Source organism: Bifidobacterium goeldii, assembly GCF_003951095.1.
In the GTDB taxonomy this organism is placed as follows: Bacteria; Actinomycetota; Actinomycetes; order Actinomycetales; family Bifidobacteriaceae; genus Bifidobacterium; species Bifidobacterium goeldii.
Window position 1 is genome coordinate 115,343 of sequence record NZ_QXGL01000005.1, and the last position, 57,671, is coordinate 173,013.

General features: G+C 57.6%; 39 protein-coding genes (2 of these 39 running past the window's edge). 21 read left to right on the forward strand and 18 right to left on the reverse strand.

Going from position 1 to position 57,671, the window contains the following annotated elements; genetic code table 11:
• Both ahpC and D2E25_RS08160 read left to right on the forward strand, forming a co-directional pair.
• Window positions 1-506 carry the 3' portion of an alkyl hydroperoxide reductase subunit C gene (gene ahpC, locus D2E25_RS08155; protein WP_125981775.1) on the forward strand. The gene continues 58 nt to the left of window position 1, outside the view, so only the last 506 of its 564 coding nucleotides appear in the window; the start codon falls outside the window, past its left edge; it ends in the stop codon at window positions 504-506.
• A gap of 78 nt (window positions 507-584) precedes the next feature.
• Window positions 585-2,486 carry an FAD-dependent oxidoreductase gene (locus tag D2E25_RS08160; protein WP_125981673.1) on the forward strand — a complete coding sequence of 634 codons (1,902 nt, stop codon included), beginning with the start codon at window positions 585-587 and terminating at the stop codon, window positions 2,484-2,486.
• A 165-nt stretch (window positions 2,487-2,651) separates the two neighbouring features.
• Here D2E25_RS08160 and D2E25_RS08165 read toward each other — a convergent pair whose 3' ends face one another.
• From D2E25_RS08165 to D2E25_RS08170, 3 genes are all read right to left on the reverse strand, one after another.
• Complete coding sequence (locus D2E25_RS08165) at window positions 2,652-3,911, reverse strand: OFA family MFS transporter (RefSeq protein WP_125981674.1); 1,260 nt, start codon at window positions 3,909-3,911, stop codon at window positions 2,652-2,654.
• Window positions 3,912-4,354: 443 nt separating this feature from the next.
• Window positions 4,355-4,480 (reverse strand): hypothetical protein, encoded by a 126-nt coding sequence (locus D2E25_RS10805; RefSeq protein ID WP_277599952.1) that lies wholly within the window; start codon window positions 4,478-4,480, stop codon window positions 4,355-4,357.
• 306 nt (window positions 4,481-4,786) lie between these two features.
• Window positions 4,787-9,709 carry an Ig-like domain-containing protein gene (locus D2E25_RS08170; protein WP_164514774.1) on the reverse strand — a complete coding sequence of 1,641 codons (4,923 nt, stop codon included), beginning with the start codon at window positions 9,707-9,709 and terminating at the stop codon, window positions 4,787-4,789.
• Between the two features lie 118 nt (window positions 9,710-9,827).
• Between D2E25_RS08170 and D2E25_RS10500 the strand changes: the two genes are divergently transcribed.
• From D2E25_RS10500 to D2E25_RS08185, 4 genes are all read left to right on the forward strand, one after another.
• Window positions 9,828-10,022 (forward strand): hypothetical protein, encoded by a 195-nt coding sequence (locus D2E25_RS10500; protein ID WP_164514775.1) that lies wholly within the window; start codon window positions 9,828-9,830, stop codon window positions 10,020-10,022.
• 52 nt (window positions 10,023-10,074) lie between these two features.
• The gene (locus D2E25_RS08175) at window positions 10,075-11,625 is read left to right on the forward strand and encodes an MFS transporter (RefSeq protein WP_164514776.1); all 1,551 of its coding nucleotides are present in this window, start codon (window positions 10,075-10,077) and stop codon (window positions 11,623-11,625) included.
• A 330-nt stretch (window positions 11,626-11,955) separates the two neighbouring features.
• The gene (locus D2E25_RS08180; RefSeq protein WP_125981677.1) at window positions 11,956-13,509 is read left to right on the forward strand and encodes an MFS transporter; all 1,554 of its coding nucleotides are present in this window, start codon (window positions 11,956-11,958) and stop codon (window positions 13,507-13,509) included.
• 274 nt (window positions 13,510-13,783) lie between these two features.
• Window positions 13,784-14,788, forward strand: coding sequence for a LacI family DNA-binding transcriptional regulator (locus D2E25_RS08185; protein WP_164514777.1), 1,005 nt, complete (start codon window positions 13,784-13,786; stop codon window positions 14,786-14,788).
• A gap of 93 nt (window positions 14,789-14,881) precedes the next feature.
• Here the strand turns inward: D2E25_RS08185 and D2E25_RS08190 are convergent, their stop codons facing one another.
• From D2E25_RS08190 to D2E25_RS08200, 3 genes are all read right to left on the reverse strand, one after another.
• Window positions 14,882-15,784: an alpha/beta hydrolase gene (locus D2E25_RS08190; protein ID WP_164514778.1), complete on the reverse strand. Its 903-nt coding sequence runs from the start codon at window positions 15,782-15,784 to the stop codon at window positions 14,882-14,884.
• 163 nt (window positions 15,785-15,947) lie between these two features.
• Complete coding sequence (locus tag D2E25_RS08195; RefSeq protein ID WP_241217105.1) at window positions 15,948-17,069, reverse strand: ATP-binding protein; 1,122 nt, start codon at window positions 17,067-17,069, stop codon at window positions 15,948-15,950.
• 418 nt (window positions 17,070-17,487) lie between these two features.
• A complete protein-coding gene (locus tag D2E25_RS08200; RefSeq protein ID WP_125981680.1) occupies window positions 17,488-20,241 on the reverse strand; it encodes a phosphoenolpyruvate carboxylase in 2,754 nt (917 codons plus the stop codon).
• Between the two features lie 418 nt (window positions 20,242-20,659).
• Between D2E25_RS08200 and D2E25_RS08205 the strand changes: the two genes are divergently transcribed.
• The 3 genes from D2E25_RS08205 (at window position 20,660) to D2E25_RS08215 (ending at window position 26,185) form a co-directional block, all read left to right on the forward strand.
• On the forward strand, window positions 20,660-22,543 hold the full coding sequence (locus tag D2E25_RS08205) for a threonine/serine exporter family protein (protein WP_125981779.1): 1,884 nt from the start codon (window positions 20,660-20,662) through the stop codon (window positions 22,541-22,543).
• Window positions 22,544-22,811: 268 nt separating this feature from the next.
• Window positions 22,812-24,440, forward strand: a complete 1,629-nt coding sequence (locus tag D2E25_RS08210) for a sodium/proline symporter (protein ID WP_125981681.1) — start codon at window positions 22,812-22,814, stop codon at window positions 24,438-24,440.
• 182 nt (window positions 24,441-24,622) lie between these two features.
• Window positions 24,623-26,185 carry an amidohydrolase gene (locus tag D2E25_RS08215; RefSeq protein ID WP_125981682.1) on the forward strand — a complete coding sequence of 521 codons (1,563 nt, stop codon included), beginning with the start codon at window positions 24,623-24,625 and terminating at the stop codon, window positions 26,183-26,185.
• Window positions 26,186-26,476: 291 nt separating this feature from the next.
• On the opposite strand, the gene trpS is transcribed toward D2E25_RS08215, so the two are convergent.
• A complete protein-coding gene (gene trpS, locus D2E25_RS08220) occupies window positions 26,477-27,571 on the reverse strand; it encodes a tryptophan--tRNA ligase (protein ID WP_125981683.1) in 1,095 nt (364 codons plus the stop codon).
• A 139-nt stretch (window positions 27,572-27,710) separates the two neighbouring features.
• Between trpS and D2E25_RS08225 the strand changes: the two genes are divergently transcribed.
• On the forward strand, window positions 27,711-28,094 hold the full coding sequence (locus D2E25_RS08225; protein ID WP_125981685.1) for a DUF3073 domain-containing protein: 384 nt from the start codon (window positions 27,711-27,713) through the stop codon (window positions 28,092-28,094).
• Window positions 28,095-28,236: 142 nt separating this feature from the next.
• Here D2E25_RS08225 and D2E25_RS08230 read toward each other — a convergent pair whose 3' ends face one another.
• The gene (locus D2E25_RS08230; RefSeq protein ID WP_125981687.1) at window positions 28,237-28,623 is read right to left on the reverse strand and encodes a sterol carrier family protein; all 387 of its coding nucleotides are present in this window, start codon (window positions 28,621-28,623) and stop codon (window positions 28,237-28,239) included.
• Between the two features lie 369 nt (window positions 28,624-28,992).
• Here D2E25_RS08230 and D2E25_RS08235 point away from each other — a divergent pair, with 369 nt between their 5' ends.
• Window positions 28,993-31,437: a glycogen/starch/alpha-glucan phosphorylase gene (locus tag D2E25_RS08235; RefSeq protein ID WP_125981689.1), complete on the forward strand. Its 2,445-nt coding sequence runs from the start codon at window positions 28,993-28,995 to the stop codon at window positions 31,435-31,437.
• A gap of 206 nt (window positions 31,438-31,643) precedes the next feature.
• Here D2E25_RS08235 and D2E25_RS08240 read toward each other — a convergent pair whose 3' ends face one another.
• Window positions 31,644-31,880, reverse strand: a complete 237-nt coding sequence (locus tag D2E25_RS08240) for a hypothetical protein (RefSeq protein ID WP_125981691.1) — start codon at window positions 31,878-31,880, stop codon at window positions 31,644-31,646.
• Between the two features lie 183 nt (window positions 31,881-32,063).
• Here D2E25_RS08240 and D2E25_RS08245 point away from each other — a divergent pair, with 183 nt between their 5' ends.
• Both D2E25_RS08245 and D2E25_RS08250 read left to right on the forward strand, forming a co-directional pair.
• Window positions 32,064-32,852, forward strand: a complete 789-nt coding sequence (locus tag D2E25_RS08245; RefSeq protein WP_125981693.1) for a rhomboid family intramembrane serine protease — start codon at window positions 32,064-32,066, stop codon at window positions 32,850-32,852.
• Between the two features lie 426 nt (window positions 32,853-33,278).
• Window positions 33,279-34,583: a THUMP-like domain-containing protein gene (locus tag D2E25_RS08250; protein WP_125981695.1), complete on the forward strand. Its 1,305-nt coding sequence runs from the start codon at window positions 33,279-33,281 to the stop codon at window positions 34,581-34,583.
• A 122-nt stretch (window positions 34,584-34,705) separates the two neighbouring features.
• Here D2E25_RS08250 and crgA read toward each other — a convergent pair whose 3' ends face one another.
• Window positions 34,706-35,182 carry a cell division protein CrgA gene (gene crgA, locus D2E25_RS08255; protein WP_125981697.1) on the reverse strand — a complete coding sequence of 159 codons (477 nt, stop codon included), beginning with the start codon at window positions 35,180-35,182 and terminating at the stop codon, window positions 34,706-34,708.
• Between the two features lie 76 nt (window positions 35,183-35,258).
• On the opposite strand from crgA, the gene D2E25_RS08260 reads away from it, so the two are divergent.
• From D2E25_RS08260 to D2E25_RS08270, 3 genes are all read left to right on the forward strand, one after another.
• The gene (locus D2E25_RS08260; protein WP_125981699.1) at window positions 35,259-36,044 is read left to right on the forward strand and encodes a DUF881 domain-containing protein; all 786 of its coding nucleotides are present in this window, start codon (window positions 35,259-35,261) and stop codon (window positions 36,042-36,044) included.
• Window positions 36,045-36,073: 29 nt separating this feature from the next.
• Window positions 36,074-37,228, forward strand: coding sequence for a class E sortase (locus tag D2E25_RS08265; protein ID WP_164514783.1), 1,155 nt, complete (start codon window positions 36,074-36,076; stop codon window positions 37,226-37,228).
• A gap of 126 nt (window positions 37,229-37,354) precedes the next feature.
• On the forward strand, window positions 37,355-37,999 hold the full coding sequence (locus D2E25_RS08270) for an anthranilate synthase component II (protein ID WP_125981783.1): 645 nt from the start codon (window positions 37,355-37,357) through the stop codon (window positions 37,997-37,999).
• A gap of 408 nt (window positions 38,000-38,407) precedes the next feature.
• On the opposite strand, the gene pknB is transcribed toward D2E25_RS08270, so the two are convergent.
• The 7 genes from pknB to D2E25_RS08305 are packed head-to-tail and all read right to left on the reverse strand — an operon-like array spanning window position 38,408 to window position 47,427.
• On the reverse strand, window positions 38,408-40,573 hold the full coding sequence (gene pknB / locus D2E25_RS08275; RefSeq protein WP_125981701.1) for a Stk1 family PASTA domain-containing Ser/Thr kinase: 2,166 nt from the start codon (window positions 40,571-40,573) through the stop codon (window positions 38,408-38,410).
• Window positions 40,570-41,562 carry a serine/threonine-protein kinase gene (locus D2E25_RS08280; RefSeq protein ID WP_125981702.1) on the reverse strand — a complete coding sequence of 331 codons (993 nt, stop codon included), beginning with the start codon at window positions 41,560-41,562 and terminating at the stop codon, window positions 40,570-40,572. Before D2E25_RS08280 ends, pknB begins: the two co-directional genes overlap by 4 nt.
• The gene (locus tag D2E25_RS08285; protein WP_125981704.1) at window positions 41,559-43,025 is read right to left on the reverse strand and encodes a peptidoglycan D,D-transpeptidase FtsI family protein; all 1,467 of its coding nucleotides are present in this window, start codon (window positions 43,023-43,025) and stop codon (window positions 41,559-41,561) included. Before D2E25_RS08285 ends, D2E25_RS08280 begins: the two co-directional genes overlap by 4 nt.
• Entirely contained in the window at window positions 43,022-44,488 is a 1,467-nt protein-coding gene (locus D2E25_RS08290; RefSeq protein ID WP_125981706.1) for an FtsW/RodA/SpoVE family cell cycle protein, read from the reverse strand. The genes D2E25_RS08285 and D2E25_RS08290 overlap by 4 nt, the downstream gene beginning before the upstream one ends.
• A complete protein-coding gene (locus D2E25_RS08295) occupies window positions 44,485-46,128 on the reverse strand; it encodes a PP2C family protein-serine/threonine phosphatase (protein WP_125981708.1) in 1,644 nt (547 codons plus the stop codon). Before D2E25_RS08295 ends, D2E25_RS08290 begins: the two co-directional genes overlap by 4 nt.
• A 7-nt stretch (window positions 46,129-46,135) precedes the next feature.
• Window positions 46,136-46,699 (reverse strand): FHA domain-containing protein FhaB/FipA, encoded by a 564-nt coding sequence (locus tag D2E25_RS08300; protein ID WP_164514780.1) that lies wholly within the window; start codon window positions 46,697-46,699, stop codon window positions 46,136-46,138.
• A 26-nt stretch (window positions 46,700-46,725) separates the two neighbouring features.
• Window positions 46,726-47,427, reverse strand: a complete 702-nt coding sequence (locus tag D2E25_RS08305; RefSeq protein WP_125981710.1) for an FhaA domain-containing protein — start codon at window positions 47,425-47,427, stop codon at window positions 46,726-46,728.
• A 180-nt stretch (window positions 47,428-47,607) separates the two neighbouring features.
• Between D2E25_RS08305 and D2E25_RS08310 the strand changes: the two genes are divergently transcribed.
• The 5 genes from D2E25_RS08310 (at window position 47,608) to D2E25_RS08330 (ending at window position 57,521) form a co-directional block, all read left to right on the forward strand.
• Entirely contained in the window at window positions 47,608-50,133 is a 2,526-nt protein-coding gene (locus tag D2E25_RS08310) for a prolyl oligopeptidase family serine peptidase (protein WP_125981712.1), read from the forward strand.
• Window positions 50,134-50,397: 264 nt separating this feature from the next.
• Entirely contained in the window at window positions 50,398-53,088 is a 2,691-nt protein-coding gene (locus D2E25_RS08315) for a YhgE/Pip domain-containing protein (protein ID WP_125981714.1), read from the forward strand.
• Window positions 53,085-55,409 carry a YhgE/Pip domain-containing protein gene (locus tag D2E25_RS08320; RefSeq protein WP_125981716.1) on the forward strand — a complete coding sequence of 775 codons (2,325 nt, stop codon included), beginning with the start codon at window positions 53,085-53,087 and terminating at the stop codon, window positions 55,407-55,409. The genes D2E25_RS08315 and D2E25_RS08320 overlap by 4 nt, the downstream gene beginning before the upstream one ends.
• 49 nt (window positions 55,410-55,458) lie before the next feature.
• Window positions 55,459-56,514 carry an alpha/beta fold hydrolase gene (locus tag D2E25_RS08325; RefSeq protein ID WP_125981718.1) on the forward strand — a complete coding sequence of 352 codons (1,056 nt, stop codon included), beginning with the start codon at window positions 55,459-55,461 and terminating at the stop codon, window positions 56,512-56,514.
• A 26-nt stretch (window positions 56,515-56,540) separates the two neighbouring features.
• The gene (locus D2E25_RS08330; protein ID WP_125981720.1) at window positions 56,541-57,521 is read left to right on the forward strand and encodes a DMT family transporter; all 981 of its coding nucleotides are present in this window, start codon (window positions 56,541-56,543) and stop codon (window positions 57,519-57,521) included.
• 49 nt (window positions 57,522-57,570) lie between these two features.
• Here D2E25_RS08330 and D2E25_RS08335 read toward each other — a convergent pair whose 3' ends face one another.
• A protein-coding gene (locus D2E25_RS08335) for a DUF3841 domain-containing protein (protein ID WP_241217106.1) crosses the window boundary here: on the reverse strand, window positions 57,571-57,671 show its end. The gene runs 550 nt beyond the window's last position; only the last 101 of its 651 coding nucleotides appear in the window; its start codon lies off the right edge, out of view — the gene reads right to left on this strand; its stop codon occupies window positions 57,571-57,573.

Sequence of the window (57,671 nt, forward strand, 5' to 3'; positions counted from 1 at the left end):
AATTCCACGAGGTGACCAAGGAGGATGTGCTCGGCCACTGGTCCGTGTTCTTCTTCTACCCGGCTGACTTCACGTTCGTGTGCCCGACTGAGCTTGAGGACCTCGCCGCCAAGTACGAGGACTTCAAGAAGATCGGCTGCGAAATCTACTCCGTCTCCTGCGATACGCACTTCGTGCACAAGGCATGGCATGACGCAAACGAGAAGATCGCCAAGATTCAGTACCCGATGCTCGCCGACCCGACCGCGCTGCTCGCGCGCGACCTCGACACCTACAACGAGGCTGACGGCATGGCTGAGCGTGGCGACTTCATTGTGAACCCTGAGGGCAAGGTTGTGGCCTACGAAGTGATTTCCTCCAACGTTGGCCGTAACGCTGATGAGCTGCTGCGCCGCGTGCAGGCTTCCCAGTTCGTGTACGAGCACGGCGATCAGGTGTGCCCGGCCAAGTGGCAGCCGGGTGAGGACACCATCGAGCCGAGCCTCGACCTGGTTGGTCTGCTCTGATCGTGACGTTTTCTGCGGCTCCCTCACATGAGGTAGCCGTTTTTATCTGTGTTTCTTGTCGGTGTAAAGGAGCTTTGTATGACTGACACCAGCAATCTGTACGACGTGGTGGTGATCGGCGGCGGCCCGGCGGGTCTCACCGCGGGCCTGTACCTCGCGCGTGCGCGCTACCGTGTGCTGATTCTTGAAAAGGATGATTTTGGCGGGCAGATCACTATTACCAATGAGGTGGTGAACTACCCGGGCGTCGGTCGTACTACTGGCCGTGCGCTCACGGCCACTATGCGCCAGCAGGCTAAGGATTTTGGCGCTGAGTTCCTCTCTGCAGAAGCTACGGGGCTTGATGTCGACGGTGATATCAAAACCGTGCACACTTCGCGCGGCGATCTGCGCACATTCGGCATTGTGCTTGCCACTGGTGCAAGCCCACGCAAGCTCGGTTTCGAGGGTGAGGCGGAGTATGCAGGCCGCGGCGTAGCCTACTGCGCTACTTGCGACGGTGAGTTCTTCACCGGGCGCGAAGTTCTCGTTATCGGCGGCGGATTCGCAGCGGCCGAGGAATCCGTGTTCCTCACCAAGTACGCGAGCAAAGTCACGGTCCTCGTGCGCGAACCGGACTTCACGTGTGACGCGTCCGTGGCAGCTGAGGCGAAGAAGAACCCGAAGATCGAAGTACGTTACAACACGGTTTTGGACGGTGTGACCGCCGGTCAGGGTGGCCTGCGCGAAGCGGCAATCCGCAATGTCGAAACCGGCGAGACTACCACGTGGAAGCCGGCCGATAACGGCACATTCGGCGTATTCGTATTCGCTGGCTACGTGCCGGCAACCGATCTGGTACGCGGTGTTGTTGAGCTTGATGATCACGGCTACGTGGTCACGCATGGCTACTTGGAGACGTCAGTGCCAGGCGTGTACGCGGCTGGCGATCTGCGCGTGAAGAACCTGCGCCAAGTGGTCACTGCGACTGCTGACGGTGCGATCGCAGCCGTTGAACTCGAACGCTATGCAAAGCAGATGAGCGAAAAGACGGGTCTGATTCCGCCGCGCCCGACTGCAAGCGCATATGAACAGGCTGAGGTCGATGCGGCGACAACTGCGACGGCGGCCGCGAACGCTGGCACTACGCCTGCTCCCGCACCGGTAAAGCGCAGTGCGGATGCCGCGGCGGCAACCGCACAGGCTGCAAAGAAGCCTGGCGAACTGTTCTCTGCGGCGATCAAACAGCAGCTCGGTGTTGTGTTCGGCCGCATGACCCGACCGGTTACGCTCGCGCTGGAACTGGATGACACCCCGCTATCCGCGGAATTGCAAGGATTTATCGGCGAGATGGTCGCGCTGTCCGGCGGCAAGCTGAACTCGGTGGCGATTGACGCAGCCGGATTGGTGAGTGCAGTCGACGGTGAGAGTGCGCCGACCGGCTTGGTAGTTGGCGAGCCTGCGGTTATTGCGCTCGCTGATGGTGCTGAACTGCCGACGTACGGTACGCTCGACGATTCTGGCCGTGCTGAGTTTGACCCGGCTGGCCTGCTGCCGGTTGCCCGCCCTGCGGTTCGACTGTGCGTGTGGGATGAGAGCGCTGGTCGACTGACGGCGACTGGTCTCGCGTTCCATGGTGTGCCGAGCGGACACGAGTTCAACTCGTTCGTGCTTGGTCTGTACAACGCGGCCGGCCCAGGCCAGCCGATCGATGACGACCTGCGCGAGCGTGCGGTGTCGGCTGCGCCGACCGACATCATGATTCTGGTGTCGCTCACCTGCACGATGTGCCCGGAGACAGTGCTCGCCTCGCAGCGCATCGCTTCGCTTAACCCCGGTGTGCGCGCGGAGGCCTACGATATTTCGCACTTCCCCGAGCTGAAGGACGAATACGGTGCAATGAGCGTGCCGTGCATTGTGATCAATCGCCCTGACGGCGGCCAGAAGGTCGAGTTCGGCAAGAAGAGCGTGCCGCAAATGCTCAGCCTGATTGGTGCGTAAGGCATGCCATACTAGCCCCCTCGGCTGAGGGGGCTGGCTGAGCGTAGCGAAGACTGGGGGAGCGTAGCCACAATTAATGCAACCGGCGTCCAATACGCAACCAGCTCACCGCACGCGCATCGTGCATGCCAAAATGCGAAGAACTGTAATGAGCGCGGACTGCACTCAGCTCTGACGCCTCGCGCGCTTGACCAAGGTCGCGCTCACCAGTGCCACCACATACAGCGCGGTAATCACGGGAATGAGAGCCGCATATCGGTGCGCCTGATCGGGCGCATGCGTGACTACGAACGACGCCAGCTGATTGCCGCTCAACCCCGCGAACGCCCATGCGCTTAAGGTCAAGCCGTGCGTGGTCGACACAGTTTTCGTGCCGAAATGCTGGTCGAGCAGCACCGGCAGCGTAGAGAATCCGCCGCCGTAGCCCGCGTTAATGAGAAACAGCATGGCCAACACTGCCCACAGCACGGCGTTATCAATGCTGTTGAGCGCCACCTGCAATACGCATACGGCAATCGACATGACGAAGATGATCTGATATACGCTTTCGCGGCGCTTGAGATGATCGGAGATCGTGGAGAATCCGATGCGTCCGGCTGCGTTGAACACGGCGTCGACGGCGAGTACGAGACCGATAATGCCGGCGATCGCGGCGGCCAGCTCGCTCTGGTTCAGTCCCGCGTACTGCGGGAACGATTGCAGCACATCGTGCAGAATGTCCTTCTCCTGGCTAATAAGCGCCAGGCCACAAGTGATGTTGAGATAGAACGCGATCCAAATGCCCCAAAATACGGGTTTGGTCATGATCGTGCGGCGGCTCACATGCGAGACGGCTGGATCGTACACCCAGCCGGCCGGGCGGCGAATAAGCAGAAATCCGCCGAGCATCATCACTGCGTACACTGCGGCGAGTACGTAAAACATGCCGACCAAACCAATCGTGCCGATCAGCCATTCCATAATCGGGCTAGCGATAGCCTTAGCTAGGCCGAACCCAGCGACCGCGATGCCAGTCGCAAGGCCTTTATTGTCCGCGAACCAGAGCATCAGGTTTTTGACCGGCGTCAGATACCCAACGCCCAATCCAATGCCCATGATCGCGCCGTAGCAGATGAACACGCCCGGCAGAAAGTGCAGCGCGATGCTCACGCCTGTGCCAGCGAATCCGACTACGAAGCAGATCATCGACACGAGCGCGGATTGCTTGATGTTCTTCTCTACCATCGGCCCGGCGAATGCGGCAGACATGCCAAGGAAGAAGATGGCGAGCGAAAACGCCCACTCCACCGAGGACGGGCTGGCGTTGAGCTGATCGGCGATCAGCTGCTTGAATACGCTCCAACAGTAGACGGTGCCGATCGGAATATGAATCAGCAGTGCTGGAATGATGGCGCTGGTCCAACGATTCGCGGCGAGACGTGCCATGCGGGCTGGGTCCTTTCGTAGCTGACGATGGTGTCATATCAGCCGGTGCCGTAGGAGACTTCCCGCCGTGCGCACATTCTCCTGACTGAACATCCTCGGTGTGCGTTTTGTCGGCGTTGCTGTCTCCTGTCAACGCCGACAATCAGCACTATACCACCGTTTTGTGCTATCGGCGCGCGCTGTACAGTGGAGTATTGCGTGAGATTATTCACAATGATTACGGGGCTGATGTACCGTCACTGCGTGCGCGCAATCGTGCTGTCAGCGCGCACTGAGTGATGGTTGAAGGCGTTGAATCATCACTGCGTGCGCGTCTATGTCGTGATTGCGCGTACATAGTGATGGTACAAAGCAAAAAAAGAGTAAAAAGCGGACGCCATTGTCCTCGAATATCGCCGCCATCGGCTGCGCTTGATGATGATCGGCAATATGCCGAACTATCATCACTTGTTCTGCTCGTACTCTCGAGGGATCTGAATCATAGTCTTCGCCATTTCGTTGTTGACGTACGGCATGTTAGCGAAGCCGTTCATCACGAGGCCCTGCTTCATGTAATCCATGAACTTCATAATTATTTCACCCCCTTATTTTGCTCTTTGATCGGCTCTTCCGATCAATGTCATATGACATCATATGCGTGCTGTGTCAATCTGAGGTTGAACAAACGTTACGGTTCTGTGACAGTTTTCAGTAAATCGTCAATATCGGCCTCGAAAAACAGCAATAAAAAAGCCTCCGCGGGGTTGGAGCGGAGGCTAAACAGCCATCGGCGAGCAGGAATGCGATGGCTGTAATCAGCGAATCAGACTTGGACCTATAGGCATCACCTCATTTGGTTGTCGGGAGTACATGACGATTAACGGTGGGGCAGTTCGTTACTCAGCGATGACGCTGTACGTGCGAGTCGCGGTGCCGTCTTCAGAAGCAACCACAACCTGAGCGCCATTGGCGCCCGGAATCACGGTTACCGCCGCATTCGAGTCGCTCGGCAGCACTTCGACAGCGGGAGCCTTACCGTCGGCAGCAGGCACGTGGTAGGTTTCGGTTGCCGGGTCGAAGTCGGCGAGCGGAGCACCATCCACCGTCAAGCCGGAAATCGTCGCATCGGAATGCAGCGCCGGAATCTGCGCGTCACCACGCACCTCAGTGATGGCCACAACCGAGCCTTCAGCCGACTCGAACGTGATGCGAATGCGCGACGTGCGCACCATGTCGAACGAGTAGGTCGTCTCGTCGCCCTTCGACGACATCGACGAACCCGGCTTATCGCCGACCGTCGCGTACACCCATGCGGCGTCGTTCGTCTGCTCGACCGGGTGCGATGCAACGTGCAGGTTGCGCACCGGCTGCCAGTCGCCGTTCGCGTCGAGATATTCGACACCGACATGCTCCGGCAGCGCCACGTTCTCGCCGTCCAGGCAGTAGTACACGGTGAACGCGCCGAGGATGAACGGCGTCTCCTCGCCGTAGCCGAAGCGGTACTCGAGCCATGCGGTGCGCGACGGGTCGCCAGTGGTAGACCAGCGGTTCTTCAGGTTGTAGCCTACGCGCGGCGTGTACGAGACGATGCCGTCCATGAGCAGCGAGCTATCCTCCTGCGCCTTCGGATCAGGGTTGGTGTAGGAAGCGCGCACCTGCGGGTAGACGTCGTTGCGGTACGAGAACAGATCGCGGTTCTGCTCGTGCTCGTCGGTCACGCGAATGTGTGCCACAGCCTTCTCCGCGATGCCTTCGACCGTGCCAAGCAGCGTGAAAGCGCCCGGCTGGCTGTACGAGGCCGCCTCGGGAGCATCCCACGTGACTTCGCGCTGCTCCTTTGCGCCATCAGACCAGTAGACGGTGACCTCAGGCACAGTTTCCTGCACGAGCGGCTCAATACCGGTGATCGTCGCCAACGCCACGGACTGTACAGCTGCGACCTCGACGACGTGCACCGTGGTCGTCACCGTGGTGTCGAAGCGGGCCAGCGTGCCGTTAACCGTAACCTCGCCAGCGTGTGCGAACGCGTCGGCTGGCACCGGTTCCCAAGCGATCGGCAGCGGTGCGTCAACACCGTGATCGAACGTGACGGTTGCCGTTTGAGGCAGCTCAGGCGCAGTACCCGCCAGCGTGCGCACATCGGAAATACGCACGTTAGTAGGCGTCTTCGGCTCGCTGCCGGCAGCAACGGTAACGATTGCCGGCGTGCTGGTCTTGGTAACGCCGCCGTAGGTAACGGTTGCGGTGATGTGAGCCGTGCCAGAAAGGCGGCCTTCCACCGTGCCTGCCGCGTTCACACCAGCCACAGATTCGTCGCTGGACGCGAATGCGACCGTAGCTTCAGCGTTGTTTGCCAGTTCGATCGGGCGTCCGACCTCGTCGGTAGCGGCAACGGTCAACTGCGTGGTTTCATCCTCGGTTACCGTGGCGGCTGGCGGAACCAGCGTCACTTCGGCAACCGGTGCCGGCGGCACGTCAAGGTCGAGCGCATACGAGCCGTGCTGTTCGCCATCTTCAGACGTGACGCGCACGACGTACGAGCCGTACGGGTAGTGCAGCGGTGGCACCACGTACGCGGTCGCGTTATCGGCCGCGGTGACTTCGATCACCGGCGCCGGGTCAGTGTACGCGCGGTGCAGCGTGTAACGGTGCGTGTCGGCAGCGAAGTCGGCGAGCGGCTTGCCATCCACGGTGATCGACGCGAGGTCGGTCGTGTCGTGCGCGGCTTCGTCAGCGGAGTCGAGCGTGCGCACGGTGGCGGTGACGGGCAGATCGTAGCCTTCGATAGTGCCATTGAACGTGCCGTCAGCGGCCGGTGCCCATGCGACCGGAGCGTCGGTTTCGCTACCGTCGTCGAAGACGATCATCGCGCGGGCTGGGAGCGCCGCTGCGGCGTCGGCATCAGCTGCAACAGCCAGTGTGACCGGACGCGCGGAGATCGGATGTGCAACGGTGACGATTGCGTGCACTGGCAAGCCAGCAGCTTCGCCATCAATGACGAAGGACTGTGCGTCGGATTCGGTTTCGGCTGCGGCGACCTTGTCGAGCAGTTCGGCGTTGGCCCACTCAACCGGAACTTCGGCGGTGGTGTTGTTTGCAAGCAACGCGGTCACGGTTTGCGGCAGCGCCGGGGTCTCACCGGCACGCACGCGCACTGCGGCATCGCGCACTTCGAGCACGGCATCCTGGGCAGCCGAGGAGACCGAGTTGACGGTGAACACGCTCACGGTGTCGCTGCGCAGGCCCTTGGCGGTGGCGGTCACGCGGATCGGCTTGCCGGAGCCGTCGGAGGCGACGATCGCCAGCACCTTGCCGGAGTAGGCGGAGTGCATGGGGGACTGCAGCGGCTCAGTGTTCGCCTGATAGCCGTTATCGGTGCCGAGCAGCACGCCATGTTCCACGTGGAACGTGATCTCGTCGTTTGCGCGCGGCACGATTACGCCCGCGTCGTCGATCACGTCAGCTTCGATGAAGCTCAGATCATGACCGTCGCCATCGATCACGTGACGATCCGGAATCAGCTTGATACCAGCCGGAGCGCCAGCGGTTTCGATCGCATCGCGTGCCACCACATTGCCGGCCTTGTCGTACGCGACGACCTCGACCTTGCCCGGCTCGAACGGCACCTCCCACTGCAGGGTCAGCTGCTTAGGCTCGTTGCCGTCCTTCTGGTAGCGGTACTCGAACGGCTTGTCCGCGTACTTGTTGCTCAGGTGGAACGTGGCCTCATGCGACTCGAACTCGCGCTTGCCCAGCGAACGTCCATTGAGGAACAGCTCAGCGGAAGCGGCGTTCGTGTACGCCCACACGGCCACGGACTCGCCCTCGTCCCAGTTCCAATGCGGCAGCAGGTGCACCATCGGTGCATCGTCCGGGTCAGTCCACAGCGCCTTGTACAGCCACCACGGGTTCTTCGGGAAGCCGGCCGTGTCGACCATGCCGTAGTAGGAGCGAAGCGGAGCCAGCACAGTGCCGTCGGATTCCGGCATCTCCGGCTTGTTCCAGTAGAAGTTCGAGATGTACGGAGCCGGCTCGCCGATGTAGTCGAAGCCGGTCCACGCGAACTCGCCGACGTTGAACGGCAGGTTCACCAGGCGGTCGAACGCGATATCGAGCGGGTAGCCGCGGTTCGTGGTGACGTTGTAGTCGGAGATTTCGTACGTGTCCTCCTTCCACGGCTGGCGACCCTTGGCGAACGGGTAGTCGCGGCCGCGCAGCTGCCATTCGTCGGTGAGGATCGTCGGGTGCACGTAGAAGCCACGGCACGGCGTGCAGTTGCCGGATTCGGAGTTGAGGATCACGTCGTTCGGGTGCTTCTCGTGCACCTTCTCCATCTGATCGCGGTTGATGTAGGAGTAACCGCGCACGTCCATCTGCTCGTGGATCTTGTTGCCAATGCCGTCGATGCCCTTGGACAGGTACGAGGCGTCGTTGACGGAGTTCGGGCGGGTCGGGTCGAGCAGGTGGCAACGGCGTGTCAGGTCGGCGGCGATCGGAATCTCAGCCTCCTGCCAAGCAACCTCGTTGCCCATGCCCCACATGAACACGCACGGCTCATTGCGGTCGCGCAGAATCATCGTGGCGAGATCCTCCGGATAATCCTGAGCGAAGTAGTTGCTGTAATCGTTGCGGTTCTTCGGCGCGGTCCACATATCGGTGAGCTCTTCGAGCAGCAGGAAGCCCATACGGCTGCACTCCTCAGCCCACACCTTCGAGCACGGGTTGTGGCTCGTACGAATCGCGTTGACGCCCGCGTCGCGCAGGATTTCAAGCTGACGCACGACAGCGCGGCGGTAGGTGGCAGCGCCCAGCGCGCCGAGATCGTGGTGCATGCACATGCCGAGAGCGCGCATGTTCACGCCGTTGAGATACAGGCCAGAGGCCGGGTCGAGCGTGATCCAGCGCAGGCCGATCTTGGCCTCGACTGCGTCGAGAGGTGCGGCGGCCTCGGCATCCGCGTCGGCATCGCCGGCGAGCACGGTGGTGCGCAGCGTGTAGCGGTACGGGTCGGCGGTGCTCCACAGGCGCGGATCCGGCACGGCGATGACCTGCTCGTAGCGGTTGGCAGCGCTCGCATCGTCGTAGTGCGCGGCGGCGTGCGTGGTGTCAGGCGTGTTCGCTGGCACGGTGACCTGAGTATCAGCGGCGGCGACAACGTTACCGTCCGCGTCGAGGATCTCGTTGCGCAGTGTGACGGCGGCGTCTTCGGCGGTTTCGTTGGCGATAATCGTGGCGACGTGCACGTTGGCGACGCCCTGCTTGACGTCGGCTTCGAGCGTCGGCGTGGTGACCTGCGTGCCGAAGCGAGCGACATGGACCGGCTCGGTGACGGTGAGCGTCACGTCGCGGTAGATGCCGGCGCCGGCGTACCAGCGCGAACTCGGCTCCTCGTTGTTGGAGCGTACGGTGATGACGTTCTCTTCGCCGAGCTTGAGCTTGCCGGTCAGGTCGATGCTGAAGGCGGTGTAGCCGTAATGGTGCTCGCCGACCTTTTCGCCGTTGAGCCAGATTTCGGCGCGGTCCATCACGCCGTCGAAGTCTAAGGTGACGCGCTTGCCGGCGAGGGATTGCGGCGCGACGAAAGTCTTGCGGTACCAGCCTTCGCCAACCTTGAGGTAGCCGACCGTTGCGCGGGCGTTGCGGGAGAACTTGCCTTCGACGCCGTAATCGTGCGGCAGTGTGACGGCGCGCCATTCGCTGTCGTCGTAGGCGGGTTTTTCAGCGCCGTTGGGTGTGCCGCGGAAGAAGCGCCAGCCGCGGTCGAAGTTGTTGTTACGGGAGCCGAACTCAGTAGGGTTCAGCGTGGTGTCTGTCGTCATCTGAAGACCTCCATGACTTGTGTGATGAGCGAGCATGTGCGACATTGCGTATTGATTGCCGGGGTCCTGCCGTAGGAGCCCGGCAAATCGGAACAATCCATAGCATATCATCTCATCGATGAGATTGGTAATAAACCTTGATATTTCACAATTTAGAAACGCCGTGGATGGCGCTAAAATCTTATCGATGATAGAGTTTGGTCACAACGAAAAAGTCGACCGAGGCAACGGCGTGTCGCAGGGGTGCGATGAAGTGCAATCGATACACGCAATGGTGTGCGCATTCGAGCAGTACCCGGTCTTCAAAGATTGAGCAGGAATACGAAAGGACGATGATGTCTGACTCTCAAGGAGCGAACCGCCCATTGATTGCAAAACTGTCATGGAAAGCCAAGCTCGGCTACTCCACATTCTCACTGTCATACGTTATGCAGACGATGATCGTGACCTGGCAGATGTTCTACTTCACCACATTCCTGGGCGTATCAATGGCCGTTACTGCGGTGCTCATCGCCACAGGCAAAATCGTCGCTTCCGTAATCGGCCCGGTCTGGGGCTATATCTCCGACCGTATGTACCGCAACGCGCTCGGTCGCCGCTTCGGCCGTCGCCGTTCGATTTTGATCTTCGCAATCCCCGCGAACTTCGTCTTCTATCTGCTGTTGTGGATTCCTAACCTGCCGATCCCGGTCTACTTCTTCGCAAACCTGCTGTACTGGGCGTTCTTCGCTGGTATCACCACCGTGCAGTACGGCCTGCCAAGTGAGATGACCGAAAACCCGACTCAGCGCGCGCAGCTCGTCGGCGTCAACCAGATCGCCGGCGCAATCGGCGGCACGTTCCTGTCAGTGCTGAATGTCTACCTGTTCACCATCTGGGGCAAAGACAACTGGGAATCGTACTTCAACATGGCGTTGCTGTACGGCATTATCGGCACCGCCGTGCTGATGCTCGGATTCCTGTCCATCCAGGAGCGCCCGTTCGACGAATCCACCAATGTCTCCGACGCAGACGGAAACGGTACGCAAGGCACTAGCGGAACTGCCGGCCATATCGGCGCGGGCAAACGCTTGGTTTCAGTGGTATGGAACTTCCTCTCGGTGCTCAAAGTCAAGGAATTCCGCAATTATCTTGGCCTGTACTTGTCTGAGGAAATGTTCCGTACGGTGCGTGGCACACTCAACACGTATTTTGTGATCTTCGTGCTGCTGCTCGATCCGCAAACCGTGTCGCTGGCCACCGGCGTGAACCTGCTGTTTGGCATCGCGTGCGTGGGTTTCTTTATGTGGGTGACAGCGAAAATCGGCGGCCCGCGAGCGTACCGGCTTGGCGGCGTTGAAGTGATCTTTGTATTCCTCGCAATGTTTGCGCTGGCAATGACCGCGAGCAGCATACCAACAGGCACGCGCGCGGTACTGTACATTGGCCTTGGCTTGTTTATGAACTTCGGTATTACCGGCGTAGTGAACGCCACGCAGTACACCTATACGTTCATTCCTGACGTTGATGAGATTATTACCTCGAAACGCCGCGAAGGCCAGTATGCCGCTATTAATTCAACGATTGACGATATTTTCTCCTCCGCGGAGACGATTGTGATCGGGCTTGTGCTGGAGGCGACTGGATTCGTGGAAGGCGCGCAATCGCAGCCTCCGCAGACGGTGTTTGCGCTCGCATGCTTGTTCTCGTTCGTGCCGATTGCGATTTGTATCGTCGGTATTGTGTTCACGTTCCGTTTGCGCTTGAATCGCGAGAATCATGAGCAACTGCTCGCTGAAATTGCGCGTTTGCGCGACGGCGGTTCGATGGATGATGTAACGCCGGAGACGCGCACATTGGTAGAAAGCCTGACTGGTATGCCATATGAGCAGTGCTGGGGGCACAACAATGTTATTAACGTGGCGCATAAGGCGTGAATCTGCGCGTTTGCGCTGATTATTGACGATATCGCTGGTATAGCAGCAAAAAGCCGCTTGGATGATGGTCCAGGCGGCTTTTTGTATTGCAAACAGCGGGGACACGCCGGAAATCGCATAATTATCTTATCGATGAGATTTGTGATACAGTATGTTTTGCAAACATCAAGTAAGGGAAATCGAACCGCAGAATCTCAACGATAAGACTCTGTGGGGAACGTGGAACAGACGGAGCTGTCATCCACCTGCACCGTGATCAAAAGCACTATCAAACCTTGTGATCATGCCGCGCGATTTCGATTTTTCCGCAGAGAAACAGGAGAATACGAAATGTCCAGCTCGACTCCCGCGGTTGGCCGCAAACTGTCGTGGGTGACCAAGTTCACCTACGCGCTGCTGCCGCTGTCGTTCACCATGACCACGATGGTCATGACCTGGCAGATGATTTACTACACCCAGCCGCTTGCTATCGGCATCGGTATTGTTACCGCGCTGCTTGCAGTTGGTAAGGCTATCGGTGGCTTTATCACACCGATTTGGGGTTACATCTCCGACCGTATGTACGCCACCTCCTTCGGCCGTAAGGTTGGCCGTCGTAAGGGCGTTCTGCTCATCGCAGCTCCGCTGAACCTGCTGTTCTACGTGCTGCTGTGGGTGCCGAACATGCCAGTGTGGTACTACCTGGTCGTCAACGTCATCTACTACGGCGTCTACCCGGGCATCAACACGGTCGTCTACTCACTGCCTTCCGAAATGACCGATGATTCCAAGGATCGTGCGGCTCTGGTTGCTATCCAGCAGATCGGTGGCGGCGTCGGCGGCTTCGTGTTCTCCATGCTGAACGCTTACCTCTTCGCCATCTGGGGCGCCAACGGCTGGCAGCCTTACTTCAAGGTCGCAATGATCTACGCTGTTGCCGGTACGCTGCTGCTCATCGTTGGCGCACTGTGCATTAAGGAACGTCCGTACGACGAGACCACCGATGTGTCCGCTGCTGATAAGGGTTCCGAAGAGAAGGTCGGCGTTCTCAAGCGTCTTGTCTCCGTGTTCTGGAACTTCCTGTCCGTTATGCGCATCAAGACCTTCCGCAACTACCTCGGCATTTACCTGGCTCAGCAGACCTTCCGTACTGTCCGCGGTACCATCAACGGCTACTTCATCATCTTCGTCCTGCTGCTCACCCCGACTGAGGTTTCGCTGTCCACCGGCTTCAGCTTCCCGTTCGGTATCGCCTGCGTGATTCTGTGGGCTACGCTGATCACCAAGCTCGGCGGCATCAAGTGCTACCGTCTCGGCGGCTGGCTGACCATCATCCTCTTCTCCGGCATCTACGTGCTCGCCCTCATGCGTGGCTCGCTGTCCCCGGCTCAGCTCACCCTGTGGTTCACCATCCTGATCACCGCGTTCTCGCTTGGTAACTCCGGCCTGGTGAACGCACAGACCTACATCCAGTCCTTCGTGCCGGATGTTGATGAGATCGTGACCGGCAAGCGTCGTGAAGGCCAGTACGCTGGCATCCAGTCCACCCTCGAAGTCATCGTCAACACCGTCGTGACCATCGTTGTGGGCGTCATCCTGCAGGCTGTCGGCTTCCAGTCCGGCGCTGATGTCAAGACTCAGTCTGACCTGGTCGTCAACGTGCTCATCTACATGTACGTCGGCACCGTGATCGTGCTCTGCCTCGTCGGCATCGCACTGACCTACCGCATGCACCTCAACGAGAAGAACCACGACATCCTCGTGGCTGAGTCTGCTCGTCTGCGCAACGGTGGCTCCATGGCTGACGTTACCGAAGAGACCCGCAAGGTTGTTGAGGATCTCGCCGGTATGCCGTACGAGAAGTGCTGGGGCAACAACAACGTGATCAACGTTTCCAAGCACTGATCACCGACTTGGCCGGTTGCCGCTTCCCGGTAGCTGGCTACTCAATAACATAACCGCGGCGATGAGCCTCTCTCTCCAACCAACCTCTGTCGTCGCCGCGGTTAGTTTTTCAACGTTCTGTGAACTTCCGTGATGCAGCGGGAACTCGGTTTTCGGGTTCCCGCCTTTCTTATATGGTGAACGCGCGTGGCGTGTTGACATCGCACCAACGCGCTAATCTCATCGTTAAAGGACTTTTGAGATTTACTATCCAACTTGAGGAGTTGTGATTGTTATGGTGACGCTGAAAGATGTTGGCGAGCTGGCAGGAGTAACCGCCACCACAGCTTCTGCAGCGCTGCGCAATAAGGAATATGTCAAGCCGGAAACCATACAGCGCGTGCGCGAAGCGGCGAAGAAGCTTGGCTATAAAACTAACTTGTCTGGCCGCTCGCTGCGTTCTGGGCGCAGTGATACGATCACCTTTCTCACCTCCGGTATTGAAGGCGACTACTTCTCGCATCTTGCAATGTCAGTTGCTGAGGAAGTGCATGAGCGCGGCTCGCATATGCTGATTGAGCTGTCGCGGTATCTTGACGACGATAACGACTTGTCGTATACGTTCTCCGACGGCATTATCGCGATTAATGCGCCGCGCGCAGTCGATATTTTGCAGCAGCACCCGTCGGTGATGTTGGAGAATTACGATACTTCCATTCCCATTGACACGGTGAACGCGCCGAGTGCTGAAGGTTCGCGCGTGGCTGCACGGCATCTCATTGAGCGCGGCTGCAAACATATTGGTATTGTTGGCGATAATCGCGATCCAAGCCGCAACATCATTCCCGGTGCGCGAGACACCCGCATGCGTGCAGCTGCGGCCGAAATTCGCGCCGCTGGTCTTGAATTCGATGAACGCTACGATTTCATCAAATCCGCATGGTCTATTGACGGTGGCATCGAAGCTGGGCGTAAGCTCGCGAAAAAAGGCCGCAAAGGCATGAAATATGATGGCTTGTACTGCCTGAACGATGGCATCGGCTTAGGAGTGCTGCGCGGCCTTGCAGATGGCGGTGTGCATGTGCCAGATGATGTACTCGTTATTGGTTTCGATGGTTTGAGCCAAGGCGCGTACAGCGTGCCGACGCTGACTACTGTTGCCACGGATTTTAAAGGCATGGCGAATACCGCGTTGACCTTGCTAATGCGCCGTATTGAGCAGCCCGAAAAAGAGTATTTCCCGCAAACCGTTACCGTGGGGTACAAGCTTATTGAGCGCGAATCCACCGCGCGCAAATAGCGTGGCAGTTACATGTAAAGCAGCAAGGCGCGCGGGTTTTGTGAGCCCGCGCGCCTTGCTTGTTGTGCGCTCGTTGTTTCGCTAGATCTGTTGTTAGCCAAGGTGGGCGTTGCAGAAGCCGATAAAACGCGTTGTGGCCTTGGGGGAGCGCCAGACTTCGGGGTCGCCGTGACCGCCGGTTTCTGGGTACCACGTTTCGATATGCTCGCTCAGCCCTGCTTCGCGTAGGCGGCATTCCAACGCGCGCGTTTGCTGCGCAGGCACGACCGGATCATCGTCGGCGTGAGCGAGCAGCATTGGGGGCATAGTCTCAGCGAGTGATGGCGATGTCGTTACGTGTGCGATCGGGCTCGCATCGGCTTCTTCGGCTGCGGTGCGGTCGGCGCCCAGAATCGTGTCTTTGTAATATTCGACCATGTCATGCCAGTAGGCGTCGGATGTTGACCATGTGGCGATGTTACTAATGCCAAACGCTGCGATCACTACATTCACATCGCTGGAGGCGTTGCGCGTCGCGGTATCGTAGCCGATGGAACGGTTGTCGTAGTGCTCGTTGCCGTTGGTGAATCCAAGGAATTGTGCGAGATGCGCGCCGGCGGATGCACCCCACGCAACAATGCGATTCGGGTCGATATTCCAGTCGCTTGCATGCGCGCGCAGGAAGCGGATCGCAGCTTTGCAATCATGGATCTGTGCAGGCCAGCGCGCCTCGGTAGACAGGCGGTAATTAATCACGGCGACTGCGTAGCCGGCTTTGAGAAACGCTTCGGTGTCTGCGCGCCCGGTGGCTAGGCCCGTCGCTCCAGCGTCGAAGTTACCGCCAACCCAACCGCCGCCGTGAATGTAGACGATTAATGGGTGCGGCGCCGGTGCTGTACCATCTGTGCTCGCTCCCGGGGTGATTTTCGAAGTGGATTCGGGGATGGCAAGGTACAACTTGTGCGATTGCAGCCCAGTGCCTGCGTAATCCAGATCAGTAAGTTCGGTGATGTGCATATACAGCCTCTTTGCGTTTGATATCGCAGCAACATAGCAGCGATCGAAAAATCTCAACGATGAGATTATAGCGCCTGCGCCTGATGGCAATGACATCGCAGGAGCAGATGCCGTTGAGACGAACACGTCTTAGCGTAGAGAGCGGGTTGAGTGAGTCGTGTGGTTACAGGCTTGTTCCGGAGGAATTCATGCGGATATAGGCTGCATGCTCACGCAAATACTGACGCAGATAAGGAATAGCGAAATCCACCTTTCCGTAGCCCATGTCCTTAATCACCTGCGCTTCGATAAGTCTGGTGCGGTAGATGTTTGCATATGCAGCGTCTTTCCCCATGCGTTCCGCTACGGTGGAGGTTGAAGATGGGCCGTCATCTTGGGCCATTGCAAGCAGATACGTTTTATCGATTGGGGAAAGGCCGTCCAATTCCGGACCATGTACAGCATCGCCGAGTCTGCTGAGCGCATTGGCAATACCCTGTTCGGTATCTTGTTCGGTTACGGTGACAGAACCGGCATGATCGCTATTTTTGCTCCGACGGTAGGCAATGCGCCAAATGTGATATCCGACAAGCTGAATCATGAACGGATAACCTTCCGTGGCTTTGGCCGCCATGTCCAGCGCCTTCCCCTCAATAGCTATGCCGGAATCTTCAAAGGTGTCTTCAAAAGCATCGCGGACGTCTTGCAAGGGAATATCACCTAATTGCTCCGCCTGAGCACGTCGTAAGAACGTGAGCACCTCATCGTTGAGCCATTTAGAAGCAATGGTGGGTAGGCCGGCAAATACGAATGCAATATTGCGTTCCTCACGAATCAAATGCTGTACAGCGGTGGCGATCGCGACCATGTCGGATCGTTCTGCTGCTTGGGCCTCATCGATAGTCACTAGCAGGCCTGCGTTCTTGCGCTCCAGTACATCAAGTCGCTGGCTCATTGCGGCACGCAGTGTCAATGGCATTTGTTGTGATGACACGTTAGCTTCGCCAAGGCTGACCCCTCCAAGTCCAGCGATGGATACCGAAGGCTTAATGGATATGTTCATTGATGGCTTGTCTGGTGTAAGACGGTTCAGCAGCCTTTGCGCCAGTCCTTCCGAAGCTGTCTCATCAATGACCTCCCATTTTCGAGCCTTAGCGATACGCCCGAATTCGGTCAGAATGACGGTTTTGCCCACTCTACGTGCGCCGGTTACGCGCATGAGGCGGCCTGGCGCGCCAGGGCCATCATCAAGACCTTCCTCGAAGTCATCAATGATGGCATCGCGCCCGATGAGCAGTGGAGGCATACGGCCGGCGGTTGGTTTGAAAGGATTGCTTCGACGCATTGAAGTCACCGGTGTCTCGATTCTCTGTGCTCAAATATAAAGATTATAAAAGAATATAAAACATTATAAAAGAATATAAAAGAATATAAAAGATGATTGGGGAAGGTGAGAAATTGTGGGTGCGGTGCGGCGCGGTGGTTGCGGGAAACGTCTTGCCGGGTCTGATTGGGGGGGTCGAGGAATTGTGGGTGCGGCGCGGTGCGCGCCGGCAGGAAAAGGAAAGCCTCCGCTGATGGAGCGGAGGCTTGCTGTGCTGGGGTGTTTTCCGCCGCGCAAAGCGCGAGCGATGCGGAAAACACCCCACGTTTGCGGTTTGGAAGCCCACTGGGCTTCCAAACCGGTGTTGCACGGCGCTAGCCGCGCAACACCGACGCAAACGTCAGCCTGTATTCTGCAGACCGGCGGCGACGCCTGAAACGGTGCAGAGGATGAGGTAGATATAGCCTGCCTGCTGGCTTTGGCTGAGTTCTTCCTTGTCCACCTTCTTACGCAGCGAACGCAAGGCGAGGAACTGCGTGACAGACAGTGCATCCACGTACGGGGAGCGCACGCGAATTGCCTGGCCAAGCACGTGACGGTGCTGCAGCGGCCACTTATCGCCGACGATCTTGAGCACCCACTTCGTGGTCAGCTCCATCTCGTCAAGCACCTTCTGCGAGAGCTCCGGATCATCGCCGAGCGCAAGATACATCTTGGCGATACGCTCATCGGTCTTCGCGAGCGACATCTCGATGTTGTCGATAAACGTCGAGAACAGCGGCCACTCTTCGTACGCCTGACGCAGCGTATCCAGATCGCCGAACTTCTCGCACGCAGTACCCAAGCCGTACCAAGCAGCCAAGTTAATACGCGCCTGAGCCCACGAGAACACCCACGGAATCGTACGCAGATCGTCAAGCGACTTCGCACCCAAGCCACGCTTAGCCGGGCGAGAACCGATCGGCAGCAAGCCAACCTCAGTCAACGGGGTAACAATCGAGAACCACGGTGCAAAATCAGGCGTGTTCAGCAGATCGAGGAAGCGCTCATGCGACGCATCGTCGAGCACCTTCGTCATATCCGCATACTTCTCGGTCATCTCCGTGTTCGTCTTCTCAACGCTCGGAGCAGACTGCAGCAGCGTCGCGGCCGCAACAGACTCGATGTGGCGCACGGCCAGCACCGGGTTGCCGTAACGGGCAAAAATAACCTCGCCCTGCTCGGTCAGCTTGAAGCGGCAGTTCACCGAACCCTTCGGCTGAGCAAGCACTGCACGGTTAGCCGGGCCACCACCACGGCCGACAGCGCCACCGCGGCCATGGAACAGGGTCAGATCAATATCGTGCTTTGCTGCCCACTCGACGATACGCGACTCTGCAGAGTGCAGCGCCAGCGTAGCGGTGGTCGGGCCGGCATCCTTCGAAGAATCGGAGTAGCCGAGCATGACTTCCATCTTGCCGCCGGTAGCCTTCAGGCGCGCCTGCACTTCAGGGATCTTGACGATCTCTTCGAGCACATCCACGCAGTTCTCAAGATCTTCCAGCTGCTCGAACAGCGGAATCACGTCGATCGTCGGCACATCCTCAGGGTGCGCGAACGCCAAACGGTTCAGCTCGTACACGTCGCGCACATTCTGCGCGGACTTCGTGAACGAGATGATGTAGCGGCGAGCAGCCTTCATACCGTTGCGCTTCTGGATAGAACCAAGCGCGCGGAACGTGTCGAGCACTTCGTGCGTCATCGGCTGCAGCGGGCCACGCTCGCCATGCAGGCCGTGTTCGCGAATGTCTTCCAAAGCGCGAGCGTGCACGACCGAGTGCTGACGGAACTCCATTTCGACCATGTGGAAGCCGAACGTTTCAGCCTGCCAGATCAGATCCTGCAGCGGGCCGTACGCGGAACGCTTAGCGCCCGCCTCGGCGAGAGAACGCTGCACAACCTTCAGGTCAGCAATGAAATCCTCGCACGTGTGGTACATCAGGTCCGCGTCGCGCTCGATCGTGTAGTGCAGGCGATCAGCCATCACCAGCATGACAGCGCGGTGCAGTTCCTTCGTAGAGATCAGCGCGGCCTTATCAGTCAGGCGCTCGCTCATCTCCTTCTGATGGTTCCACAAGTTCTTCAGCTCGGCGCTAGCCGGAGTCGTTTCAGACTCCATGGTCAGGTTGCGGCCGACCGTGCGGGTTGCCTCTTCAAGCGCGCCGATCACGTGATCGCTGAACTTGCGAGCCACCAAGCGGCTCACCTTAGCGGTAACGTTCGGGTTGCCATCACGGTCGGAGCCAATCCAGCTGCCCGGGTGGAAGAACGCGGGGCACACCGGCTCAACGAGTCCAGCCTTATCGCCCAGCACCCAGTCGTCGAAACGACGGTACACAGCGGGGATCGTGTGGAACAGCGTGTTGTCGAAGATGTCGAGAATCGTATCCGCTTCTTCAACCGGAGTTGGCTTCTTCAGCGCGATCGGCGACGTGCGGAACAGGGCGTCAATCTCGTTGTACAGACGACGGCAATTCTCCTTCTTATCGGAACCGCCCAGCGTCTTATGTGCTTCGAGCAGTTCGGCGATACGGCGGATCTTGCCTTCCACTGCCTTACGGCGAGCTTCGGTTGGGTGCGCGGTGAACACCGGGTGGAACTCGAGCTTGTCGAGCAACGCCTTAGCCTTGGCCGGTCCCATTTCGTTGATGAGCTGGTGGTAAGCGCCCGTCATCTCGTTCACCGGGTCGACAGCCTGATTGTCGTCGACTTCGGCTTCGCGCTGGTGCAGCACGGAGACGCGGTAGTTTTCCTCACTCAGATTGGCCAAGTGGAAATATGTTGCGAATGCACGAGCGAGCAGTTGCGCATCGTGCAGGTTCATGGCGTCGATAGTTTCGACTGCCTTAGCGAGCCCGTCCTCTTCGGGATTAGGATCGCTGATTTCGGCGAAATGCTCGGCGCTGGCTTCGACTGCGTAGTTGCGTACGGTGTCGAATGTGGCGAGCAGCTGAGGATCATATTCGCCTAAAACATCGCGCAGGATGTCGAGGCACAGATCCATATCGCCTTTCAGCGATGCCGGCAGGTCGCGCTCTTCGGGGCCTTTGGTCCCGGTACCCGTGGACACGATGGTCGCGTCGGCGGGCGTGATCTGCTGATCAGTATCGGTCATTCATAACCTCCTTCACCCCCTGGTCGTCGGTTGCTCGGTCAGTCGATCATCCGCGGCTCCTCCGCGGTTGTTTTGGTCGAAAGTTGCAAGCCCATAGCCTCAGGCCAGAAGTCGTGAGCATCATTGTATGGCCGGTTAATCGCATTTTGTATTACGAACCCAAATTCATGTCCATATTCGTTTCGGACAGTGTCCAAATAGTGGGCGCGATCGGGGATTAGGGGCGAATTCGCCGTGTGTTCCGTTTTGCGAGATCATGGTGTTCGAAATATGGACGCCAATATGGTCATGAAGATCTTCGCCCACGGCGCACGGTAAACCTAAGAGCGTGAGTCAAGGGCATCAATACGAACGAGAAGACGGTGAGAGCAGCGCCGCCGCAGTACAGCATTTCCATACGCATTCCATCCCGCTCGACATGGAAGATATCGAGCGCGACTGGGATAAACCCATTACCGAGGCGGGTATCGCCGCCAAAGCCAGCGTGATCGTGCGCGTCGGCCTCCTTGATCTATCCGCCGGCACCGGAAGCTTCCGCGTGCGCGAAATGATGCATCGCATCGCCTACCCGCTCGGCGTGCACGTGCGCGCCGACGTCAACCTCACCGACATCGAAGCCGCCTGCACCGACGGCAAAGACCGCATCACCGAGGTTATTGATCTGCCATCTACCGGCGTGAATACCGAGCGTATTTGGCTGCTTGAGCATTACGCCGACTGGTTTAGCGTCAATCTCGGCGAAGATTCCATGTACCACAGCCGCCCAGAAGTGTCGAAGGGGCTGATGCAGCACCTTGACAGTAAAGACGCTTCGCAGGTTTCCGCCCAGCTCGCCAAGCAGCTACGCGAAGAAGACAAAGAGCGCGAGGAGGAAGAGGCTGAGGAGCATCACGGCGGTCAAGACGCGGTGCTCGACGCGCTTGAGGCGGCCAGCCAGCATCTCAACCCGAACGATACGGTTGCGCGGCAGCTCAATGTGCATGAGTCCGACTGGTCAGATTCTGCGATGACTCAGTCGCTTGCGGCTCGCGCAGCCGACGAGCGCGCTCGAGCACAGGCAGCGCAGGAACAGGCGGCCCGCGAACAGAACGGCGGTGCGTCCGCGCAAACCGGTACTTCCGAGCAAACCAGCGCGTCCGAACAAGCCGGCACGTCCGCCTCCTGCAAGTCGCACGTCTCCGGCCGCAAAGCCCCATCCGAAGGCTTCATCCCGCCGGCGCCCGATGCTCGCAAGCATGCGCACAAGCCACCAAAGGGCCAGTATGCCGAGCATTTCGACCATGTCGGTAAAGAGCGCGGCTTCAACGGTAAATCCGGCATCACTGTGCGCCAAGCGCATCAGCGTCTTGACATGATCGAACACCGCAAGCCACTGTATTCGCCGGCTTTCGCTGGCCTCGCCTCCGCTATCGCCTGCGCATCCTTCGTGTTTTTGCTCGGCGGTGGTCCGTACGACATGATCGGCGCATTCGTTGGCGCTGGTCTCGGCCACTGGCTGCGCCGACTCCTGTTCAAACGTCATCTCAACCAGTTCTTTGTGACCTTCGTATGCGTGGCTGTTGCCGCGCTCGCCTGCACGGGCATGCTCCGACTGATTGGCCTGTTCGACCCGGTTGCCTTGCAACATGACACGGCGTATATCGGCGCAATGTTGTTTGTAATCCCCGGATTCCCGCTGATTACCGGCGGTCTTGACATGGCGAAAATCGACTTCCCCTCCGGCGTGCAGCGCGTCACGTACGTGTTGTGCATCATTTTGATGGCCACGCTCGCAGGTTGGATGGTTGCCACGATTGTGCACTTGCATCCGACTGGATTCGAACCGCTTGGCCTGAACCCGTGGGTCAACATGCTGTTGCGCGCACTGTTTGCGTTCCTTGGTGTGTGGGGCTTCTCGGTGATGTTTAACTCCCCGCAGCGCATGTGCTTAACGGCTGCGGTCATCGGCATGATCACCGATACGCTGCGTCTCGAACTCGTGGATATGGGTGTGCCGGCTGAGGCTGGCGCGTTCATTGGCGCGTTCTTGGCTGGCATTTTGGCTACGATGTGGCGTTCGTCGGTGCGCAAGGGTTGGTTGCCGCCGCACCTTGGCTATCCGCGCATCTGCTTGACGGTGCCGTCCATCGTGATCATGGTGCCCGGCATGTATATGTACCGCGCGATGTGGTATCTCGGCAGCTTCGAGACGCTGCACGCGCTCGATTGGGCATTCCGCGCGTTTATGGTGATTATTTGCCTGCCGATTGGCTTGGCAATGGCGCGCGTGGTTACCGATAAGTCTTGGAGATACGACATCTAGCCGCTATTTGGCGGTTGTATTAGCGGTTGTAGTAGCCGTATTGATTGCATGGCCGGCGTCGCTCGTGAGCAGCGTCGGCCATTTCTTATGACCATACTGTGAGACATTTGTGTGAGATTGTCCGCACTTTCGGGGAATGTCGGCGAGAGAGATGAATGATGCGCGGGTAATCGTCCAGCGCACATCGGGTCGTACATCAGTGCCGGCGAACATGACAATCAACGCCGCGCGCAACACATCACATAGGGTTTAGGGTAAGGCGGTTGGCATGGTCTCAAGCGATTTCTGGGTGTTTTTGGCGATGCTCATCTACTTCGCCGCAATGCTCTCCGTTGGATTCTTCTTCTCCAAGCGGTCCAACTCCTCGTCTGAGCAGTACTTTGCCGGCGGCCGCGGCGTTGGCCCGTGGCTCACTGCCCTCTCCGCAGAAGCCTCCGACATGTCCGGCTGGCTGCTCATGGGTTTGCCTGGCTTGGCATACTTCACTGGTGCTGCTGACCCGCTCTGGACCGCGCTGGGCCTAGCCATCGGTACGTATCTCAACTGGAAGCTTGTCGCACGCCGCTTGCGCCGCTACTCAGTCGTCGCGGGAGACGCAATCACCATCCCTGACTTCTTCTCCAAGCGCTTTCACGATCGCCGCAACATTCTTTCAACGATCTCAGCGCTGATTATCCTCATTTTCTTCTGCGTGTACGTTGGCAGCTGCTTCGTCACCGTCGGCAAACTCTTTGCAACACTCTTCGGTTTCAACTACCACCTGATGATGGTTCTTGGCGCGCTCGTTGTGTTTGTATATACGATCGTCGGCGGTTATCTGTCCGTGGTGGTGACGGACTTTATTCAAGGCTTGCTGATGTTTTTCGCGCTCGCTGTCGTGTTTGTTGGCTCGGTTGCCTCTGTGGGCGGTGTTGGCAATACGATCGCGTTTTTGCGCGGTATTCCGGGCTTCCTCTCCGGTACGCAGGTTGCTGTGCCGACGCTGAATGATCTCGGTGAGCAGATTATTCGCGATGGTCAAGCAGTGTTTGGCGCGCCCGCTGATTATGGCATTATTACGATCGTTTCCATGCTCGCGTGGGGCTTGGGCTATTTCGGTATGCCGCAGGTGCTGGTGCGCTTCTTGTCGATTCGTAGCGTGCATGAGATTAAGAAATCGCGCATTATCGCAACCACCTGGTGTGTGATTTCGCTGGCATGCGGCATTTGCATCGGTCTGGTCGGCCGCGCGATGATGCCCACTGAGTTCCTTACGCAAGCGACCGCTGAGAACGTGTTCATTGTGATCGCGCAGACGCTGCTGCCGAGCTTTATGTGCGGTGTGGTGGTTTCTGGTATTTTTGCGGCGTCGATGAGCTCGTCGTCGTCATACATGATCATCGGCGCTTCCGCGATGGGCGAGAATATTTTCCGCGGATTGTTGCACCGCAAAGCTTCTGACCGCCAGGTGATGATGGTGGCGCGCGCCACGCTGGTGGTGATGTTCCTGTTCGGTATTTGGGTTGCGTACGATCAGAATTCCTCGATTTTCCAGGTCGTCTCGTATGCGTGGGCTGGCTTGGGTGCATCGTTTGGTCCGCTGATGCTGTGCTCGCTGTATTGGCGCCGCGCAAACCGTTCTGGCGCGCTTGCGGGCATGCTGGTTGGTGCGGCAAGCGTGTTTATTTGGCACGAGTTCATTAAGCCGCTTGGTGGCGTGTTCGCGATCTACGAGCTGCTGCCAGCGTTCATTCTGTCGCTGCTGGCTATCGTTGTGGTGTCGCTGGTGACCGCGCCGCCGAGCGATGAGATTCTCAACGAGTTTGATCACTATATGGATAATCCATCTGAAGATGTGATCGACGATGACCTGATTGCTGCCGAAACCCTCGCAGAAGGTCGCCGCCGCCAGCTCTAAGCATTACTGCTCTGCGCTTAGGTGGACTTGCCTGCGCCATGCGGGCCGGCCGTGTGTGGGTGGGTTTGCGCGGTGAATTGCCCACAGACGGCCCACAGATGGCTCATAGATGTGAGGTTTTTCTTGGCGTGGAACATGGAATGCTCGCCGCATCATGCGTGCGTGGTGTTCATAATGAGGGCATGCTGATTACTCATGCGCGCTTGGTGGGAACCGATGATCTCGTTGATGTGACGATTGCCGATGGTCGCATAACGGCAATAACCCCGAGCGATACGGCAACTGATCGCGAGCGTGTCGCAACCATTCGTGACGCGGAGCGTGACGCGGCTCGCGACGCGGATCGCAACACCTCCGATACTGTTGACATCGTTGACGCTGACGGCATGTGGATAATCCCCGGCCTGTGGGATTGCCATACGCATTTCACGCAATGGTCGAAAACACTAGGCCGCCTCGATTTGATTAATGCCCGCTCGGCCGCCGAGGCGATGGCCATGCTGCGTGAACATCTGGAAGCCCGCCGTGCCGCCGGCACACTGGATCCAAATGCATTCGTGGTCGGCATGCGATTCCGCCACTCACTGTGGTCGGATAGCGAACAGCCCACATTGGCTGCCATCGATGCTGTTACTGGCGATCAGCCCGTTGCACTGTCGAGCGCCGATATGCACTGCGGATGGGTGAACTCCGCAGCCGCGCGCCGGCTCGGCGTGGAGGTTGATGCTACCGGCTTAGTGGGGGAGCTCGCCTGGTTCAACGCGTACACGCAGTTTGATAAAGCGCCCGGCGCGGCTGAAGAGACTGATCGTCTATTGCGCGAGGCTGAACGCGATGCGGCGGCTAAAGGCGTGGTGGGCATTCGCGATTACGAAATGGCTGAGAACGTCAACACGTGGATTGCGCGATTTGCCGCTGGAATCAACGGTCTGCGCGTGGAAGCTGGCGTGTACCCGGAGCGCATGCAGGCGGCGATTGACGCCGGCTGGCACACCGGTATGCCGCTGCCAGGCTCGCACGGATTGGGCACGGTCGGCCCGATGAAACTCATTTCTGACGGCTCGCTCAACACTCGCTCGGCATACTGCTCCACCCCGTACTCCGGTATCGAGCCGCCGACTTACGGCACGTTGAGCTACACGCCGCAGCAGATCGAAGATTATATGCGATTGGCTACCGAGCATGACTTCGATATCGCGTGCCACGCTATCGGCGATGAAGCGAACACGATCGTGCTTGATGCCGCCGCAGCTACCGGCGCGCATGGCTCTATCGAGCATGCGCAAATGCTCAAGCCTGTTGATATTCCGCGGTTTGCTCAGCTGGGACTGACCGCCAGCATTCAACCGCAGCACGCGATGGATGATCGGGATGTTATCGCGCGATTCTGGGCGAATCCGGCCGGTATTCCATATGCCTTCCGCTCACTCTACGATGCTGGCGCGAAGCTGCGCATGGGTTCAGACGCGCCCGTCGCCCCACTTGACCCGTGGCTGGCGATTTCTGCCGCCGTGTTTGGTACGGAGAGTTCTTCGCGTGAACCATTCCAGCCTGAACAGTGCCTGCCAGTCGAGGTGGCGTTGGCTGCTTCAACCGAGGTGGGGCGTGTGAATCCAGCGGCTGGTGATCCTGCGGATTTGGTGTTACTCGACACCGATCCCACTGCGCTGGAAACCCCAGAGGCCATGCGCGCTATGCCGAGCCATGTGGTCATGACCTTCGTAGCGGGCCAGAGAACCCACTAAACCTGTTAACCCACTAGAGACCTCATCTGGTTGTGTGTGCATCCGGTTCATTTATACGGTTGTGTGCATTTCCGGACCGTTGAGAGCCGATTTTCGGCCTTACACGAACCGGATATGCACACAACCGGATAAATGAACCGGATATGCACACGATTGGGTTGGTGTAGTGAACCGGATATGCACACCAAACCTACGTCAACCGGAATAAATACGCGCAGGGCTGGTTACCGCAATGGATAACCAGCCCTAGGTCTATAAGTTAGCCCTATAAGTCAACAATGAGTCAGCGACTCAGTACTTCATGCCCATCGCCTCGCGCACCTGCTCGAGAGTCTCCTCGGCGATAGCGTTTGCGCGCTGGTTGCCATCGTGCAGTACGTCGCGCACATAATCCATATCCTTCGCCAGCTCGGCACGGCGCTCGCGGTGAGGTGCGAGGAACTCGTTCACGGATTCGATCACATACGCCTTGAGCGCGCCTGCACCAGCCTCGCCAATCTCCTCGGCGATCTCCTTCGGATCGCGGCCAGTCACCAAGCCAGCGGTGGTCAGCAGTGCGGAGACCTGCGGGCGAGCAATCGGATCGAAGGTGATCTTGCGCTCAGAATCAGTCGGGCTCTTCTTGATCAGCTTCGCAGTCTCCTCGGCCGTAGCGCCCAGCATGATCGAGTTGCCGTACGACTTGCTCATCTTGCGACCATCAAGACCCGGGATTTCCGGCGCTTCCGAGAGGATTGCAGCCGGCTCCGGGAACACCGGGTGCTTCTTCGCGTAGCGCTCGTTGAAGCGGCGCGCGATCGTACGCGTAATCTCCACGTGCGGCAGGTTATCCTTGCCGATCGGCACAACGTTCGCCTTGCAGAACAGGATGTCGCACGCCTGGTGCACCGGGTAGGTCAGCAGCAGGCCGGTCAGTGCGTGGCCGGAAGCTTCCATCTCGGACTTGACGGTCGGATTGCGGTGCAGCTCAGCCTCGGTAACCAGCGAGAGGAACGGCAGCATCAGCTGGTTCTCAGCCGGAACGGCGGAGTGCGTGAAGATCATCGTCTTCTTCGGGTCGATACCCGCGGCCATGTAATCGAGCACGAGGTTAAGCACATTGTCCTGAATGTGCTCGGTGGTATCGCGGTCGGTGATGACCTGATAATCAGCGATGATGATGTTCGTGTTCACGCCGCGCTCCTGCATGGCGACGCGCTCGCGGATCGATCCGAAATAATGTCCAAGATGCAGACGGCCGGTCGGGCGGTCGCCGGTGAGCATCGTGAACTTGCTCGGGTTTGCCTCGAGCTTGGCGAGCGTTTCGTCCGAACGCTTCTTTGCTGCGAGGAAGCTCGCGCTCATTTCATTACCTGCGGCCGTTAACTGCTGTTCCTGATCCGTCATAATCGCCCTTTGATGGTTCAAAACGCCTGAAAATATCGCTTTTATCGTAAAAGTCCGAGCAGACAACCAATCCTTGCATAACAAGTGGTACTCTCTTATGTGATGAATCGATAGTTAACAGTTTTTCCCAGGGGGTCGCATGGGCCGCGGACGTCAGAAAGCCAAGCAGCAGAAAATTGCCCGGAAGCTCAAGTACCTGACCACCGATACCGATTACGATGAGCTTGCCAAAGAGTTGAGCTCTCAGGAACCCGGCACTGGTTCGCCTGATCCTTTTGCTGATATTGAAGCGCAGTATTCTCACCATTCGGACACTGATTCAGACATTGATGATGAGTCGAGCGCTGACGCCACTGTCGACTCCGCCGACGATCTCGACGAGTACGCCAAGTGGGCTGCAGAAGCCGCCGCAAAGGCGACCAGCGGTGAAATGCCAGCCGTAAAGCCATCCGCACCAAAGCCGATGGCGCACAAACCTATCCCGATGCCGATTCCGAGCGCGCTCAAACCCAAGAAGAACTAATCCAACGGGTAATCCAACGGGATTGAGCCGCATCGCTCGCCATCGCTAATAGGTTCGATGAACTTCAGCAATAAGCAGTAAGCCGCCGATGAACATATCGGCGGCTTACTGCTATTCGCTACTGCATCGCTGTATCGCTGCATCACAGCGGCAGCAGCGCACTCAAATCATCGCGCTCGCCGACCGCGCTAATATGCCCAGCATCCTTCTCTTGTGCCCATGTGGTCACACCAGCCGCGAGCCGCAGCCACACGTCTGGATCGAGTTCAATAACATCCGGTGGCGTGAGATTATGCGGATCTGAAGCAGGACCATCCAAAATTTTGATCGCACCCCACGGCGCGACACGCACTTCAACCCCCGGGCCGGGAGCCTTGCGTTCCAGCAGAAACAGCGTGTACCGCACGGCCATCGCCCATACGGGGCGCGGCAATTGCGTTGGCGCGTCTGCGGACTGTTCGGCGGCCTCGCGCCACTGGTTCCACGCGCGCTCGCCTTTGGCTAGATCCTGGTCTCGAATTACTGGCATGACTCTATTGTGCCTCACTGCTTTTTGGGGCTGAGATCGTTTGCTGAGATCGTTTGCGAATCAGTAGCGGAATATTGACGAAATATCGGCTGATTACACGCCAATTACGTAGTCGAATACGTAGTCATGATCATGACTTACGACAGCGCATATTCGGCCTCACATAACGCGATTACGGCACCTATTGAAAATATGAAACACCCGGATTGCAATGTGTCATTGGCATCTGGGGTGAGATTGATGTACTATGACTTTTGTTTTTGCAAACGATTGCATAACGTAACGCAGCGTTCACCCTGACGTTTATGGGCGGCAACCAAGCCAGACCATAATCGAGAAGGGAAAACAATCCGGAAAGAGAGTCAGGATATGACTGAAACCACTGCACCTAAATCTCCCGTAACGAACCAGGAGTTCGCTGACAGCATCCGCGAACAGCTCAAGTACGTTCAGGGTGTGACCCCGGAGCAGGCCACCGCGGCTGATGTGTACGTCGCCTCCTCGCTCGCCGTGCGTCGCCACCTGCAGGACGCATGGTTCAAGACCCAGCACGACATGGTCAACGGCAACACCAAGGCCGTCGGCTACTTCTCCGCCGAATTCCTCATGGGTAAGCAGCTGGAGAACGCACTCCTCAACGCTGGCCTGACCGAGCAGTTCGACGCAGCTGTCGAATCCCTCGGCTTCACCCCCAAGGACGTTATCGACGCCGAATACGAGCCGGGCCTGGGCAACGGCGGTCTCGGCCGTCTCGCCGCCTGCTTCATCGACTCCCTCGCCTCCCTCGGCGTGCCCGCCTTCGGCTACGGCATCCAGTACCGCTACGGCATCTTCAAGCAGACCTTCGATAAGGACGGCAAGCAGGTCGAAACCCCTGACTACTGGCTGAACAACGAAGAGCCGTGGGGTCACGTCGACTACAACCGTGACCAGAAGGTCTCCTTCGGCGGCGAAGTCGTCGAAGAAAACGGCAAGCGCGTGTGGAAGCCAGCTTGGTCCGTTCGCGCCGTGCCGGTCGACTACATGGTGCCGGGCTACAAGTCCCAGCGCGTGAACACGCTGCGTCTGTGGACCGCCAAGTCCTACGACGAGTTCGATCTGCTCGCCTTCAACCGCTCCGAGTACATGGAAGCCGTCAAGCCGCAGGTCAAGGCCGAGAACATCTCCAAGATCCTCTACCCGGAAGATTCCACCAAGGTCGGTAAGGAACTGCGCCTCGAGCAGCAGTACTTCTTCGTTGCCGCTTCCCTGCACGACGCCATCCGCGTCTTCTACCCGGGCGAAGCCAAGCCGGACCTGACCACCTTCCCGAACAAGATCACCTTCCAGCTCAACGATACTCACCCGGTCATCGGCATCCCGGAGCTCATGCGCATCCTCATCGATGAGTACGACTACGACTGGGATACCGCATGGTCCATCACCCAGAAGACCTTCAACTACACCTGCCACACCCTGCTGCCAGAAGCACTCGAAGTGTGGCCGGCAAGCCTCATCGGCGAACTGCTGCCGCGTCACCTCGAAATCATCGAGAAGATCAACGCACAGTTCGAAGACGAGCTCAAGGGCAAGGGCATCGACGACGCGACCATCGAGCGTATGCGCATCTACACCGGTGACGCTGTGCGCATGGCCTACCTCGCCACCTACGGCGGCTCCCACGTCAACGGCGTGGCCGAACTGCACTCCCAGCTGCTCAAGGACATGACCCTCAAGGACTTCTCCGACGCTTACCCGGACAAGTTCACCAACGTGACCAACGGCGTCACCCCGCGTCGCTTCATCAAGCTCGCCAACCCGGCCCTGTCCGACCTGATCACCGAAGGCCTCGGCACCGACAAGTGGCTGAGCGACCTTGAGCTGCTCAAGGGCCTGGTTCCGCTGGCCGAGGACGACGAATTCGTCAAGAAGTTCGCCGCCGTCAAGGCCGCCAACAAGCACTCCTTCGTTGGCTTCGCCAAGGACCACTACGGCATCGACATCGACGAGAACACCCTGTTCAACACCATGGTCAAGCGTCTGCACGAGTACAAGCGCCAGTCGCTGAAGATCCTCGCTGTCATCTCCAAGTACGCTGCCATCAAGAACGGCACCGTCTCCGCCGACGACATCCTGCCGCGCACCGTGTTCTTCGGCGCCAAGGCTGCCCCGGGCTACTACCTGGCCAAGATGACCATCGAGCTCATCAACAACGTCTCCAAGGTCGTCAACAACGATCCAGACGTCAAGGGCAAGCTCGCCGTCCACATGCTCCCGAACTACAACATCGAAATGGCCCAGAACCTCATCCCGGCCACCGAACTCGACGAGCAGATCTCCCAGGCTGGTAAGGAAGCCTCCGGTACCGGCAACATGAAGTTCGCCCTCAACGGCGCCCTCACCGTCGGCACCCTCGACGGTGCCAACGTCGAAATCCGTGAGCGCGTCGGCGCCGACAACTTCTTCCTCTTCGGCATGACCGTCGACGAGGTTGAGAAGCTCTACGCCGACGGTTACGATCCGGCCAAGTACTACGAAGCCGACCCGCGCCTCAAGCAGGCCATCGACCTCGTCGCCAACGGCACCTTCTCCAACGGCGACCGCAACGCCTACGCGCCTCTCGTCTCCGACTGGCTCACCAAGGACTGGTTCATGACCCTCGCCGACTTCTCCGCCTACGCCGACATCCAGGCCGAAATCGAGAAGCTCTACCGCGACCCGCTCGAGTGGAACCGCAAGGCCCTCCTCAACGTCGCCAACTCCGGCTTCTTCAGCTCGGATCGTTCGATCGAGGATTACCTCGAGCGTATCTGGAAGACCGGTCCTCTGGCCTGACGGCTATAGTCGGCCTCCAGCTGACTAACAAAGCGCGTCTGCAGTTATTGCTGCGGGCGCGCTTTTGTGTTTGAGAAGGAGAGGCGCAGATCGCTGCGTAGGGTTGCTTAAAAAACTAAGTGGGCCCGTGCGCAGATGATACGCACGGGCCCACTAGTAAGCGATAGTAACCGATCGTGATGACGAACGGTAGAGAAACGCAGAAATCAGGCAGCTTCCTCAGCAGTCTCAGCCTCGGCAGCAGGCTCCTCGTCAGCGTCAGCCTCGCCCTTATCCTTCGTCAAGCCCAAGTCAACCGGAGACGAGCTGTTCTCCCACGGCTCCTCCCACGGATCATAATCCGGGTTCTGCTGCTTGTAGATATACAGTCCAACCATGGCAGCAAGCAACGCGCCAAAGAACAGCGCAAAGAACTTCCAACCGTTTGAAGACTTGTTCTCCATGACGGCTCCTTTCCCAATACAATGGCTGATCTGCCCATCCAAACCAACCCTGCATTCCATCTTAATCAGCAAAATGTGGTGATTGCGTGCGGGACACTCGGCCAATATGCAGCCAATATGCCGCCTCTATCGTTTTCAGTATGCAAACGTTCGCGGTGTGTGCGTTCCGCTACAGTGAGCAGTATGAGCAATGGTCGTTTCAGTCTGTTCCCCGGATCGCCATCACTGCGATCTATTTTTTCCAAGCGCTCGATCCGTAACCAATGGAATGCGGGCGGCCCAGTAATCACCGGTGCGATCATCGTCGCCTGCGTGGCAATCTGGGTGCTGGAGATGCTGCTCAGTCTTGTTTGGCCAACCGGCCTCAATATTCTGGTCGGCTACGGTCGTCTCGCGCCACTTACCGCCGTACGCGAACCGTGGACGTTCATCACCTCAATGTTCCTTCACGCACCCAATACGATCTTGCACATCTTGTTCAACATGTTCGCGCTATGGAGCGTCGGACCCATGCTAGAACGCATGATGGGGCACTGGCCATTCCTCGCACTGTACACGCTCTCTGGCCTTGGCGGAGGGCTCGGCATGATGGCTTGGGCTGCTATCCACCCAACAAGTCTAGAAGCCTGGTATACCGGCGCGTACGGGGCTTCTGGTGCCCTGTTTGGCCTATTTGCGGCGATGCTCGTGGTGTACCGGCGTATCGGCGAGGATATTCGCTCGATGCTGATTTGGATGGCGGTGAACTTCCTCCTGCCGCTCGTAGTAGGCGGTATCGCCTGGCAGGCGCATGTGGGCGGTTTCCTCGTCGGTGGTGCGATGACCGCGCTGCTGACCGCCGGACTTCCAGCGTTCCGATCAAAGAGTCTCGCTTGGCGCACCGTGGTGTATGGTCTCGCGCTGTTTGCGGCGATCGTTGTACTGATAGCACTGTGCAACCAGTTCAATCCGCTACTTTCAGTGGGATTGTGACCTACAGAATTACGCACGTGTAGTTTTCCACATATGTGGAAAACTATGTGGATAACATGGGTATATCTCGTGGATAAGTGCCATCAACAAGGTGTGCAAAGTGGTATTAATCGTTGAAATTCCGCCGATTATGTGATGTGCATAATGTGCACAGTGACTTATCCACAATGCTTATCTACGAGGGTGATGGGGATAATCGGTGGGTAACGTGTGGATAAACCCCACTTCCGAGTGGATATACGGTGGATAACTTGTGGATAACTATGCACAATCCGCTATTTTCCGCGGTTTGTGAGTGTGTATAACTTATTCGTAGACACTGTGGATATGCACATTTGTGTATGGCGAATACCTGTTTTGTGTATTCGGCTGCCCGCTACGAATCTCAATAATCGACATATCGGCACTGTCGCTAAGATAATGGCCATGCTCATTACGCCGCAGACTGCCCGATTCATCGCCGAGCATCGGCTTGATAACGTACGCGATCTCGCGCTCAAAGCCAAACGCGAAGACGGTCTCGATCTGCCATTCGCACTCGACCAAATCGCCGGCTGGCAGACCGCGCGCACCAAACTGCCACAATGGGCCGAGCAGAGCGGCATTATCTACCCGCCGCATCTATCCATGGAACAATGCTCATCGCAATTCACCGCCCAGTACAAAGCCGATCTTGCGCGCCGCCTCACCAGCGCGGCTAACGGTGCTGCAAACAGTGCTGCAAACAGCGCCGCCGGCAAAGCCGCAAACGGCTGCTTAGTCGATCTCACCGGCGGCTTCGGCGTGGATTGCTCCTATATGGCTCGAGAATTCGCTCAGACGGTCTATATCGAGCGGCAGGAACATTTATGTGTGCTTGCTGAGCACAACATGCAGGCGCTTGGATTACGCCACGTACGCATTGTGTGCGGTGACGCAGTGACCATGCTTGCCGATGATCAGATCACGCGCATTGCGCCCAGCCAGCCGGCGCTTATCTTTATTGACCCAGCGCGGCGCGATGAACACGGCGGCCGCACATACGCCATCGAAGATTGCACGCCGGACGTACTCGCGCTCAAAGATCGTCTGCTAGAACTCGCCCCGCATGTCATGATCAAACTGTCTCCGATGCTTGACTGGCGCAAAACGGTAGCAGACTTCCGCGGCGCCGTGAGCGAAGTGCATATCGTCTCCACTGGCAACGAGTGCAAGGAGCTACTGCTCGTACTTGAACGCCGGCATAGCCGCCGTACAAGCGATAATGATGCTCCAGTGCGCGTGTATTGCGTGAACGACAATGACATCGTGGATTTTGCTTACGATCCTGCCAATACTTCATCAGATCGAGCATTAGGCTTTGCGCCGCTACCGCAGCCGATCCGCTACTTGTATGAGCCGAATGCCTCCCTGATGAAGGCAGGTTGTTTTGCGCTGCTCGAAGAACGATACGGCATTACGCAGATCGGGCCCAATAGTCATTTGTTGGTATCTGCTGCCGATCAGCCAATCAGCGGTTTTCCCGGTCGGGCGTTCGCTGTTGAAGCCATGGGCGGTATGGGCAAAAAAGAGGTAAAGACCTTGTTGCAAGGCGCAGCCAAAGCGAATATCGCCGTGCGCAATTTCCCGCTCACCGTGGCCCAATTACGCAAAAAGCTCAAACTCGGCGATGGCGGCGACGTCTATCTGTTCGCCACTACGCTCGCCGGGAATAAGCACGTGCTCATCCGCTGCACGCGCTGTGCGGCGTAAGCTACATGCCCGGGCATATAGCCTGTTTGAGGGTGCAAAAAGGCCGTATGCCCGGGTTACGCAATAAGGGCATACGGCCTTTTGAAAAAATCGTTACTGTGAACGCGGTATGCGCCGCGAGATCAGCGCCACCACATCGTCATGATGAAGCCGGCCATGATAATCGTGAACGCGATCGCCAGATTCCACGGGCCAATACCCGGGATCGGCCACGTGCCACCGTTAGCGATGTTCTTGTCGCTGCTGGGGGAGAGGTAGTACACAACAGCCCAGATCAGACCGATGATCATCAGTGCGCAGAACAGCGGCACAAACCAGCGCGGATTCGACTTGGTGCCCTTAATAGACTCCTCAACGCGGCGGGTGTTCTCCGCCTGGCGCGCCATCATGCGCTGCATCTGCGGGGTCATGGCAGACTTGTCAGCAGTGGCGTTCAGCACGGCCTCGACCTTGTCCATCGGGACGCCGTAGTCGTCATTCTCATTTGCGTCGGCGTCAGATTCCTTGGCGTCCGTAGCAGTATCCGTAGTGGTTGCGGTCTCGTCCTGCCAGTCCTTCTGGTCCTCCGAGTCAGTTCCGTGCAGCTCTGTATCAGCCATCAGCGTAGTCTCCATTCAATAGGCTAAAAGTCATAATAGCGGCTACACTCGAACGGAGAGTACTTACGGAGGAAAAATGGCCAAACACACCAGCCGTCACGCAGCCCGCCGCTCGCGGCTCGGCAGCGCCGCCGTGTGTGTAATTGTCGCATTATCCGGATTTTTACTCATGACCAACCTGCGCGTCAACCGCACAGTCACCGTAACTTCCGACACTGCCGACCTTGTGGAACAGCGTGTGAAACGCGTTGATGAGCTGCAAAAAGAAGTGAGCAGTCTCAGCTCGCAAATCGATACGCTCAAAGAATTCGCTGGCTCAAGTACTGACGGTACGGATTCTGGTTCCACTTCCTCCGGCTCGAATTCTGCTGAGGATGCTGGTTCTGGCACGATGCTGCCCGCAGTAGAAGGCCCCGGTGTGACGGTAACGCTTGACGATTCACCGTTGTGGGAAAACATGGTTGATAGTTCCGGCTCAGCTGCCAACATCAACGATTATGTTGTGCATCAAGAAGATGTGGAAGCTGTGGTGAATGCCCTATGGGCTGGCGGCGCTGAGTCGATGATGATCATGGACCAGCGTGTGCTTTTCAACTCAGCGGTGATCTGCCAAGGCAACGTGCTGCTGCTACAAGGTAAGAAGTATTCGCCACCATTTACGGTGTCGGCCATCGGGCCAACGAACGAAATGCTGGACGCGCTTGATAATTCGCGCGCAGTCAAACTGTATAAGGAATACGTCAGTGCTTTCGGCCTTGGCTGGAAAGTAGAGACGAAAGAAAAGCTCACATTTGACCAGTCTGCGGCCACGCTACAGCCGCTGCGGTATGCGTCCGTGATCAGAAAGGACGGGGGACAGTGAGGCATTCAGCCAACGCAAACGACAACGTAATCACCACTGCAAACGATTCGACAAGCACTGAGCTCACTGCACAAGGAACGCCATCGCGCAGGTCGCGCGGTGCTCGCGCACGTCGTCGCAGTGCAGTGTGGTCAGTACTCGGTGTACTCGCTGAGATTCTTATCACGATGGCTATCGTGTGCGCACTGTACTTGGTGTGGCAAATGTGGTGGACCGGCGTGCAAGCCGAGCACACGCAAGTGCAAACGCGACAAGCTGCATCATGGAACGTGCCCAACGGTGGCTCCGATGGCAAGGTCGCTCAAGCACAGGAAGGCGACCCGCCAACATCGACTGATCCAGTAGCTGAAGGCGACCTCATCGCGCAGATTTATATTCCCCGCTTTGGTAAAGGCTGGGTGCGCAACATCGTCGAAGGCACAACTGAATCGGAACTCTCACTGCACGGCCTCGGCCACTATTCCACTACGCAGATGCCCGGCGCTGTCGGCAACTTCGCCATCGCCGGCCACCGTAACGGCTACGGGCGCCCACTCGGCGATGTGAACCTCCTTCAGGAAGGCGACCCGATCGTCGTGCGCACCAAAGACTACTGGTACGTGTACAAGTACACGTCCTACAAAGTCGTAACTCCTGAGCATGTTGAAGTGATCGCCGCTAACCCGGAAAACCCATCCGCATCGCCCACTAAGCGCATGATTACGCTCACTACATGCGAACCGGCGTACAGTACTGCTACTCATCGTTGGATCAGCTACGGCGAGCTCGCCTACTGGGCGAAAGTGTCCGACGGTACGCCAGCGGAACTGGGCGTTGAAGATTCCGCCGGTACCGTGACGTTCACCACTGAAGACGATAATTCATCATCGCCGATTGTTGCGCTCGGTACGCTTGAGCCGATTGTGATGTGGACGCTGATCGCCTACCTCGTGCTGTACATTGCTGCGCTGGTTGCTTGGCGCTACCCGCTGCTGCGCGCGATTCGCGCAGGGGAGCGCCGCCGCCCAGAAGCGAGCATCTACGGTTGGGTGCTGCGCCACCAGCCTGGCCCGCTGCCGATTCGACTGCTGCTGTTTGCGCTGCTGATGTTCGCTATTTCCGCAGCGATTATCCAGTGGGCGTGCCCGTGGGCCGCAGCCAACATTCCTATGTTGCAAAGCATGTCGAACTACGCCGTTGGTTAAACGAGCGGATGCGCGAGCAGCGAGCGGCCAGTGAGATAGCCGCCGCGCTCGCGCATTGCACGGCGTAGCATGGACGAACAATAGCCGTGACGAGATCATTGAGATCATTGAATGAACGGGAGCATGATGACGGATTCAGCGCGCATTCTGGTAATCGACAATTACGATTCGTTCGTATACACCATCGTCGGCTATCTCAAAACGCTGGGCGCAACCGTTGATGTAGTGCGCAATGACGCCATCGATCCTGCAACCCCCGGCGTATTAGACAACTACGATGGCGTGCTGATTTCGCCCGGTCCAGGAGCTCCTGCTGACTCGGGAGTTAGCGAGGATATGATCCGCTTGTGTGCGAAGATCAACAAGCCAATGTTTGGCGTGTGCCTCGGATTGCAGGCGCTCGCTGAAGTGTACGGTTGCACGGTTGATCATGCGCCGACGATTATGCACGGCAAGACGAGCCTGGTGGAGCATATCGACGACGAGATCTTCGCTGGCGTGGCCAATCCGATGACTGCAACGCGTTACCATTCGCTGGCGGTAGAGCCGAGCACGGTGCCCGATGATCTGGTAGTGACCGCGTGGACGAAGGACGATCATATTGTGCAGGGCATTCGCGTGAAGGATAAGCCGATGTACGCGGTGCAGTTCCACCCTGAATCAGTGATGACGCAGGATGGATACCGTCTGCTGGCGAACTGGCTGGCTGTGTGCGGCCAGACCAACGCGGTAGCAAAGTCCGCTGGCTTGCAGCCAAAGGTGAATCGCTGATTTAAGGAATCGCGCTGCGCGCGATGCTGTATTGTTTGGCGGCGCAATGCGCCGCGACGCTCCCTCACCCGGCTTCGCCGGGAGCTCCCTCAGCCGAGGGAGCCGAGGCTCCGCCAGCGTCATAAGAACAGCAGTTATTACAAGATGCGATTAGCTAATTTCCTCGACAAGACCATGTAGTAGAAAACAGCCCTTTAGGCGGTTTTCTACACGTTGTGCTTGCTGCTAGGCGAGCCAGCAATATCGATCGCGGAGCGAGTACTCAGTTGCGGGATGCTGTCAGCTCAACTGCATGATCGAAGATGGTTACATCACTCGGCCCCCTCGGCTGAGGGGGCTGTCAGCGAAGCTGACTGGGGGAGCGTCAGGCGGCGCGGTAGCGCCGCCATGTCCTAGAGGTTGTTCTAGTTAGTTCTGGGTAGTCGTGTTGCCGTTGCCGGAGCTGGAACCGGATCCGTTACCAGAGCTGGAGCCGTTGCCGGAACCTGAACTAGACCCATTGCCAGAGCTGTTAGAGCCGGACCCGGAGCTGTTGCTGTTGCCAGAACCGCTTTCGCTGTTGCCGGAACCGCTATTCGAGAGCTTCTTCGCGGTCACGGTGATCGTAGACCCCTTGTCAACCTGCGAGCCGGTGGTGAGATCCTGCTGCTCGATGATCGCGTCATCCGAACTGTCGCCGGAAACCGACAGCGTGAAGTTGTCGCCGAGCTGCGACTTAGCCTCGGCCACCGTATCGCCCACGATATTCGGTACAGTCACCTGCGTCTTACCAGAGGAGATGTAGACCTTCACCGTCGACTTTTGCGCCACCGTCTCACCCGAACCAGGCTCCGTGCGCGTTACCGAACCGGCAGCAATAGAATCAGACGTTTCCTCCTGAATCGAAGGCACAAAGCCCATATCCTGCAGGATCTTAATCGCCTGCTCCTGCGATTGGCCAACCAAGCCATCAGGAATCTGCGCCTGACCGGACGAAATATACAAGGTAATCGACGATCCCTTCGCCAGCTTGGTACCGCTGGTCGGGTCAGTGCTCACCACCTTGCCCTTTTCAACCGTGGCACTATCGGCAATCTTGGTCACATCGGAAACCTTAAAGCCGCGATCTTCCAGCATGGCTTTCGCCGCATCCTGCGTTTGATCGCTCACGTCTGGCACGCTCACCATCTTCGGGCCGGTGGAGAACCACACCTTCACCTTAGAGCCCTTAACAGCCTGCGAGCCGCCAGTCGGGCTCTGCTTGCCAGTAAACGTGCCGGCCGGCTCGCCCGAATCGTTATCATCCACAGCTTCGAATTCAAAACCAGCAGCCTTGATTTTCTCCTCCGCTTGCACCTTCGTCATCGACGAAGTAATCGTCGGCACTACAGCCGTTTCCGTTGCGGCTTTCTCATTCATCAAGAACAGTGCGCCAACAATCACCAGCAGCAGTACTGCAGCGGCGATCACCGAGCCAATAATGATCTGCTTACGACGCTTACGCTTAGCAGCTTCCGCACGCTGCTCCGCACGCGACTTGAGCATGGTCGCAGTGTTGTTATTCGCTGCAGGAACCGCCTCAAACTGGCCAGTTACCGGGTTAAACGCCTGCGTGGCCTGCGTCGGATCATTCGGATTCATCGGCACTGTGGCCGCATCCTGCTCAGCCTGCTTGCGCGCCTTCATATTCGCCAAGTCGGTCAGCGGATTGAACGCGGCCGCCACCGGCATACCGCCGTTCATGAACGTCAAAATATCGTTCTTGAACTCAGCTGCAGTCGCATAACGGTTCTGACGATCCTTCGCCATCGCCTTCGCGCAAATCGAATCCCACATCTTCGGCAAGCCGGGCACAATCGCGCTCGGCGGCGTCGCCACTTCAGAAACATGCTGGTAAGCGATTGCCACAGCCGAGTCGCCAGTGAACGGCGGGCGGCCGGTAAGCATTTCGTAGAGCACGCAGCCGGCCGAATACAGGTCAGAACGCATATCGACGCTCTCGCCGCGCGCCTGCTCGGGGGAGAGATACTGTGCGGTGCCGACCACGCCCTGCGATTGCGTCATCGTCGCAGCGGAATCGTCGAGCGCGCGCGCAATACCGAAGTCCATGACCTTCACAATGCCCTGCTCGGAGATCATGATGTTACCCGGCTTGATATCGCGGTGGATAATACCCATGCGATGCGAGTATTCAAGCGCGTTGAGCACGCCCAACATCACCTGTTCGGCGTCGCGCTGTGAGAGCGGACCGTTCGCTTTAATCACATCGCGCAGCGTCTGACCCTTCACAAACTCCATAACCAGGTATGGCAGGCGCTCAGTCGTGCCGTCATCTGCGGTAACCGTTTCCTCGCCGGAATCGTAAATGTTGACGATGTTCGGGTTGTTCATCTGCGCGACGGAGTGCGCTTCACGGCGGAAGCGCGTGAGGAAGATCTTATCGTTGGCCAGATCGGCGCGCATGATCTTTACCGCTACCGTGCGCCCCAGTCGAGTGTCCAACGCGACGCGCACTTCGGCCATGCCGCCGCGGCCCACCAGTTGGCCGAGCTGATAGCGGCCATTCGCCAGTGATGCAGGCATGTTGCTGCTCATTGCTGTTCCTCTCGATTCCTCGGGTCGGTTGCCACCGTTCGCCCGCCAAATTGGTTACGATTCTGGGTCGTCAGGAGCGTTGCCGCATGGGGAGCGCTGGAGACGCGGCGGGGAATACGCCCGCCAAGACTGATCATGGTTTCGTCTGCTTGCGCGGTTTCTTGATCGAGCAAGCGGCGTTCAATACGTGCCAGCGTGCGCGATACCACCAGCGCATCCTTCGGACGATCAAGCGGATCTTTCGCCAGCATCGACATCACAAACTGCTTGAGCTGCCAGTCGACTGAATCTGGCAGCGGCGGCACTGGGTCGTTGACGTGCGCTGCAGCAATATCAACCGGAGTTGCGCCAGTAAACGGACGGTGACCGCACAAGCCCTCGTATGCCACAACACCCAGCGAGTAAATATCAGACTGCGGAGTTGCCTGCTTGCCTTGTGCCTGCTCAGGGGAGATGTATTGCGCGGTGCCTACAACCATGCCATCTTGTGTAATCTGCTCCTGATTCGTGGAGTAGGAGACGCCAAAGTCTGTGATTTTTACTTCACCAGTGTCCGAGACCATAATGTTGGCCGGTTTCACATCGCGGTGAATCACCCCATGACTATGCGCTACGAACAAGCCGCGAGCCACCTGAATCAAAATCGGCAGCAGCTCGGTTGGCGGCAATGCGCCACGCTTGTGGTAAATATCAGCCAGCGAGTCGCTGGGCACATATTCCATAATCAAGAAGCCGATGTTGTCATGCTCGTAGTATTCGAACAATGCAGCAATATTCGGGTGCGCAAGATTGGCGGAATTATGCGCTTCTGCACGCAAACGGTGCAGTTTGGCTTCCGCATTGTTTTGATCATCGCGCAGCGCTTTGATGGCCACCGGGCGGTTCAGTTGGATATCGTATCCCTTCCAAACTTCGCCCATACCGCCTTGAGCTAGGCGGCAGTCAAGACGGTAGCGACGGTGGATGAGTTGTCCTTCGACGAGTTTCATTGCTTCAGGGCCTCCTCCATCAGTGCGTGCATAATCGGTCCGGCAGCCTCAACACCGAACTGGTTGACATTATGAATAACGACGGAGACCGCGATCTTGGGATCGTCTGCGGGTGCGAAACCAATCACCCACGCGTCGTTCGACTGATTCGACGAGCCGATCTGCGCAGTACCAGTTTTTGCTGCCACCTTTACGCCGGTGATTGCGAGGCTCGGCGCATCATGCTCGACTACGGATTGCATCATCTGATTGAGTTTGCTGGCCGTATCCGAACTGAACGCTGTAGACATGACTTCTGGCGTGGTTTGCGACAGCGTGCTCAAATCGCTGGCACGCACACGATCTACCAGTGTGGGGCGCATGAGTTTGCCATCGTTCGCAATCGCGGCAGCGATCATCGCATTCTGCAGCGGCGTAGTGAGCACATCCCCCTGACCGATAGACGCCAGCGCGAGCTTATCGTCAGAGGTAATGTCAGGGAACTTCGACGACACTGCGGTCATCGGCTGGCCGGTCGAGGATGTGCCGTCAATCGTGATCGAACTGCCGTAGCCGAGCTTTTTCGCCTGGTCAGCCACTGCGCTTTCACCAAGCGCGACGCCAAGCTGCGCGAACGCCGTGTTCGACGAGTAAGTGAGCGCATCCTGCAGCGTAATCTCACCGTTCGCACCGTTTGCTTGCACCGTAGTGTTCGTCAGATTGGTGACGGTGCCGGGCAGCGTGTAGCTTTCGCCAGCGGGAATGGCTGTATCTACATCGTATTTGCCGGATTCCAGTGCGGCAGCGGCAATTACGGTTTTGAACGTGGATCCAGGCGGGTACAGCTGCGAGGTAGCGCGGTTGAGCATTGGATTGCTGCTTTGCGAGGCGAGCTCACCGTATGCTTTGTTTGACGACTGCGTGTCATGGCTGGCCAGCTGGTTCGGATCGTAGCTGGGTGTGCTTGCCATTGCGAGAATACGACCGGTTTTTACTTCGAGCACGACTGCTGCGCCATCGGACGCGCCGAGCTGCTGGTAGGCGAGCGTCTGCAAGTTTGCGTCGATTGACGTTTCGATAGACGCGCCCTTGTTTTCTACGCCAGTGAACAGTGCTTTGAACTGATCCCAGAACAGGGCGTCAGCTTTACCGCTGAGCAGCTTGTTGCGCGACGCTTCAATACCGCGATCAGCGCGTTGCGTAACCGAAAAATAGCCGGTAATCGGCGCGTAAACGGGCCCGTTGGTGTAGGAGCGTTGATAAGAGAACGCGTCGTTTGTTGGGTCAGATTTCGCCAGCACCGTGCCGTCGGACGCGAGGATTGAGCCGCGCGGTGCACCGTATTCTTGGTAGAGCGCACGCGCGTTGCGCGGATCAGCGCTGAGCGAGTTGGCACGCATAGCGGTGATAATCGTAGACGACATGCCCAGGATGACGAACAGGACAATGACGGCGGTGAACAGTTGACGCAATGATTTGTTCATCGTTCACCTCCTGTGATGACTTCTGTAGCTTGTTCGCTGGCTTGTGCAGCTGCGGCATGGCGTGGTTCATGCGACTCGTGCGTTTCGCGTGCTTCAGCGCGTTCTTGCAGCTCACGGTCGCGCAGCACGGCCAACGCCTCGTATTGGAACGTGTCAGACAACGTATCGGGTTCAGGGCGATTTGCAGCGTTCGAAATAATCATCAACAGTGCTGCCAGAATATAGTTAGCCACCAGCGAGGAGCCGCCAGCCGCCATATACGGCAGTGTCATACCGGTGAGCGGAATCACCAGCGTAATACCGCCAACCACGGTGAATACCTGGAATGCCATCGTGAACACCAGTCCGGAGGCGAGCAGCTTGCCGAACCCGTCCTTGATTTTCATTGCAGTAATGAAACCGGAGGCGATAATCACCAAATACAATGTCAGAATCGCCAGCAAACCAGCCAATCCCAACTCTTCGCCAAGCGAGGAGTAAATGAAATCAGAGTTCGCATACGTGGTAAGCGCAGGCTGACCTTGGCCAAGACCAGTGCCAGTCATACCGCCGGCAGCCATGCCGAAAATACCGCTTACGAGCTGCCAGGAGCCGCCCGGGCGATTGTATTCATAATCGCTGAACGGGTGCAGCCACGCGTCTACACGTGAACCAACATGGCTGAAAACGCTCGCGGCGACTACCGCGCCAGCAGCGAAGGCTACGAAGCCGATAAGAATCCAGCTTTTACGCCCAGTCGCCACGTACAGCATCGCAACGAACATTGCGAAGAACATCAGTGACGTGCCCAAATCATGCTGCATCACCAGCACGCCCATGGAGGCAACCCACACGAGAATAATCGGGCCAAGATCTTTAATACGCGGCAGTTGCAAGCCAAGAATTTTCTTACCGCCAACCGCCAGCTGATCACGATGATCGAACAGATACGCGGCGAAGAAGAACGCAAGGAACAGCTTGGCAAACTCGCCGGGCTGAATCGTATAGTTACCGACGCCAATCCAGATTTTTGCACCGTTGATATCAATGCCCAAACCCGGAATCATCGGGGATAACAGCAGCGCTAAACCGATCACCATGTTCACATACGCGTATCGGCGCAGCACACGATAATCTTTGAGCAGCACGACCAGCAGCGCGGCAAGCACCAGCGACAAACACAGCCACATCAACTGGCGGAAACCCACTGACGTGTTCTTCGAATGGTCGATACGCGCAATCATCACCACGCCAATAGCAGTCAGCATGAGTACGCATGGCAGAATCGCTTGACTCGCATATGGCTGGAATTTCAGCAGTACGCCCCAAAGCGTGAGGAAAAGCACTGCGCATATGGCGAGAATCATCACGTATTCGCGCGGGAATTCGTGACGCGTACGCAAGAACATTTGGTAGAACGCTCCCACGCTGATGAGCATCGCGAATAACAGCAGCGAGGCTTGGCGGAGTCGGACAAGGATCATTGCGCCTCACCGCCGGCGGGTTGCGTGGAATCAGTGTTCTGCGCAGAGTCAGTGTTGCTGGAATCCGTAGCGCCATCGGTCGCATTCGCATCCGTGCCCGATGACGTATCTGACGACGTATCCGACGGTGTGCTCGACGAATCCTTGGCCGTAGCATCATCCTTCGTTTCCGATTTTTCAGAGAAGTTTTGCTTCTCCTTGCGGATGATTTGCACGTGACTATTCGCCTCGTCATACGTGTTAAACGTGATGCCTTCTTGCAGCTGGTCACGCCACGATTGCGGCAAGCTCGAAATACTAATATTCGTGCGCTTCACCTCATGCGAGAGCTGGAAGCCGAACAGGTTCGTATTCACGCCCTGGTACACGGCGACCACGCCATCTGCATCGCCAAGATAATACTTCGTTTGGCTCCAGCGATACGCGCCGAACACAGCGCCAGCCAGCAATGCCAGCACGGCAATAACAGAAATGATAGTAATCGCGCGGCGACGATTATGCTTACGTCGCGTCTGCTTGCGGGCGATCAGCTGCTCATGGTGGATAGCCTTGGCGACCTCTGGATCATTCGGGTCATCAGTAAGCCGACCATCACGCTTTTGAATGACTGGGATTTCGCCAGTATCCGGGTTCGCACGGTCGCCGCTTTCTTCACGCACTGCCGACGGTTGCGCAACGCGTGGAGCAGCCTGACTATCCTGCTGCTGACTGCGCGAATTGTTCTGGATCAGCGCGGCCGCACGCTGCGCAGGCGAATTCATATCGCGCAGCATCGGAGCGGTAGCAACCGGCTCGTTGATAATATCGGCGATCGGCTCCAAGCTTGAACTAGCAGCACCAGCCACCAGCGGCGTTTGATGCGGCAAATCGAACGCGTTCGCATCCAATGCGAGCGTCGCATCAGCCACCACTGCAGTCACATTATCCGTGCTGCCAGCCTTCAGCGCCATCGAAACAAGCTGCTGCGCGCATTCCTCTTGATCGGAAACAGTTGACAACGTTTCTGCAATCGTCGAATCTTCCAGCACACCACACAAGCCATCGGAGCACAAGAGCCAACGGTCGGTCGGGTGCGCTGCACGAATCGCAATATCCGGGTGCGGGTCAATATCAAAATCACCCAGTACGCGCATCACCACATTGCGCTGCGGATGATTACGCGCTTCCGTTTCGGTAATACGGCCGGTGTCAATGAGATGCTGCACGTAACTGTGATCTTGCGTCATGCGCGTCAAATGACCGTCACGCAGCAAATACGCGCGTGAATCGCCAATATGCGCAAGCACCCAATAGCCAGCCACTAGCGCTACAGCAGTAACCGTGGTACCCATGCCGGCCAGTTTGCGCTCATGCTTCGCCTTGCCAACAATGGCATCATGCGCAGCCATCACAGATGTTTCCATCATTGACGCCACGGTTTTCACATCACCATTGACATCGTCATGTTCAACGTGCGCGAGTGAGCGGATCGCAATCGACGAGGCAGTATCGCCACCAGCATGGCCACCCATGCCATCGCAAATCGCGATCAGATGTTCGCCAGCGAACGCAGAATCCTGATTATTGGAACGCACCGTACCAACATCGGAAACCGTTGTGGAATACAAGAATAATGTTTGTGAAGCAGCAGAATTGGGCATAGGCGACTCACCTCAGTTCAAAGGTGGTAGCGCCGATGCGCACCGGTACGCGCGGTGCGAGAATCATCGGAACGTTCAAACGCTGCTGATTCACAATGGTGCCATTCGTGCTGCCAAGATCTTCGATCGCCCACTGACCAGACGCCTGATCCTGATAAATACGCGCATGATGCGAGGAAACAAACTCGTCGTCAAGTACGACGGTATTCGACGCGGAACGGCCCAGCGTAATCGAACCGCCAGTTAGCGGTACAGAAGCGCCAGCCATTGGGCCGTCGATAATAACCAGCAAGCTCGGTGCGCCCTTGCCAGCGCCACTGTTCGCACTGCTGGCGGCACGCATCGGACTCGTTGGCGGATTCGGTACGACCGGGGCTGCGCTCGCCGCTGGAGACGGATTATTCTCCGTGGCCTTCAGCGCGCGCTTCTCCCTGCGGCGGCGTGCGCGCGAGGGGCGCGGACTAAACGTTTCAATGTCCTTGTGCAGCGATCGCACCGCAAGCCAGACAAAGATCCACAGCAGGATCAGGAATCCGTACTTGAGGATCGCAAATGTCAGTTCGGTGATCATACGGGAATTCGGCTCCTAGCTTGGAGTCACTCCTGCTCTTGCGAGGATGCCCAGAACAGGATGCGTGTGCGGCCGATGGTAATCGTGTTGCCGTCGAGCAGCGTGGCTGCCGGCACCTGATGACCTTCGACGTACGTGCCGTTGGTGGAACCCAGATCGCGAGCGATCGCACCGTTCGGCGTGAGGTCAATTTCCAAATGCTTACGCGAAATGCCAGGATCGTCGATGACAATATCGCAGCCGGAACCGCGGCCAATAATCGTCTTATCCTTGGTCAGCAGGTACTGGCTGTCGTTGATTTCCAGCATCGGGTGATCTTCAGCCTGATCAGTGGTAGTTACCGGCACTGCATTACCCTGCACGGATTCAGAAGTCAGGTGGAAGCTGCCCTTAGACAGTTCAAGATCCTCTTCAAAAATCACCATCACCGGGCCGACGAACGCGTAATGCTGGCTCTTCGCATACTGCGTGAGATTGTCAGCCAGCTCATTGGCGAGCACTTCGCTGCCCCACTGTTCAATACGGTCGAAATCGGGGGTGCTCAGCTTAAAACGGTATTCGTTCGGGGCTACCGTACGGTCGCGGCCGACTGGCATAGCCTCCGCGTCGATCTCGCGCTCCAGGGCGCTGGAAAGGTCGACCGGCTGCAAGTCCTTGGAGCCGAACTTGGAAAAGACTCCGTTGACCGCGCCTTCTACACTCTTCTCAAAACGGTCGAGAACGCTCATGGTAATCCCTTTCTATCCTCACCTATCCTATACGGCAGTGGGGAATAGAGGCGAAAAATTGAGTGGTTTTACGCGTATGAATGCAAAACAATCACGAGTTTGACCGGTTTTTGCAGTTGATTCTACGGCTGTATTACCTCAAGTGGGGGTGCGTATTGCCCCGCGCGTAGCCTAGTGGCCATGAATACTCAGACACAGTCAGTCAATCAGCCATCAGTTGGTCAGCTCATTGCCGAGTTCCCTCGCCGCAAGGCGCGCACGCTGCGATTTACTAGCGGTGCGCCGCGATCTGCGCAGGTAATCGGTGACGGTTCGCGTGCGCTATTTTTGCGTTCTGACGGTCCGGAAGATTTGGTGACTGCGCTGTGGACGAGCGTGATCGACGCAGCTGGCGCACATCATGAAGTGATGCTGGCGGATCCGCGCGAACTATTGGAGAACGCGGATGCTGAAGACGTGCCCGCTGAGGAGAAAGCACGCCGCGAGCGTGCGCGCGAAGGCGGTACGGGCATCGTTGCTTACTCGGTTGATAAGGCCGGTCGGTGCGTAACGTTCACGATTAACGGGCAGCTGTTCTTGACCGAAATCGCTGAGGATGGGCTCACTGCGCGGACGCGTGCGCTCGCCGCGGACAAGATCGTGCCGGGGGAGTCGGCTTCTACGCCGGTATTGAACCCGCGTATTTCGCCGGATGGCCGCCATGTGCTGTATACGACTGGCGAGCATCTGATGCTGGTGGATATTGCGCAAGAGTGGCCGGACGATACCGCCGCTGAGAACACTGCTGAGCACGCAGTCGCTGCTGCGAGCGAAGAGGCTTCTGTTGCTCACGCGCACGGTCACCGTTGCGGCGATGAGGAAGCGGCCGCGACTCCATACAATCCTGCAGCAGATCGACTCAGCACACTGTGGAGCGTTTACCCGGACGATGCAACCAGCGAACAGACGTGGAAAATCGGCTTAGCTGAATTTGTAGCCGGCGAAGAAATGGACCGTTACGACGGCTTCTGGTGGGGGCCGGATTCAGACCGCATTATCTTCGAATCGTTCAATACTGCCCCCGAACCAATCTGGTACATCAGCGATCCAGCAAACCCGGAAACCGCTGCTGCTGGCCGCCGCTACCCGCGCGCATTGACACAGAACGCTGACGTGCGTTTAACGCTCGCCGAGCTCGAATGGGGTGAGCACGGCGAATACGCTGGCCTAGGCGTGCAGCAGATCGCCTGGGATCACAAAGCATACGAGTATGTGGCCGCAGTGCATTGGGCGAGCGGGCATGATCCGCTGATCCTCGTGCAGAACCGTCGCCAAACGCGCGACCAAGTGCTGCGCGTAGTCACCAAGTCGGAAACCGCTGCCGATTCGAGTGCTGCGCCCGCTCAGCTGCGCCCGCTCGGCTCGACCGTCGTGCTTGAAGAACACGCTAACGACCAGTGGATCGATATCATCCATGGCACGCCCGCGTACACGCCTAACGGTCGTCTCGTCTGCTCGCTGAACGATATGACTGCGGACACCAACCGGCTGACTGTGGATGGTACGCCATTTACGCCTGCCGGCTGGAACGTGCGCCGTGTGCTCGATATCACTGACACTGACGTACTCGCCGTAGTGCAGCGCGAACCCGATCTCGCGCCAGAAGTGCCCGCCGCATGGGCTGAGAACGCGGCCGGCCACGATGCGCGCAGCTACGACGTCGTCAGTATCGCGTTTGACGGCACGATCACGCCAGTGACTATCGAACCTGGCTCATGGACTGCGTCGCGCGGTGCTCGCGGCATGATCGTCACCGGCCGCGATATGGCACACGCGGGCGCGCTGATGTGGCACGCCACTACGCCGAGCGCGGACGCCAGCGCCGCAGCATCCGTGCGTTTTGACATCGCCGCACATGCTGCCGAGCCGGGATTCACGCCAAACGTGCACTTCGCGCGCATCGGCGAACATCGCCTGTACACGGCGATTATCGCGCCGAGTGCCGATAGCCCGTACGCGCAGGCAGACACTCTGCCCGTACTGCTCAAGCCTTACGGCGGCCCGGGATTCCAGCAGGTTGTGGCCAGCCAGTCATATTACTGGGATGCGCAATGGTGGGCTGATCAAGGCTTTCTTGTGGTCACCGCAGACGGTCGCGGTACTACCGGGCGTGGCCCGAAGTGGGATCGTGAAATCTTCGAAAACATGAAGGACATCACGCTCGCCGATCAAGTCGAAGCGGTTCACGCGTTGCCAGACGCGGTCGTGGCTCTCAACGGCACTGCTCGTATCCCCGCGCCGAATCTGGACAAAGTGTGCATGATCGGCTGGTCGTACGGCGGCTTCCTGTCAGCGCTCGCGGTACTTGATGCGCCTGGCGTCGTCAAGGCAGGCTGCGCTGGTGCTCCGCCCACCGACTGGACGCTGTACGATACGCATTACACTGAGCGCTACCTCGGTTTGAACCCGGACGTGTACGCGTATAACGGCATCGTGCAAGATGCGCCGAAGCTGACGCGCCCGCTGATGCTGATCCATGGCTTCGCTGATGACAACGTCACCATCGCGCATAGTCTGCGTTTGAGCCAAGCGCTGATGGCAGCCGGCCGCCCGCACACGTTCCTACCGCTGACGGGCATCACGCACATGACCAACGACGAGACGGTCGCTGAGAATCTGCTTATTTTGCAGCGCGACTTTCTGTATGATGCGCTCGACCTGCGCTAGGCGAGGTGAAACTGCAGCGCATTAACGAGCTCACAGACTGCAGGTGACACTGCGAATTCTGTGTATGAAATCTCATGCATGGAATACGCGGATGTCGCCTGCAGTCTGTTTGTATTGAGACTGTTTGTATTGAGACACTTCCTCAGCAAATGTCTGATTGACGTAGCGGCATTCGCTCTGGGGCGTAGTCTGCCATATGGCTGACGATATACTTACGCACTGGTTGTAAGCGGGGTATATGGCATTGAATGAAATGAGGGTTCGATGAGCACGATCTGGCGGATTTTTACTCGCGACCTTCTGCGGATCCTACGCAATCCGGTCGCTGTGGTGGTGACGCTGGGCGTCGCCCTCATTCCCTCCCTGTACGCATGGTTTAACATTCTCGCGAATTGGGATCCATACTCGTCCACAGGCAACTTGCAAGTTGCTGTTTCCAATGAGGATCGCGGCACGAGTTCCGATCTCGTGGGGCGTCTCGACGCGGGCGCGCAAGTCGTTACAGAGTTGAAGAAAAACGATGCGCTCGGCTGGCAGTTCGTTGACAGCGACACCGCTGTGCAAGGCGTGCAATCCGGCGAATATTACGCGGCGATTGTGCTGCCAAAAGACTTTAGCGAAAGCCTTGTAAACTCGGTGACCGGCTCGGCAAAACGGCCGAGTATCAAGTATTACGTCAACGAAAAAAAGAACGCGATCGCACCAAAAATCACCGATACTGGCGCTACCACAATCGACTCGCAAATCAACTCCACATTCGTAGCGACCGTTGGTAAAACCCTCGCATCTGCAGTATCGCAAGCAGGCGGCAAGCTCGATACAGAGCTCGACGGCACCCAAAGCAATGTGGTGAAAAATCTCAACGATACGGTGAGCAAAATCGAGAAAACTCGCTCTTCTCTCAAGGAATTGCAAGGCACACTCGATCAGGCAAACAGCACGATCAAGGATTCGCGCGCAACCGTTGCCACGCTCAACAAGCAGGTTGCCGCCGCGCAAAAAGCCACGGATGAGTCCAAAACACTGTTGGTACATGCGCAAGGCAGCGCGCAATCGTTCTCATCAACGCTTGCTGGCGCGCTTGACGATGGTTCCGCACAGCTTTCCGCGATCGGCGTCAACGTCAACAATGCAGCCGGTACTGCCACCGACAGTTTCAATACCGCGCAAGAGAGCGTTGATACCGTCACATCATCACTGCAGCAGCAGATCAACGCGGCCACTACGCTATCGTCAGACCTGAAAACTGCGATGAACGAGGCCGGTATTGATTCCAGTACGCCGGAAGGCAAGCGAATTTGGGACGAAATCAATCGCCTCGATACGACGATCAGCGATCAGCAAACCAAGCTCAACACCTTCCACGATGAAAGTACCAAGTTCATCGATTCCGGCAAGGATGCTACCTCCAACCTTGCCGGCGCATCCAGCACTATCGTCAGCGGCGGTATTGCTACGCTGACCAATACGCGCAGCACGCTCACCGGCAGCATCACTCCCAATTTGACTGATGGGCTCGCTAGTTTCGCGGCGCTTACAGGCACTGCTAGCGGCACGCTCACTACGTTGTCTGCCACGCTGAACCAATCTGACAGCCTCTTTGACCAGCTGGCAACAACGCTCGCAGACGCGAAAACCACCGTCGGCCAGACGGCAAGCTCGCTATCCGACCTGCAAAACGATATTGAAAGCGTGCGCGACGATATTGCCGCGCTAGACAGTTCCGCCGTCTACCAGAAAATCGCGCAAACGCTAAACATTGACGCCTCCAGCGTCGCTGATTTTATGGGGTCGCCGGTCAAACTCACCACTAAAACCGTGTACCCGGTAGATAACTACGGTTCCTCGGTGACGCCCTTCTACACCAATCTTGCGCTGTGGGTTGGCGGCTTTGTGCTGATTGCTATTTACAAGCTCGAAGTTGACCGTGAGCATATTCACGACATGACCGCCACGCAAGCGTATCTTGGTCGCTGGCTGCTGTTCGTTGCCGTGGGCTTCCTGCAGGCGCTGATTGCCGGCGTGGGTGACCTCGTGCTTGGCATTCAATGCGAGCACCCGCTGCTGTTCCTGCTTGCATGCTTGTTCTGCTCGTTCGTGTACGTGAATATTATTTACGCACTGGCGATCGCGTTTAGGCACATCGGCAAAGCCGTTGCGGTGATTCTCGTGATTATTCAGATTCCAGGCGCATCCGGCTTGTACCCGATCGAATTGATGCCGGACTTCTTCCGCGAACTGCACCCGTGGCTGCCGTTTACGTATGGTATTAACGCGATGCGCGGGCCGATCGCCGGCATGTATGGCGGGCAGTATTGGTCGGATATGGGCCATCTCGCACTGTACTTGCCGGCCGCGCTGTTTGTTGGTTTGATTGTGCGTCGATACGCGCTGAACCTCAACGCGCTGTTCGATCGTCGCTTGGCGGAAACCGACCTGATGATCACCGAAAAGAACGCGATGGTCAACGAGCGCATCAGCTTCTCCGCGCTCCTCAGCCAGTTCGAAGGCACTAGCGAACTGCGCAAGGTAGTGAAGCACCGTGCGCACCGATTCTTTGGGCGTTACCCGCGGCTTATTCGCTCCGGTTTGATTCTGTTGGCGGTACTGCCATTCATATTCCTCGTGCTGCTGTTTGTGATTCCCAACAAGTCAGCGATGCTTTCGGCATGGATTGCGTCGATTATCATCATCGACGCATATCTCATCATCGTTGAATATATGCGCGATAATTACGCGCGCCAGCTTGGCTTAAGTGCGATGAGCGCCGACGACTTCCGCGACGCCGTACTACACGGCTATCAACATCGCCGGCTCACGTTCGGCCCGCACGATGCGCGGCATGCGGCTCCCGTAACCGGCGTTGAAGGCATGGCAGGTACGGGTGCTGAGAGTACGGACGACTCGCGCAGTATAAGTCCACGCAGTAGTCAGAGAAAGGAGGACGCACGATGAAAAACATTTGGAGACTGTTCACCCGCGACGTGAGCCACGCAACACGTAACGTGATCGCGATTATCGTGTCAATGGGCCTCATCATCATGCCCTCCCTGTACGCGTGGTACAACATTGCCGCCAGCTGGGACCCGTACGGCAATACCAAAGCGCTGAAAGTCGCTGTGGCCAACCAAGACAAAGGGTACAAGTCCGACCTCGTACCTGTGCGCATCAACGTTGGTGAAACCGTAATCAGTTCGCTGCGCGCCAACCATGATCTTGACTGGCAGTTCGTTGACCGTGATAAAGCTATCGATGGCGTCAATTCCGGCACCTACTATGCAGCGCTGGTCATTCCCAAAAGCTTCAGCGCTGACATGATGACGCTGTTTTCCAGCGAAATGAAGCATGCTGAACTTGAGTATTACCTCAACGAAAAAGTCAATCCGATTGCTCCGCATATCACCGATCAAGGTGCAAGCACGGTTGCTACGACGATTGATCAAACGTTTGCGAAAACGCTCGCACAAGTGGCGCTTGACATGGCCTCCAACGTGATCAGCTTTGCACAAAGTCCGCAAGCCGGCGAATACGTGCAGAATGCGACCACGCATATCGCGTCGATTTCCAAACAGTTGAAAAGCGCAGCCTCGCAAGCCGACGCGTACGCAAACCTGCTTGGTTCCACCGGCAAAATCATCGACGCAACCGACAAGCTGCTCGGCTCTGCTGGCTCCACCGCCGACGATGCTGGCAAAGCGTTGACCGAGGGCAAAAACGGCGTCGCGAGTCTCAACAAAGCACTTTCCGCAACCTCAGATAGTGCAGCCAGCGCATTACAAGATGCTGCTTCCGCGTACGACAGTGTCACCAAGCAAGTAGACGCCGCGTTCGACGATATGGGTTCGCAAACCAAGCAGGTCACCAGTCGACTCGACTCGCTGCACGACAGTGTCGCCGCACAATCCACCGCGTTTAGCGAGTATGCTTCCGCGCTGCGCGATCTTGCTGCTTCCGCCAACGATCAGAACGTGAAAACAGCGCTTAACAAAGCTGCTTCACAAGCAGACTCGGCGAGCAAAGAACTCTCCAACGTGGCGAGCTCGATCGCGGACGCGTCTACCAACATCACAAACGGTGTTTCTGATGTTGACACTGCGCGCGCCAATATCAAAGCACAGATTGCCAAAGCGAAGCACACGGTTACGCAAGCGTCGAACGAATACAACAGCACGTTGAAACCGCAGCTCGACCAATTGCGCAGTTCGATGAACGATATTGCCAAGCAGTCAAGCGCGGTTGTAGCAAGCCTGTCGAAGGTCACCAGCGATGTTTCCGGTTTGTCAAGCGGTGTTGGCGACGGTTTAACCGACGCGCAATCCACTTTGCATGAAGCGTCGAAAACGCTCACGTCGTCTGCGTCAAAACTCGACGATCTGCAAGAGCAGCTCACGTCCATTACCAGTGGCAGTGGCATGGATCTATCGCAGCTGTCGTCTACTGATCCGGACGCTATCGCAACGCTGATTTCTGCGCCGGTGGCGGTCGACCGTATTGCTATCTATCCGATTGCCAACTACGGTTCCGCAATGACACCGTTCTACACAGTGCTGTCCATTTGGGTGGGTGCGATCATCTTGGTTGCGATGATGAAAGTCTCCATTTCCGACCGCGAAAAAGCGAAAATTTTGGGGCTGGGAGAATCGCTGCCGCTCGGTGAAACGATGGGTGTGCGCGAGGCAATGATTGCCGGGCGGGCTGCCGGCCCGGGCGCTATGCTCGACGTGCTGCGCAAACCGCGCCCCGAGTCTCCTGGTAACGCGCGGCGCTTCGGCTTGCACCTGTACCAAGAGTATTTCGGCCGATACGCGATTTTTGGAGTTATGGCATTGCTGCAAGGCACGCTCGTCTGTCTCGGCGACATGTTCTTCCTCGGCGTGCAATGCGAGCATCCGCTGCAATTTTTGATGGTCGGCTGGCTGAGCGCGCTCGTGTTCTCGCTGCTGATTTACACGCTGACCGTTTCTTTCGGCGATATTGGTAAGGCGATTGCCGTGGTGCTGCTGGTGATGCAGGTAGCCGGTTCGGGTGGCACGTTCCCGATTGAAACATTGCCGCCGTTCTTCCAAGCGATTTGCAATTGGCTGCTGTTCCCATACGCGGTATCCGCCATGCACTCGGCGATGGCTGGCTCCTACGGTATGGAATTTTGGGTGGATATGGGCAAGCTCGCCCTGTTTATTCTGCCGGCGTTGCTGCTGGGCCTGGTGTTGCGCAAACCGGTGATTCGCTTGAACGATTGGGTGATTCACAATCTCGAATCCACAAAGGTGATGTAGCGGGACGCTTTGCCATCGCGTGCGGCGTGGTAACGGTACAGTAGAGCCTATGAGAGTCACGCTGATCGATGAACACGATTACGCCGCACAAATGGCGACGAAGGTGTTGCCCGCACTAGCAAAATGCCGCGTCGAAGGATGGATGGAACCCGCGTCCGCACCTGGTTTGCCAGCTCCTGCTACGAGCGGCAAACTGCACTACGTATGCTACGACGCGGCCAAGTTCGACGTTTTGCATGAAGACGGTGCCACTGCAGCGTTCCGCGGTGCGGTAGTGATCTCTCACGGATTTACTGAGTTTGCGGCCAAGTATGCGGAAATGGTCTGGTATTTCCTACTTGCTGGTTACTCGGTGTGCGTGTTCGAGCATCGCGGGCACGGCTATTCTGCGCGTGATGTCGCTAACCCTTCGCTGGTATGGATTGACGACTGGCATCGATACGTGGCTGATCTCGCCAAATTTGCTTCGACGGTCGGCAAACAGTACGCCGATGGATTCCCACTCAACTTGTACTGCCATTCCATGGGTGGCGGTATCGGCGCAGGCGTGCTGGAAACCCACCCCACCCTGTTCGATAAAGCAGTGCTCTCCTGCCCGATGATCGCCCCCGTAACGGGAATGCCAAACTGGCTGGCTGGTGCGCTTGCCAACGTGTTGTGCGGTGTGGGCCTCGGCCGGCATATCGTATTTGGTCAGGGTGAGTTTACGCCTGAACTGAACATGGCCGATCATCCTGGCGCGAGTGAAGCGCGCGTGCGCTGGTTCCAACAGCAGCGGATTGACGACGTGCATCAGCAAACGTATGCGGCAACCTTTGAATGGGTGCGTCAAGCGTTGCGACTATCGCGCGCAGTGCAGCGTCCGCAAGCGTGCGCTGAAATTGAAACGCCGATTCTGCTGTTCCAGGCTGGGCGTGACATGTGGGTGTTGAACGAGCCACAAAATCGATTTGTGAACGAGGTCAACGCTGATGGTGGCGATGCTCGACTGGTGCGTATCGACGACTCGCTGCATGAGATTTTCAGTATGCCTAACGTCATTCTCGGCCCGTATCTTGAGCAGATTCTCACGTTCTTTGGGTCGTCTGAAATGGCACAGTTCTAGTGGTTGCAATAGAGGCATAACGTTTTATGGCATCACTGTCATCTTCTAAGCCTGAGCCGCGGCATGAATCGGCGGCTGCGCAGTCGTCAACTACACCATCCTCGTCACCGTCTCCATCCTTCGAGCAAACGCCGCGCTCCCTGCTGTTTGGCGCCGCGCTGGTGCTGATCGGCGGTGTGCTGTGGGGTATTAACGCGACCGTTTCCAAGCTGCTGATGGCTGATTATCACGCCGATCCGCTATGGATTGCGTGCGTGCGCGAACTTGCTGCCGGCGCGCTGTTTCTCATCTGCGCGGGCGTGAAAGAGCCGCGACTGCTTGTCGGTGCACTGCGCGCGCGCCGTTCTTGGCCGATGATGCTTGCCACGTCGATTATTTGCGTGCTGCTCGTACAAGTTTCATACCTGTCGGCGATTGACTGGACTAATTCAGGTACGGCGACCGTGCTGCAAACGCTGAACCTGCTGTTTGTGCTCGCCTATGTGTGCGTGCGCGGGCGGCGATGGCCAGGCGTGCGCGAAAGCATTGGCGTTGCGCTCGCGTTTGTTGGCACAGTGTTGATCGCCACGGGTGGTGATTTATCGACGTTGAAGCTGCCGCTTCCGGGCTTGATGTGGGGGTTGATCGACGCGTTATGCACGTGCGCATTGTCGATTATGCCGTTGAAGCTTATCGCGCGGTGGGGCAACCTTACGGTGAACGGCATTACTTTCCTGATTTCCGGACTGGTATTGATGCCTTTCGTACAACCGTGGTCGAGCGCGCCACAATTTGATTGGTTTGGCGTATTGCTTATGGTGTTCACGGTTGTTGGCGGCACGTTCGGCGCATTCTGGTTGTTCCTTGCCGGCGTAATGCGCATTGGTGCGATGCGCGGCACAATGCTCGGTACCAGCGAGCCAGTGGCCGCCACGATTTCCGGCGTTGCATGGGCGGGCGCTGTGTTCTCACCAACCGATTTCGTCGGTTTCGCAATGATCATCACCATGGTATTCCTCGTGCGCTAGCCGATATGGCGCCTGTGCAACCGGAACAGCGACGAGCGCGCGTACTTGATCAGCAATGTGGAGTTCCTGAGCGCGGCCGGCGGCGTCTTAAAACGCGGACCACGTCCTGCGGGTGGATGGTCCACAAGCAGGCTTGTATCCATTGACGTG

Coding starts and splice junctions, on each gene's coding strand:
- D2E25_RS08160 (WP_125981673.1), top strand. CDS start 585: ATGACTGACACCAGCAATCTGTACGACGTGGTGGTGATCGGCGGCGGC.
- D2E25_RS08165 (WP_125981674.1), bottom strand. CDS start 3,911: ATGGCACGTCTCGCCGCGAATCGTTGGACCAGCGCCATCATTCCAGCA.
- D2E25_RS10805 (WP_277599952.1), bottom strand. CDS start 4,480: ATGAAGTTCATGGATTACATGAAGCAGGGCCTCGTGATGAACGGCTTC.
- D2E25_RS08170 (WP_164514774.1), bottom strand. CDS start 9,709: ATGACGACAGACACCACGCTGAACCCTACTGAGTTCGGCTCCCGTAAC.
- D2E25_RS10500 (WP_164514775.1), top strand. CDS start 9,828: ATGAGATTGGTAATAAACCTTGATATTTCACAATTTAGAAACGCCGTG.
- D2E25_RS08180 (WP_125981677.1), top strand. CDS start 11,956: ATGTCCAGCTCGACTCCCGCGGTTGGCCGCAAACTGTCGTGGGTGACC.
- D2E25_RS08185 (WP_164514777.1), top strand. CDS start 13,784: ATGGTGACGCTGAAAGATGTTGGCGAGCTGGCAGGAGTAACCGCCACC.
- D2E25_RS08190 (WP_164514778.1), bottom strand. CDS start 15,784: ATGCACATCACCGAACTTACTGATCTGGATTACGCAGGCACTGGGCTG.
- D2E25_RS08195 (WP_241217105.1), bottom strand. CDS start 17,069: ATGCCTCCACTGCTCATCGGGCGCGATGCCATCATTGATGACTTCGAG.
- D2E25_RS08200 (WP_125981680.1), bottom strand. CDS start 20,241: ATGACCGATACTGATCAGCAGATCACGCCCGCCGACGCGACCATCGTG.
- D2E25_RS08205 (WP_125981779.1), top strand. CDS start 20,660: ATGGAAGATATCGAGCGCGACTGGGATAAACCCATTACCGAGGCGGGT.
- D2E25_RS08210 (WP_125981681.1), top strand. CDS start 22,812: ATGGTCTCAAGCGATTTCTGGGTGTTTTTGGCGATGCTCATCTACTTC.
- D2E25_RS08215 (WP_125981682.1), top strand. CDS start 24,623: ATGCTGATTACTCATGCGCGCTTGGTGGGAACCGATGATCTCGTTGAT.
- trpS (WP_125981683.1), bottom strand. CDS start 27,571: ATGACGGATCAGGAACAGCAGTTAACGGCCGCAGGTAATGAAATGAGC.
- D2E25_RS08225 (WP_125981685.1), top strand. CDS start 27,711: ATGGGCCGCGGACGTCAGAAAGCCAAGCAGCAGAAAATTGCCCGGAAG.
- D2E25_RS08230 (WP_125981687.1), bottom strand. CDS start 28,623: ATGCCAGTAATTCGAGACCAGGATCTAGCCAAAGGCGAGCGCGCGTGG.
- D2E25_RS08235 (WP_125981689.1), top strand. CDS start 28,993: ATGACTGAAACCACTGCACCTAAATCTCCCGTAACGAACCAGGAGTTC.
- D2E25_RS08240 (WP_125981691.1), bottom strand. CDS start 31,880: ATGGAGAACAAGTCTTCAAACGGTTGGAAGTTCTTTGCGCTGTTCTTT.
- D2E25_RS08245 (WP_125981693.1), top strand. CDS start 32,064: ATGAGCAATGGTCGTTTCAGTCTGTTCCCCGGATCGCCATCACTGCGA.
- D2E25_RS08250 (WP_125981695.1), top strand. CDS start 33,279: ATGCTCATTACGCCGCAGACTGCCCGATTCATCGCCGAGCATCGGCTT.
- crgA (WP_125981697.1), bottom strand. CDS start 35,182: ATGGCTGATACAGAGCTGCACGGAACTGACTCGGAGGACCAGAAGGAC.
- D2E25_RS08260 (WP_125981699.1), top strand. CDS start 35,259: ATGGCCAAACACACCAGCCGTCACGCAGCCCGCCGCTCGCGGCTCGGC.
- D2E25_RS08270 (WP_125981783.1), top strand. CDS start 37,355: ATGACGGATTCAGCGCGCATTCTGGTAATCGACAATTACGATTCGTTC.
- pknB (WP_125981701.1), bottom strand. CDS start 40,573: ATGAGCAGCAACATGCCTGCATCACTGGCGAATGGCCGCTATCAGCTC.
- D2E25_RS08280 (WP_125981702.1), bottom strand. CDS start 41,562: ATGAAACTCGTCGAAGGACAACTCATCCACCGTCGCTACCGTCTTGAC.
- D2E25_RS08285 (WP_125981704.1), bottom strand. CDS start 43,025: ATGAACAAATCATTGCGTCAACTGTTCACCGCCGTCATTGTCCTGTTC.
- D2E25_RS08290 (WP_125981706.1), bottom strand. CDS start 44,488: ATGATCCTTGTCCGACTCCGCCAAGCCTCGCTGCTGTTATTCGCGATG.
- D2E25_RS08295 (WP_125981708.1), bottom strand. CDS start 46,128: ATGCCCAATTCTGCTGCTTCACAAACATTATTCTTGTATTCCACAACG.
- D2E25_RS08300 (WP_164514780.1), bottom strand. CDS start 46,699: ATGATCACCGAACTGACATTTGCGATCCTCAAGTACGGATTCCTGATC.
- D2E25_RS08305 (WP_125981710.1), bottom strand. CDS start 47,427: ATGAGCGTTCTCGACCGTTTTGAGAAGAGTGTAGAAGGCGCGGTCAAC.
- D2E25_RS08310 (WP_125981712.1), top strand. CDS start 47,608: ATGAATACTCAGACACAGTCAGTCAATCAGCCATCAGTTGGTCAGCTC.
- D2E25_RS08315 (WP_125981714.1), top strand. CDS start 50,398: ATGAGCACGATCTGGCGGATTTTTACTCGCGACCTTCTGCGGATCCTA.
- D2E25_RS08320 (WP_125981716.1), top strand. CDS start 53,085: ATGAAAAACATTTGGAGACTGTTCACCCGCGACGTGAGCCACGCAACA.
- D2E25_RS08325 (WP_125981718.1), top strand. CDS start 55,459: ATGAGAGTCACGCTGATCGATGAACACGATTACGCCGCACAAATGGCG.
- D2E25_RS08330 (WP_125981720.1), top strand. CDS start 56,541: ATGGCATCACTGTCATCTTCTAAGCCTGAGCCGCGGCATGAATCGGCG.